Genomic DNA, 54,846 nt, shown 5'->3' on the forward strand with positions numbered 1-54,846 from the left:
CGAGGATAATTTGGCATTTGACAAGTGCACGCTGTTGAGTTCTCAAGGATCGGATGCTCCCACGACCCAGCCATCACGACCAGGCCCGCAGGGCAACTTCTCTATCTTAGCCATCCCGACCCGCTTGTCAAATCGGCGCGCCGCGCGGATCTTGGATCCGCTGCGCAGCCGGTGACAGCCGCAGAAGGGGTGGATCTCCCATCCTAGGCGCAAGCGCCGGATCTCTCAAGTGAGAGTGGATCGGGAGTGGTTCTCCGCTTGAGGGGGGTGAAGCTCTGGGCTTCTCCGCTTCCCTGTGGGGCGAACAAGTAATAAGTTACGTGGATTCCGGGGGTCTGGCAAATCGGGCGCACCACCCCGGGCGTGTCGCGGGCGCCCCGCGCCGGGATTCGGCCGGATCAGCGGCTGTTTCCGGCGGTATCCGGGGGCGGAGTAGCATCACGCCCATGCGCACTCCCTCCTCCGACACCACTGCCGATCTGCTCGTCCGTGTGTGGCGGGACACGGGCGTCGCGCCCCTCCCCGCGGACTCCCTCGCGTCACTCCGCACTCTCGATCCGGTGCCCCTCGCCTCGCGCACGGCGACCGCAGAGCTGGCTCTCGCCAGTGTGGCCGCGGTGACCGTGGCCGCCGGACTCGACCCCGGGTCCATCGATCCCCGACGCGTGGCCGTCGCCTACCGGAGCGACCGCTACCTGCTGGTCGACGGAACTCCCCCGCCGGTGTGGGCGCCGCTCTCCGGGTTCTGGGAGAGCGGCGACGGGTGGGTCCGCACACATGGCAACTACCCGCACCACGCTCGAGCGCTTCGCCGCGCACTCGGTCTGTCCGGCTCGGCGGGTGCGGAGGCCGTGACCCGCAGGATGTCGACCCTCTCGACCGACGAGGCCGTGGGCCTCATCTCCGCGGCGGGCGGACTCGCGGTGGCCGTGCGTCACGAGGACCCCGAGGCCGACCGGGCGCAGCGAGCTGCTCCGCTCCTCGATGTCGCGGTCGCCGACCCCGAGGGCGGACGAACGAAGGACCGACGGACCTCGTCTCCCGCCGTCTCGGCGCGCGCTCCGCTCGCCGGCCTCCGTGTCCTGGACCTCACCCGAGTGATCGCGGGGCCGGTGTGCACACGGACGCTCGCTCTCCTCGGCGCCGACGTGCTGCGTCTCGACCCGCCGCAGCTCCCCGAGCTCCCGTGGCAGCACCTCGACACCGGCCATGGCAAGCGCTCCGCACGCCTCGACGCCCGGTCCCCGGAGCTGCACGCCCTCCTGCAGTCGGCGGATGCGGTCGTGCTCGGATATCGGCCCGCCTCGCTGGACCGGCTCGGCCTCTCCCCCGACGCTCTGGTCGAGCAGCACCCGGGTCTCCTCGTCGCGGAGCTCAGCGCCTGGGGACCCGATCATCCCGAGCGCGCCGGTTTCGACAGTCTCGTCCAGGCGGAGAGCGGCATCGCGATGATCGAGGGCGACGACGGACGGCCGGGCGCCCTCCCCGCCCAGGCGCTGGATCACAGCAGCGGATATCTTCTCGCCGCCGCGCTCACCCGCCTGCTCCGTTCCCGCGACGGGCGCTCGCGCATCGTGCGCACCTCCCTGCGCCGGGTCGCCGCCGAACTGCTGGGGATGCCGCGCACGACCGCTGCCGTGCGCGCGCCGGAGATCGACGCCTCGGCGCATCTCGCGCGATTCGACGTGGACGGGACGGCGGTCGTGACGGCGGCACCCGCTCTCCCCGGGCTCAGGTTCGAGGCCCCGCACGCATGGGGTACGGACGCACCACGCTGGTGACCCGGCTTCCCGACGTGCCGGGTCCGCTGCGGGTCAGACCGCGGAGCGCGGCCGCCGCACGGCGAGGACCACGCAGAGGACCAGGGTGAACAGGCCCCACACCGCACAGGCCGGCGGCAGCACCCGATACGCGAGATGCTGCACCGTGAAATCGGCGGAGAGCGGGCCGAACGCGAGCAGTCCGCCGACCCAGGCGAGCACGAGGATCACCGGCAGCGAGAGCCACCACGCGATCCGCACGACCGTCGGAAGGATCCGGGGCGCATGCGTTCGCGGGGTCGCACGACGCAGCCACAGTGCCGCCCAGATCGCCAGACCCAGCAGGCCGAGCGCGCTCGAGACGTACTGGAGCCACTTGTAGCCGTCGAACGGACCCCACGAGTTCGCGAGCGCGGGCACCAGATCGACGCCCCACCGCGACTCATGCGTGAACGCGTCCCAGAGGATGTGCGAGAGCACCCCCAGCATCGCGGAGAGCACGAGCAGGACCGGATACAGCGACCGCGCACCCCGATACCGGGGACGATCGTCGCGGGTCAACGCCTCGACCCCGGCCCGGAATCCGCTCGCGCCCCACCCGGCGGGTAGCCGCGTGCTCACCCAGTCCGGCAGCAGCTCCAGGGTCGCGGGGCGCAGCAGCACACGCCACAGCAGGAAGAGCACGAGCGCGAGCAGAGCCGTCCACAGGACGTTGATCGGATCGTGCAGGAAGCCGTAGTTGAGCCCGATGTTCCGCAGGAACAGCGAGATGTCCGGCGTCATCGCTCCGATCGCGATCGCCGCGGGAACCAGGGGCGTGCGCACGAACGGCAACGCCACGATCGCGTGACTCGGGGTGAACGGCATGCCTGACCGGGATCAGCCGAGGAAGACGCCGGCGAGAGTCTTCTTCCCGCGACGCAGCACCGAGACACCACCGGGAAGCGTGCCCTGCACGGTCGCGGAGTCGTCCTCCACCCGCTCGCCGTCGAGGGACACCCCGCCCTGCGCGATGGCGCGACGGGCCTCCGACAGACTCGACACCAGCCCGGTCGCGACGAGTGCGTCGACGACCGGAGTACCGGCGGCGACCGTCGCGTGCGGGAGCTCGTCCAGAGCCGTGCGCAGCGTCGCCGCGTCGAGAGTGGTCAGGTCGCCCTGCCCGAACAGCGCCTCGGACGCCGCGATCACGGCCGCCGTCGCCTCCACGCCGTGCACCGTCGCGACGACCTCGAGCGCGAGGCGCTTCTGGGCGGCGCGGCGGAACGGCTCCGTCGCCACGAGTTCGGCGTACTCCTCGATCTCGGCCCTGGTCAGGAACGTGAAGACCTTGAGGCGTTCGATCACGTCGGCATCGGCCGTGCTGAGCCAGAACTGGTAGAACGCGTAGGGGCTCGTGAGCTCCGCGTCGATCCAGATCGCGTTGCCCTCGCTCTTGCCGAACTTCGTGCCGTCGCTGTTGGTGATCAGCGGCGTGCCGATCGCGTGGACCGAGGCCCCCTCGACCCGGTGGATGAGGTCGGTGCCGCTGGTGAGGTTGCCCCACTGATCCGAGCCGCCCGTCTGCAGCACGCAGTCGTACTGGCGGTAGAGCTCGAGGAAGTCGAGCCCCTGGAGGATCTGGTAGCTGAACTCGGTGTAGCTGATGCCGGCGTCGGAGTTCAGGCGCGCGGCCACCGCGTCCTTCTTCAGCATCGTGCCGACGCGGTAGTGCTTGCCGATCTCCCGCAGGAAGTCGATCGCGGAGAGCGGCGCCGTCCAGTCGAGGTTGTTCACCATGCGGGCGGCATTGTCGCCCTCGAAGCTGAGGTACCGCTCGACCTGGCCGCGCAGGCGGTCGACCCATTCCGCCACCGTCTCGCGGGTGTTGAGCGTGCGCTCCGCCGTCGGCCGGGGATCGCCGATCAGGCCGGTGGAGCCGCCGACGAGACCGAGCGGCTTGTGCCCGGCGAGCTGGAGGCGGCGGAGCAGGAGCAGCTGGACCAGGTGCCCGAGATGCAGACTCGGTGCCGTCGGGTCGAAGCCGCAGTAATACGTGACGGGGTCTCCCGCGAGCAGGGCGCGCAGCGCCTCCTGGTCGGTGGACACGTGGACGAGGCCACGCCACACGATCTCGTCCCACACGTTCTCGAACGTGGGGTCAATCGCCTGCGGCGCGGTCGTCAGAGCGGGAGTTGACACGCGCTCCAGGCTAGCAGCGCGCAACCGTCCCGCTGCGTCGCGGGCGGGGGTGTCAGCTGTGCGCCGCCCACCAGACGAGGAACGCGGCACCGAGGCCGATCACCCAGCTCACGAGGCTGCCGACGAGGAAGTACTCGGCACGCGCGCCGGTCTCCCCGTCGCGGGAGATCTCCGGGAAGCGGACGATGCCCTTGGCGGCGAGCATGGCTGCGAGCACCGGGTAGGCCGCGGCGAGCGTGAGGATCATCACGAGCACGCGTTCCAGGGGGCCGATGAGCCGCCCGCCCTTGAAGCCGTGGCGGGGATCGGCGGGGATCACGGCGGACACCGCAGGGGCGTCGGCCTCCGACCGGTCGGAGGGTACGGGCTCGGGCGCGACGGTCCCCGAGACCTCGGCCGGGCGCCAGGTGTGCTCGCCGTCGAGAGCCGCACGGACGACGAGGTTCGCGGATTCGAGGAGGAAGACGCCGGCACCGAGCGCGAGCACGGCGAGATCGAACGGCACCTCGCCGAAGGGCGAGCGGAGCGTCCAGAGCTCGCCGATGAGACCGGACGTGCTCCTCGACCCGCCCCAGACCACGGCGGCGATGCTGAGGGCGGCCAGCGCGACCGCCGGCCAGAACCCGGCCCGGGACGGCCCCTCGTCCGGCATGCTCCACGCCCACAGCGCCCCGGCACCGAGCCCCAGGAGCGCGGGCAGCAGCGCATCGCCGCCGATGCCGAGGAGGAGGACCACGGCCGCGGCCACGACGAAGCCGATCCACCGCCGCGGCACGAACTGCCGGACGAGGTCGGTCGCGCCGACGGCGAGGAGGACGAAGCCGGCGAGGATCATGCGGACTCCCCCCGGAGCGCGGCCACGCCTTCGATGAGAGCGGCGGCTCCCGCACTCCGCAGCGACTTGGAGACGCTCGGCTGCGAGATGCCCTCCTGGGCGGCGAGCTCCTGCTGGGACCGGCCGACCAGGCGTCCGTAGGTGAGGTGGCGTTCGCGCGTGCTCATCGCCCCCACCAGCTCGTCGCGCGCGAGGACGTAGGCGTTGGACGCGGCGATCACGGTCTCCATGACCTCATCCTGACCCGGGGCGCCGACAATCCAGGTGCGCGTGCGCGGCACGGCGCGCTGTTCGCGTGCGTGGACGGTCTCGATCGCGGCGCGTGCCGCGTACCACCCGGGTCCGTCGGCCAGCTCGCCGTGCACCGAGGTGACCGGCCTGACCTCGCCGACGCCGATGCCGAAGCGGAAGGCGAGACCCTCCGGGAGGCGGAGCTGGACCATGAGGAGGGAGAGGAGCGCGTCAGGCAGTGCGCGGTAGACGCCCTGCTGCTCGTCCCCTACCGTGGGCGTGAGCGGGTGGATGGCCAGCGGGCGATCCTGTTCCACCTGTGCGATGGTCTCGTCCAGCGCGCGCTGCGCAGCACCGCGGTCCCGGAGTTCCCGGGACCCGACGATGTCGGCGATCACAGCGACGACCATGACATAACCGTAGCACGAATATTCGCTGTTTATGCCGTTATCAGCTATAGATGGGAAATATGCCTGAATCACGCATCATCAACTGGACGGATGCCACCTGGACCCATGCCCCCGCCTGGACACACGTCGACGGTCACCTCGACGCCACCGCGGCCGAGGGCAGCGACGCCTGGCGCCACACCGCCTACGGTTTCGTGCACGACACGGAGCACGCGCTGCTCGCGCCGCTCGCGGTCGGCGAGGCGATCGAGGTCGCGTTCCGTGCGCCGTGGGAGGGGCAGTTCGACCAGGCGGGGCTCTTCGTGCGCGCCGATGAGGAGCACTGGATCAAAGCGGGCGTCGAGTTCGCCGATGGCCACCTCGGTCTCGGTGCCGTCGTGACCGCCGGCCGATCCGACTGGTCGGTCGGCTACGTCGACGACTGGCGCGAGAGCGAGATCACGGTCAGGGTCAGCCGCTGGGCGGACGCGATGATCGTGCGCGCCCGGGCGGACGACGGCCCCTGGCGCCTGGTCAGGGTGGCTCCCTTCTCCGGCGATGCGACCGTCTCCGCGGGACCGTTCCTCGCCGCGCCCACCCGCGCGGGTCTGACCGTCCGGTTCACCCGGTGGGAACGCTCGGCCGCCGACGGCGACCTGCACTGAGGCGAGGCCGCCGCCGGAGCGATTACAGGCCGAGCGCGTGCGCAGCGGCCTGCGCGCGGGCGACGAGCTCCGCGCGCTGCTCGGCCACGCGCTCCGGAGCGGTGCCGCCGACGCCCGTGCGCGACGCGACGGAGCCCTCGATCGTGAGCACCTCGCGGACCTCGGGGACGAGGTGCGGCGACACCGACAGCAGCAGCTCGTCGGAGGCGTCCTCCAGCCCGATCCCCTGCTCCTCGCAGGCACGGACGAGCGCGCCGGAGATCTCGTGGGCGTCGCGGAACGGCACGCGCCGCTTCACCAGCCACTCGGCGACATCCGTCGCCAGGGAGAACCCCTGGGGGGCGAGCGCGGCCATCCGCTCCGTGTGGAAACGCAGCGTCGCGATCATCCCGGCGAACGCCGGCAGCACGACCTCGAGCGTCCGCACCGAGTCGAACACCGGCTCCTTGTCCTCCTGCAGATCGCGGTTGTACGCGAGGGGCAGGCCCTTGAGGGTCGCCAGCAGGCCGGACAGGTTGCCGATGAGACGCCCGGACTTGCCGCGCGCGAGCTCGGCGATGTCCGGGTTCTTCTTCTGCGGCATGATGCTGGATCCCGTGGAGTAGCCGTCGTCGAGGGTGACGAAGCCGAACTCCCGCGTGTTCCAGAGGATGATCTCCTCGGACAGGCGGGAGAGGTCGACCCCCGTCATCGCCGCGATGAACGCGAACTCCGCCACGACGTCCCGCGCAGCGGTGCCGTCGAGGGAGTTCTCCGCCGGCCGGTCGAGGCCGAGCTCCGTCGCGACGAGCGCGGGATCCAGGCCCAGGGTCGACCCCGCGAGTGCTCCCCCGCCGTACGGCGAGACACCGGCGCGACGGCGCCAGTCGACGAGGCGCTCGAGCTCGCGCACCAGCGGCCAGGCGTGGGCCTGGAGGTGATGGGCGAGCAGCACCGGCTGTGCGTGCTGCAGGTGCGTGCGGCCGGGCAGGATCGCGTCGGGATGCGCCTCCGCCTGTGCCACGAGCGCATCGATCACGCGCAGCAGGTCGCGCGCGATCACCCGGGCGTGGTCGATCAGGTACATCCGCACGAGCGTGGCGATCTGGTCGTTCCGGCTGCGGCCGGCGCGGAGGCGTCCGCCCAGCTCCGGACCCAGCTCGGCGATCAGCGCCTGCTCGAGTGCGCCGTGCACGTCCTCGTCGGTGGGCAGCGGCTGCAGGGTGCCGTCGGCGACCTTGCGCGCGACGGCGTCGAGGCCCTCGTGCATCCGGGCGGCCTCATCCGGCTCCAGGTACCCCGCGGCGGCCAGCGCCGTGGCATGCGCGTGGGATCCCGCGATGTCGTACGGCGCCAGGATCCAGTCGAAGTGCGTCGACCGGCTCAGCTCGACGAGCTCCGGCGACGGACCGGTGGCGAACCGCGCGCCCCAGAGCGCGCCCTCGTTGGTGCCTTCGTGCGAACCGGCCATCACGCGTCCTTCTTCCCGAGAAGCCAGACCAGCAGGGCCTTCTGGGCGTGCAGGCGGTTCTCCGCCTCGTCCCACACCACGCTCTGCGGACCGTCGATGACCGCGGAGTCCACCTCGTAGCCGCGGTCAGCGGGCAGGCAGTGGATGAAGATCGCGTCGTCGTGCGCGAGCTCCATGGTCTCGGGCGTGACCTTGTAGCCCCCGAGATCGCGGATCCGCGCGAGCTTCTCCTCCTCCTTGCCCATCGACACCCAGGTGTCGGTGACGACGACGTCGGCGCCGGCGGCCGCCTCGACCGGGTCGGTGAAGAGCGTGATCGATCCGCCGGTCTCCCCGGCGCGGCGGTCGGCCGCTTCGATCACGTCGGCGCGCGGCGCGTAGTCCTCCGGCGAGGCGATGCGCACGTGCATGCCGGCCGTGACGCCCGCGAGCGCGTAGGAGTGCGCCATGTTGCTCTGGCCGTCGCCGAAGAACGTCAGCGTGAGGCCCTTGAGGTCGCCCTTGTGCTCACGGATCGTCAGCAGGTCGGCGAGGAGCTGGCAGGGGTGGAAGTCGTCGGACAGCGCATTGATCACGGGGACCCGGGTGCCGGCGGCCATCTCCTCCAGCCCCGACTGCGCGTAGGTCCGCCACACGATCGCGGCGACCTGGCGCTCGAGCACGCGGGCCGTATCGGACGGCGTCTCCTTCCCGCCGAGCTGGCTGCTCGCCGTGGAGATGATGAGCGGCGTGCCGCCGAGGTCGGCGATACCGACGGCGAACGAGACGCGCGTCCGGGTGGACGACTTGTCGAAGATCACGGCGACGGTCTGCGGGCCGGCGAGGCTCTTGTCCGCCCAGCGATCCTTCTTGAGCTCGAGCGCGAGATCGAGGATCTCCGCCTGCTCGGCGGGCGTCAGATCGTCGTCGCGCAGCAGGTGGCGGGTCATGCGGGGACCTTTCCGGTGGCGGAGGTGTGGACGTCGGAGAGAGCGGCGGCGAACAGCTCGCGGAACTCCGCCAGCTCCGTGTCGCCGATGGTGAGCGCCGGCGCGACGCGCACGGTCTCGGGGTTGGCGGCGTTGACGATGAGACCGCGGTCCTGCGCGGCGGCGACCACCGCACCCGCCACGGGCTGCGAGAGCGCGACGCCCACGAGGAGTCCGCGGCCGCGGACGCCGCCGACCAGCGGGGAGTCGATGCCGAGGATGATGTCCCGCAGCTCTGCGCCACGGCGCGCGGCGTTGTCGACGAGGTCGGCGCGCTCGATCTCGGCCAGCACCGCGTCCGCCACGGCCGTCGCGAGCGGGTTGCCGCCGAACGTGGAGCCGTGCGAACCGGGGGTGAACAGGGCGCTCGCGGCCCCGTAGGTGACGAGGGCGCCGATCGGGAATCCGCCGCCGATGCCCTTCGCGAGCGTGATGGCGTCGGGCGTGATGCCCTCGTGGCTGAATCCGAACCAGGCGCCGGTCCGGCCCGCGCCCGTCTGGATCTCGTCGACGATGAGCAGGGCGCCGTGCGCGAGGGTCAGCGAGCGTGCCGCGGCGAGGTAGCCCTCGGGCAGCTCGACGACACCGGCTTCACCCTGGATCGGCTCCACGATGACGGCGGCGACCCGGTCGTCCATCGCGGCCTCCAGCGCTTCGATCGTGGCCGGGATGTGCTCCACGCCTCCGGGCATCGGCGCGAACGGCGCACGCATCGACTCCTTGGCCGTGAGCGCGAGCGAACCCATCGTCCGGCCGTGGAAGCCGTTCTCCAGTGCGAGGATGCGCGGACGCTCCGCGCCGCCGTGCAGACGGGCGAGCTTGAACGCGGCCTCGTTGGCCTCGGCACCCGAGTTCGAGAAGAACACGCGACCATCGATCCCTGCGCCGGCAAGGCGCTTGAGTCGGGCGGCGAGCGCGAGCTGCGGCGGGGTCGCGAAGTAGTTGGAGACGTGCGCGAGGGTGGCGGCCTGCCGGGACACCGCATCGACGAACACCGGGTGCGCGTGGCCGAGGGAGGTCACCGCGATGCCGGCGAGGAAGTCGAGGTAGCGTCGGTCTTCGGCGTCCCACAGGTACGAGCCCTCACCGCGGGTCAGCAGCGCGAGGCGCTCCCCCGCGTTGAGCACGAGATCACGTGCCGCGTCGTCCTGCCAGACGGTCATGCCGTCGCCCCTTTCTCTCCCAGGACCACTTCGGTCCCGATTCCCTTGCTGGTGAACAGTTCGACGAGCACCGAGTGCGGCACCCGTCCGTCGATGATCGCCGCCGCGTCGACGCCGCCCTCGACCGCATCGAGGCACGCGCGCATCTTCGGAATCATCCCCGACTCGAGGCGCGGAAGCATCTCGATGAGCGCGTCCGACGTCAGGTGTGACACGAGCGAGTCGCGGTTGGGCCAGTCGGCGTACAGACCCGGCACGTCGGTGAGGATGACGAGCTTGCGCGCACCGAGGGCCACGGCCAGCGCGGCAGCCGCGGCATCCGCGTTGACGTTGAGCGACTGCCCCGGGTGGTCGAGGTCGGGCGCGATGCTCGACACGACCGGGATCCGCCCCGCGGCGAGATGGTCGAGCACCGGCGTCGGGTCGACCTGGACCACGTCGCCCACGCGGCCGAGGTCCACCTCCTCGCCGTCGATCATCACACCCCGACGGCGGCCGCCGAAGAGCCCGGCGTCCTCGCCGCTGAGTCCGGTGGCGATGGGGCCGTGCGAGTTGATCTTCGAGACGAGCTGCGGGTTCACCTGGCCGGTGAGGACCATCCGCACGACGCCGATGGCCTCGGTGTTGGTGACGCGGTACCCGCCCTTGAACTCGCTGGGGATCTCCAGCCGCTGCAGCATGTCGGAGATCTGCGGCCCGCCGCCGTGCACGACCACGGGCTGCACACCGACGTAGCGGAGGTACGCGATGTCCTGGGCGAAGGCCTCCTGCAGCTCGTCCGAGACCATGGCGTTCCCGCCGTACTTGACGACGACGATCTGGTCGCGGAACTTCTTCAGCCACGGCAGCGACTCGATGAGGGTGGTGGCCTTCTGCGCCGCGATGTCCGGCGTGGTGTCCTGGATGTCGGTCATGAGGCGTAGGCGCTGTTCTCGTGCACGTAGTCGTGGGTGAGGTCGTTCGTCAGCACCGTGGCGGTGGCCTCTCCGACCTTGAGGTCGATCATCAGGTGCGTGGCCCGCGGCGTCAGGTCGACCTCCTCGCGGGGGCGGTCCGGCCCGCCGGCGGTGCAGACTCGGACGCCGTTCATCCACACGTCGACGTCGTACGGGTCGAACTGCGCGGCCGTCGTGCCGATCGCCGCGAGGACGCGGCCCCAGTTCGGGTCGTTGCCGAAGATGGCGGCCTTGAACAGGTTGTTGCGGGCGACCGAGCGGCCGACCTCGACGGCGTCCTGCTCGGAGACGGCGTGCTGCACCTCGATCGTGATGTCGTGGCTCGCGCCCTCCGCGTCGCCCTGCAGCTTGACCGCGAGCTCCTGGCAGAGCGCGGTGAGCGCCTCGGCGAAGTCGTCGAGGTCGGGGACGACCTCGGAGGCGCCGTTGGCGAGTAGCGTCACCTGGTCGTTGGTCGACATGCAGCCGTCGGAGTCGAGGCGGTCGAACGTGCGTCCCGTCGCCCGACGCAGCGCCTCGTCCGCCTGGAGCGGTTCGAGCACGGCGTCGGTGGTGAGCACCACGAGCATCGTCGCCAGACCCGGGGCGAGCATGCCCGCGCCCTTCGCCATGCCGCCGATCGTCCAGCCGTCGCGGGTCACCACAGCGGTCTTCGCGACCGTGTCCGTGGTCATGATGGCGTGCGCGGCGCTCTCCCCACCGTCCGCGCTCAGCGCGGTGATCGCCTGCGCGGTACCCGCGAGGACCTTCTCGCGGAAGACCTCGTCCCCCGTCCCGATGAGCCCCGTGGAGCAGACGAGCACGTCGCCCGCGCTGATGCCGAGCAGCTCGGCCGCCTTCTCCGCGGTCTGGTGGGTCGTCTGGAACCCGAAGCTCCCGGTGAAGCAGTTCGCACCGCCGGAGTTGAGGACGACGGCCTCGACCACGCGGTCCGCGACGGCCTGCTGCGACCAGATGATGGGGTTGGCCTTGGCGCGGTTGCTCGTGAAGACGGCGGCGCCGACCTTGCGGGGGCCGCGGTTGACCACGACGGCGACATCGGGTTTGCCGGTCGACTTGAGTCCGGCGGCGACCCCGGCCGCCTCGAATCCTGCGGGGGCGGTGACGCTCACGGGGCGACTCCGTTCACTGAGAGGGCGCGGGTCTCGGGAAGCCCCAGCGCGATGTTCATGGACTGGACGGCAGCTCCGGCGGTGCCCTTGACGAGGTTGTCGACGGCGGTGACCACCGTCACGCGGTTCGCGGCGCGATCGATCGCGAGGCCGAGGAGGGCCGTGTTCGCCCCGAGCACGTCCGCCGTGCGCGGGAAGCTCCCCTCCGGCAGCAGCTGGACGAAGGTCTCGTCGCCGTAGGCGCTCTCCCATGCCTGACGGATCTCGGCGTCGCTCACACCCTCGACGATCGGCGCTGTGGACGTGGCGAGGATGCCGCGCGACATCGGCACGAGGACCGGAGTGAACGAGATCCGGATGTCTTGGGTCCCTGAGCCCGTCGAAGGGCCTGAGTCCGTCGAAGGGCCTGAGCCCGTCGAAGGGCGGGCGGCGGCGAGCGCCTGACGGATCTCCGGGATGTGGCGGTGCGTGCCGCCGACGGCATAGGGGTTCGCGGAGCCGAGGATTTCGCTGGCGAGGAGGTTCGTCTTCAGGCTCTTGCCCGCCCCGGACGGGCCGACGGCCAGGACGGAGACGATGTCGCCCGGGTCGATCACGCCGGCCGCGACACCGGGGGCGAGGCTCAGGCTCACCGTGGAGGCGTTGCAGCCGGGTGCGGCGATCCGGGTCGCGCTGCGGAGCGCGTCCCGCTGCTTGCCCCCTCCGACGAGGAGCTCGGGCACGCCGTACGTCCACGGCTCATGGAAGGACCCGCCGTAGAACGCGTCCCACTCCGCCGACGAGGTGAGCCGGTGGTCCGCTCCGGCGTCGATCACCAGCGGGGTGTCGCCGAGGGCGTCCGTGTACTGCCCGGACTGGCCGTGCGGGAGGGCCAGGAACACGATGTCGTGTCCGGCGAGGACCTCGGGTGTGGTGTCCTGCAGCGTCAGGTGGGCGAGTGAACGGAGGTGCGGCTGATGGGCGACGAGGGGCTGTCCGGCGTTCGAGTGCGCCGTGACGGTGCGGATCTCGACGTCGGGGTGAGCGGCCAGGAGGCGCAGGATCTCGCCGCCTGCGTAGCCGGAGGCGCCGGAGACGGCGACGGAATACGTCATGCTTCTACCTTAACGGTCGGGTCCTCGACGATCTCGGGACCGGGGGCGGGGCCGGAGGCGGCGACACCGGCACTCGACCGCCGCGCGGACGCAGGCAGAAGGGCGGGGTCGCCTAGAATCGGCGGCCGCGACGTCGGCGCACGGCGATGACGCTCGGGACGAGCGTCGAAGGAGCGGTGGCGACCGAAGGCATGCGGCGACGATAGCGCGGGCGTGTTCGGCACCGCAAATCCGGGGCGTCACACGACAGCGCGCGCGACCGGTGCGGCGAAGAAGGCCCGTTCGTGCGCGCTCGATGCGACGAAGGCTCGCCGCATCCGCTCTCGGCCGGTGTCGTCGGCCCTCGCGGCCGCGGCGGCGACATGCGCGACGGCCTGCCGGGTGGCCTCCGCGAAAGCCGGATCCGCGTAGGTCGCCAGCCACGATGCATAGGGATGCCGGGGGTCGCGGGGCGCCGCGCCGAACGCTCCGGCATGGAGCCGCTCCCCCAGGTCGGTGTAGAGCCAGAAGCACGGCAGCACGGCCGCGATCACCGTGGCGTAGTCCCCGCCGAAGGCGACGGCACGCAGGTGGTCGAGGTAGGCGACCGTGGCCGGGGCGGGCTCGGCGGCGAAGGTCGCGCCGTTCACCCCGGTCTCCGGCGTCAGCCACGACGCGTGCAGCTCCAGCTCGCCGCGGATCGCGCCGTGCGCGGCCTCGGCCCAGAACGCCTGCTCGTCGGGGGTCGGAGCGAGACGTGACGCCTCCGCGAGCACCCGGGCGTACTCGCGGAGGTAGAGGGCATCCTGCGCGAGGTAGAAGACGAAGGCGTCGCGGTCGAGGGTCCCCCCGGCGAGCGCGCGCACGAAGGGCAGCGCGTCGATGTCGCGGCGGATCGCGGCGGTCTCATCCCACCAGGCCGCGGCCACCTCCTCCGGTGTCGGCCGGGTCTCGACCCCGCCGCGCGCCCAGAGTCCCGAGAAGGGATGGATCGGGCCGTGTCCTCGCCCGATCTCCAGGTCGTCCGCCGCGCGGAGGGACTCCCGCAACCAGGCGCGCGCGGCGCGCACCGCAGTCGCGGGATCGTCGCCCGTCGCCAGTCGTGTGGCCAGAGCCGCGGACAGCGAGCAGCCGGTGCCGTGGGTGTTCGCCGTGCGGATGCGCGCGCCGGGGAACTCGGCGTGCGTACCGGCTGCCGTGTCGATCAGGGCGTCCGGTGCCTCGTCCCCGGGCAGATGCCCGCCCTTCACCAGCACCGCGGTCCCCATCGCGGCCGACAGCTCTCGCGCTGCGGCGAGCGCGTCCGCCCAGTCCGTCACCTCGTGACCGACGAGCACCGCGAGCTCGGCGAGGTTCGGGGTGACCACGGTCGCCAGGGACAGCAGGCTCCGCAGCTCGCGCTCCGCATCGGGGTGGAGCAGCCGATCCCCCGAGGTCGCGATCATGACCGGGTCGAGCACGACGATCGGGGGCTGTGTGTCTCGGAGCCACGCGGCGACCGTCCGGATCACCTCCACGTCCGCGAGCATGCCGACCTTCACGGCGTCGATGCGGATGTCGTCACCGACGGCGTCGAGCTGCGCCCGGAGGAAGTCCGCGGGAGGAACGTGCACGGCGCGGACGCCCTGCGTGTTCTGGGCGGTCAGGGCCGTCAGGGCCGCCATGCCGTAGCCCCCGTTCGCGGCGATCGCCTTGAGGTCGGCCTGGATGCCCGCGCCCCCGGACGGATCGCTGCCGGCGATGCTGAGCACGTGCGGCACCGCGCGCCCGAGCCAGCGCCGACGGAAGGCCGCGGCGGCTGTCCGGGGGTCGCCCGCCGCGCACAGCGCCGACACCACCGCGATCCCGGCCGCGCCGGCCGCGCGCAGCGCCGCCGTGTCGTCGAGCTCCACCCCGCCGATCGCGACGCACGGCAGCGCACTGCGCGCGGCGAACGCGGCGAAGCCGTCGATGCCGAGCGGGGCCGGGTGGTCGGGCTTGGTGCGCGTGGGGCGGATCACGCCGACCCCGAGGTAGTCGACCGTGCCGGGCGGCAGCGCGGCGACCTCCTCGAGGTGCGCGGAGGTGTTCGCGGTCAGCCCGATCAGGGCCTCCGGGCCGAGGAGCTCGCGCGCGCGGAGCACCGAGGCGTCCGCCTGACCGAGGTGCACCCCGTCCACCCTGGCGCCGCGACGACGGGCCTCGACAGCCGCATCGAGGCGATCGTTCACGACGAGCAGCGCACGACCGTCGATGGCCGCGGACAAAGCGAGGAGCTGCACGACGGTCTCCTCGTCCGTCGCCTCCTTGTCGCGCAGCTGCACGATGCGGACGCCGCCGGCCACCGCTTCGCGGACGGTCGCGACCACCCCGCGTGCGCCGCACAGCGACCGATCGGTGACGAGGTAGAGGGACAGGTCGACGGTCATCGGGTCTCCTCCTCGACGCGGGCGCGGTCCCGGAGATCCGCTGGGGTCACGGCGGACAGCGCATCGAGCAGTCCGACGGCGAAGCTGCCCGGTCCGCGGGAGGTCTCCGCCGCCTGCTCGGCCGCGACCGTGTAGACGAGGGTCGCCGCGGCCACCGCCGTCAGCGCATCGGTCCCGGTACCGCGGGACGCCCCGAGGAAGGCCGCCATCACGGCCCCCAGCGCGCAGCCGCCGCCCGTCACCCGCGTGAGCAGCTCGTGCCCGTTGGCGATGCGGATCACCCGTTCCCCGTCGGTGAGGAGGTCGACCGGGCCGGAGACGGCGACCACGGAGCCGTACCGGTCGGCGAGCTCGCGCGCAGACGAGGCCGCCGCCTCGGTGCCGTCCGTCGCGTCGACGCCGCGGCCGCCGCTGCTGTGCCCGGCGAGCGCGAGGATCTCCGACGCGTTGCCGCGGATGGCGGTCGGGCGCCGCGCGGCCAGCTCGTGGGCCAGTGCCGTCCGCACCGGGAGCGTGCCGATCGCGACGGGATCGAGCACCCACGGCGTGGCGGCGGCGAGCGCTCCGGCCACGGCTTCCCTGCTCGCCTCCCGCTGCTCCGGGGTCGGCGTCCCGAGATTGACGAGGAGCCCCGAGGCGGCACCCGCGAACGGTCCGGCCTCGCCGACGATGTCGACCATCGCCGGCGCCGCGCCGAGCGCGAGCAGCACGTTGGCGGTGAACCCCGTCACGACGGCGTTCGTGAGGCAGTGCGTCAACGGCGGCGCAGCCCGGACCTCCTCCCGCAGCCTTCCCGCCGTGACGGCGAGGTCGAGGACGGATTCCGGACGCACAGGATCGCTCATTGCGACATCCCTTCGCTAGTACGAACTAGATCAGGTTCGACGGGTGTGATCTCAGCCGCGGATGCGGCACCCCGTGTCACTGCCTCGCAGTCTAGCGAGCGAAGGCGTCGAGCAGCGCCCGCTCCTCCGTCCGCGTGAGTCCGGCACGGCGCTCCCGGTCCACGCCCCGTTCGCGCTCGTCCGCCACGACGCGTTCCACCGTCTCTTCGAGGGGCCGGAGCCTGCCTCCGCCGCGCCGGTACCGCGCGTTCGAGCGGGTCATGAATCCGCTCATCTCGGGCGGCAGCCACAGCGGGAGCGAGCGCGGCCCCGCCCAGTACGCGACACCCTCCGCGACGAGACGCTCCTCCGTGCCGACGACGACCGGACCGGTGTGCCCGGTGGAAGCGCGCACCGTACGCAGCACGTCCTCCAGGTCGCGCACGTCGCCGATCGCGTTGACGGCACCGGTGACGGTGGCGGACACGACGAAGGCGGCGACGTCCTCGACGTCGATGACCTGCGCCGTGCGCCCGTCGAGCGGCGGGAGCAGCACGGGCTCGTCCAGGGCCCGGAGGAACGCCGCCGCCCAGTAGCCGAAGCGATCGCTCGGGTCGCCGTCGCCGACGATGAGGCCGGGACGGACGAGGAGCGCGCGGTCGCCGAGGCTCTCCTGCACGGCGTCCTCCGCCGCGACCTTCTGCCGCGCGTAGTCGTCGTCCTCACCGGCCTGCGCCGCCGGGTGCCGCGGGGCCGACTCGTCCGTCCCGACCGTCTCGTCGTCGCGGTACACCGACATCGACGAGACGCAGGTCCACCGGGCGGCACGCTCGCCGAGCGCGCGGACGGCCCCGGAGACATGAGCGGCGCGGGAGGAGACGTCGACGACGTGGTCCCAGTCGGTGCGCGAGACGACGTCATAGGCGTCCTCGTCGTCGCGGTCGGCGAGCACGAGGGTCGCTCCCGGTGGCGCCGGCCGCCCGCCGCGGGCGAGGCAGGTCACCGACGCGCCCGCCCCCAACGCGTGCGCGGCGATGCGCTCCGACAGCCATCCGGTTCCCCCCAGGATCAGCACATCCGTCATGTGCCCATGTCATCAGGATCGACGACTCGGGGGAAGGGCCTCCGCTCAGAGCGGAGCGACACAGGCCACCACGCGAACACAGGCCCTCACGCGAACACCGCCCACCACGCGAGCTCAGGCCCTCACCGCGAGCACAGGCCATGGGCGCTGCTGTCGCCTGATGCCGCGCGAACGCCTGATGCCGCGCGGGCTCGGCGCCGTCGCGGAGGCCGGCCCCGAAGCGGTCAGGGGACGACGATCTCGTCGAGGCCGTCCAACACCGGGATCGTCCACGACAGGTCCGGTCGCCAGTCGATCCACTCCCGATCGAACGGCCAGTCGCCGGCATGGAACGACGCGATGGCCGCGACCGCGTGCCGCTCGATCTGCGCGGCCTGCGCGACGGTCAGCCGTCCCTGGTCGACGGCGGCGACCAGCTCGTCCTCGTCCTTCATCGCCACGCGCCCGTCCTGTGCGATCTCGACGTCGAGGACGTGATCGGAGGTGTAGGTGGCACTGTCGGTGCGCAGGTGCGCGTTCTCGAGGTTGACGTACCAGCCGGCGAAGTCCCACGTCGTCCCGGTGACCGAGCTCCAGAACAGCCAGACCGACCACGGCACTCCCGCGGGCGCGATGCGCAGGATGCCGTTGCCCCACCACTCCTCGACGATCCGGCGCCGGGGCTCCCGCCACCGCCGATCGAGCGGGACGGCCCGGATGCGCTCCCCGTCCCGCGTGCCCTGACCTTCCTGCTGCGTCCCGGCGGCGAGCCACGCGACGAGACCGCGCTCATCGTCACGGACGACGCGCATGGGGGTGACGGTCGCCGCCTCCCCCGTGGTCCACCCCGGCTTGCGGTAGTGCCAGTCGAGCTGCGCACCCGGCGAGAGGAACGGTCCCTCCCCGAGCGATCGCGCTCCGGCGGGGACCGAGGGTGGCGTGGGCTGCAGGAGGAGGCTCGTCATCCGGCCACGCTATCGCGAGAGCGCACGGCTCCCCGGAAAGGGGCCGTGCGCTCTCCCGATCAGTCGCGGAGGGCGGCGCCGAAGCGCTCCGCGGCGACGGCGACGCCCGCCATCTTCGCCTCGGAGGCCTCCGCGGCGGTCAGCGTGCGGTCGTCGGCCCGGAAGCGCAGGGCGAACGTCAGCGACTTCGATCCCTCGGGCACGCCCTCGCCGCGGTAGTCGTCCACGAGCCGGACCGACTCCAGCAGCGCGCCGGCGCCCTCGATGAGAGCCGCGCGGACCTCGCCCGCCGGCACCTCGGCCGGCAGCGTGAGCGAGACGTCCTGCGTCGCGGCCGGGAACGTGGACAGCGACGCCGCAACAATGCGTCCTCCGGCGAGCGTGAGCAGCCGGTCGAGGTCGAGTTCCAGTACGGTGGCGCGGCCGGGCAGGTCGGCCTCCTCCGCGACGGCGGGATGCAGCTCGCCGACATAGCCGATCTCCTCGCCGGCGGCGACCAGCGCACCGGTGCGTCCGGGATGGAGCGCGGCGCGCTGCGTCTGCACGACGTCGATCTCGATGCCCGCGGCGGCCCCGATCACGCGGACCGCGTCGAGCGCCTCGACGAGCCCGGCGGCCTCGGCGGCACGCCCCGGCTGACGCGGCGACACATTGCCGGTCAGCAGCACCGCGACGTGGCGCTCCTGCGGGGGGATGGAGGCGTCGAGCTCGGCGAGCACCTCATCCGACGGCCGGACACCCAGCGGCGGGACCTCGGCGGTGCCGTACTCCACGCCGGGCTCCGGGACGAACACGGCCCCGGTCTCGAACAGCGCGAGATCCGTGAGCCCGCGCGAGATGTTGCGGTGCGCGGTCTGCAGCAGACCCGGGATGAGCGAGCGCCGCAGGAACGGCACCTGCCCGTCGAGCGGGTTCGCGAGGCGGATGCTGGGCAGGTGCTCACCGGACGCGGAGCCGTGCAGATCGTTCTGCGCCTCGGTCGTGAACGGGAACGCCGGAGTCTCCACGAACCCGGCGGCTGCGAGAGCGTTCGCCACGCGGCGACGCCCCTGCTGGTGGGCCGTGAGGCCGCGGCCGGACGGCGGCGTCGGCAGCACCGCGGGGATGCGGTCGAGCCCGTGGATGCGGGCGACCTCCTCGGCGAGCGTCCACTTGTCGGTGAGGTCCGGGCGCCAGGTCGGCGGGATGACTGTCCACCCGCCCGGGGTCCCTTCGCCGTCCTGGGTCCCTGAGCCGTCCGCCTGGGTCCCTGAGCCTGTCGAAGGGCTGACCTCCGCCCCGATCGTCGTGAGCGCCCCGGTGATCTCGTCGTCGGTGTAGTCGACGCCGATCAGTCCCTGCACGAAACCGCGCGGGAGCTCGATCTCGGCGACGAAGACCTCGGCGAAGAGCGCGCCACCTTCCTCCGTGAGCGTGCCACCGGCGAGCTCGACCATGAGGTCGGCCGCGCGTCGGGCTGCGACGAACGGGATCAGCGGGTCGACGCCGCGCTCGAAGCGCTTGGACGCCTCGCTCGGGAGCTTGTGCCGGCGGGCCGTGCGGGCGATGGTCGTCGCGTCGAAGGTCGCCGCCTCGATGAGCACGTTCCGCGTGGTGTCGCTCATCTCGGTGGTGCCGCCGCCCATGACACCGGCGAGGCCGATGGGGCCGGAGTCGTCGGTGATGAGGAGGTCTTCGACGTGCAGCTTCCGCTCTACGCCGTCGAGCGTGGTCATCTTCTCCCCCGGCGTCGCGCGCCGGACGGTGATGCCGCCCGTGAGCTTGTCGAGGTCGTAGCCGTGCAGCGGCTGCCCGAGCTCGAGCATGACGTAGTTCGTGATGTCGATGAGCACACCCAGCGACCGCATGCCCGCGAGGCTCAGGCGCGCGATCATCCACGGCGGGGTGGGTCGCGACGGATCGACGTCGCGCACGACCCGGGTGACGAACTCGCTCGCGCCGACCTTGCCGCGCACCGGCGCCTGGTCGTCGACCACGGCCGTGTGTCCGGAACCGGGCTGCAGCTCGGCGAAGTCGCGCTCGGCGGGGTCGCGGAAGGCCGCCCCCGTGGCGTGGGAGTACTCACGGGCGACGCCGCGCACCGAGAACGCGTAGCCGCGGTCCGGCGTGACGTTGATCTCCACCGCGACGTCGTCGAGGCCCAGCAGCGCGATCGCGTCCGTGCCCACGGGCGCATCGATGCCGAGGTCGCTCAGCACGACGATGCCGTTGTGCTCGTCGCCGAGACCCAGCTCGCGCGCGGAGGCGATCATGCCGTCGGAGACGTGACCGTAGGTCTTGCGGGCGGCGATCGGGAACGGACCGGGAAGCACGGCGCCGGGCAGGGTCACGACGACCTTGTCCCCGACGACGAAGTTGTGCGCGCCGCAGACGATCCCGCGGACGCCGCCATGCTCGGGGCCGACATCGACCTGGCACCAGTTGATCGTCTTGCCGTTCGACTGGGGCTCCGGCTCGAGCGAGACGACCTGGCCGACCACCACGGGACCCGTGATGTCGAAGCGGTGCACGTCCTCCTCTTCGAAGCCGACGGTCACCAGCGCCGCGAGGACGTCCTCGGGCGTGGCATCCGCTGCCAGATCGACGTACTCACGCAGCCACGAAAGCGGGACGCGCATCACACCACCATCCCGTACTGCTCGCTGAAACGGACATCGCCCTCGGCCATGTCGCGCATGTCCTGCACATCGCTGCGGAACATCAGGCCCCGCTCGATGCCCATGCCGAACGCGAAGCCGCTGTACACCTCGGGGTCGATCCCGGCCGCGCGCAGCACGTTCGGGTTGACCATGCCGCAGCCGCCCCACTCGATCCAGCGCGCGCCGCCCTTGAAGGTCGGGTGCCACAGGTCGAGCTCGGCGGAGGGCTCGGTGAAGGGGAAGTAGTTCGTGCGGAAGCGGGTCTTGGCCTCCGGGCCGAAGAGCTGCTTCGCGAAGTGGTCGAGCGTGCCCTTGAGGTGCGCCATCGTGATGCCCTTGTCGACGACCAGGCCCTCGAACTGCGTGAAGACGGGGAGGTGCGTGGCGTCGAACTCGTCGGTGCGGTACACGCGGCCCGGACACAGCACGTAGATGGGAACCTCGCGGTTCAGCATCGACCGCACCTGCACCGGGCTCGTGTGCGTGCGCATGACGAGGTGGCGCGAGGTCGGGTCGACGTAGAAGGTGTCCTGCTCCTGGCGGGCGGGGTGGTCGACGTCGAAGTTCAGCGCGTCGAAGTTGAACCACTCGTGCTCGAGCTCCGGCCCCTCCGCGATCTCCCACCCCATGCCGACGAAGATGTCCTCGACGTGGTCCTGCAGGAGAGCGAGCGGGTGCCGGGCGCCCACACGCGTCCGCGACGGGACGGCGGTGATGTCGACGCGCTCGGCCTCCAGGCGCGCAGCGACCTCGGCGGCGGCCAGCTCGGCCTCCTTCGCCGCGAGCGCCTGGTTCACACGACCGCGGCCCTGGCCGACGAGCTTGCCGAACGCGGCCTTGTTCTCGGGGGCGACCTGGCGCATCGAGGCGTTCAGGACCGCGAGCGGCGATCCCTCCGCGACGTGCGCCGCACGGGCGGCTTTCAGCGCGGCGGTGTCGGCGGCCGCGTCGATCGCCGCGAGGGCGTCGGCGACAGCGGCTTCGACCGCTTCGGGGGTGATTTCCGGAGACTCTGACACGGGAGTCGAGTCTACCGGCGCGGGACGGGCGCCCCGCGCCGGTAGCGGCTCAGAGGCCGGAAGCGCCGGAGCTGTTGGCGTCGAACTTGCCCAGCCCGCGCTGCGCCACGATGAGCGACGTGTTTGTCTCGCCGTCGTGCTGGCGAGGGTCCGCCTCGTCCGGTCCGGCCTTGGCCGAGCGCTTCGCCCGACGCTGCAGGCGGTAGGCGATGTAGGAAAGCACCAGACAGACCGCGACGTACATCGAGCCGCCGACGATCGCGGCGGGGATCAGCGGCGACCCGTAGGGCGCCTGGTTGCCGATCTGGTTGATGACGTACAGCAGCTCCTGGTACGTGATGATGAAGCCGAGCGCGGTGTCCTTCAGGGCCACCACGAGCTGCGCGATGATCACGGGCATCATCGCCCGGACGGCCTGCGGGATGAGGATGAAGTACATGACCCCGGTCTTGCGCAGGCCGATCGCGTAGCCGGCCTCCTTCTGTCCGCGCGGCAGCGACTCGATCCCGGCACGGAGCACCTCCGCGAGCACGGAGCCGTTGTAGACGATGAGCGCGATGACCACCGCGTAGTACGGGGGCATCCGGATGCCGATGACCGGGAGGCCGTAGTACAGCAGCATCATGAGGATCAGGACAGGGATCGCCCGCATGATCTCGATGATCCACCGCACCGGCTCCCGCACCCAGGCGTGCTCGGAGAGACGGCCGATGCCGAGGACGAAACCGAGGACCAACGAGCCGACACCGGCGACGGCGAAGGCGGAGAGCGTGCTGAGCAGCCCCTCCCCGAATCGCACCCACACCGCCGAGTACGTGAAGATGTTCCACTTCTCCGCGGAGAACTGGCCGGTGGCGTACAGGCGCCAGACCACCCAGCCGAGCACGGCGAGGACGACGAGGATCGTGACGGCACCGATGATCCGGTTGCGGGCGACCGCGCGGGGGCCCGGGACGTCGAACAGGACGGAACTCATCGCGCGATCCTCCACTTGTTCTCGAGCACGCGCTGCACCCAGCTCAGGAGCAGCACGAGCACGACGAAGATGACCATCACCCAGAGCAGCACGACGAGGGCGTTCTCGCCCCGCTCGCTGAGTGCCGCCCGGATCGTGCCGAGGTTGACCACCGAGAAGCCGGCGGCCACCGTGGTGTTCTTCATGAGGGCGATCAGCACGCTCATGAGCGGCGGGACCACGGACCGCGTGGCCTGGGGCAGAACGACGAAGCGCATGACCTGGCCGAAGTTGAGGCCGATGGCGCGTGCCGCCTCCGCCTGTCCGACCGGCACCGTGTTGATGCCGGCGCGGATCGCCTCCGCGACGTACGTGGCGGTGTAGATGCCGAGGGCGATCGTGGCCAGCAGCAGGGAGTTGACCCGCTCCCCCAGCAGGATCGGAAGGCAGAACGCGAAGAAGAACATCACCAGCGTGAGCGGGGTGTTCCGGATCCAGTTCACGTACACGGCGCCCACGCCGCGCGCGATCGGGACCGGGGACACGCGGGCCGCTCCGACGATGAGTCCGAGCACCACGGCGATGAGGCCACCGCCGAGGAACAGCGCGATGGTTCCCCACAGCGCTTCACCCCAGAGGTCGAGGTGGTCCGAGATCACTCCCACTGCTGTGCCTTTCGGTTCGTTTCCGCGTCAGGTCGACGCCGAGGAGGACGGGGGCGGCCGGCCGGACCGACCGCCCCCGGAGAGATCAACCGACCGGGTCGACCTCGGGCTGCTCGGCCTTCACACCGGAGGCGCCGAGGTTGTTGTCGAAGATCTGCTGCCAGATGTCGCCACCGTCGGTGAGCTGCGTGTTGAAGTACTCGACGAGCGCGTCGTCGCCCTTCGCCACACCGATGCCGTAGCGCTCCTCGCTGAACGGCTCGCCGACGACCTTGAGGTTGTCGGGGTCCTGCGCCGCGTAGCCGATGAGGATGGCCTCGTCGGTGGTGACCGCGTCGACCTGACCGTTCTTGAGGTCCTCGACGCACTTGGAGTACGTGTCGTACTCCTTCGTCTTCACCTCGGGGTAGTTCTCCTTGATGTTCTGGATCGGCGTCGAACCCGTCGCCGAGCAGACCGTAGTCGAGGAGTCCAGGTCGTCGACGCTCGCGATGTCGCTGTCGGCGGCGACGAGGAGACCCTGACCGGTGACGAAGTAGGGACCGGCGAAGGCGATCTGCTCCTTGCGCTTGTCCGTGATGGAGTAGGTGCCGACGTAGTAGTCGATGTCACCGTTGACGATGGCCTGCTCGCGGTTCGCCGAGGCGATCGCCTGGAACTCGATGTTGTCGGGGTCGACACCGAGGGACGCCGCCATCCAGCGGGCGATGTCGACGTCGAAGCCGGTGCGCTCGTTCGTCACGGGGTCGAGATAACCGAGACCGGGCTGGTCCTCCTTGACGCCCACCTTGACGGTGCCCGACGAGGAGATGCGGTCGAACGTGGGGCTCCCCTCGATCGTGACGTCCTCCTCGACGGTCCAGGGCGTGCTGCTCGAGGCGTCGCCCTCGTCGCTGCCCGACGTGCCGGTGCTCGACGGCGTGCCGCTGTTGCAGGCCGTGAGCGCGAGCAGCGCCACCGTGGCGATCCCGAATCCGGCCAGTGTCCGTGTGCGTCGCATGTGCGTCTCCTTCGTGTGCTGTGCTGTGGGTGCTGGGTCTGGGAAGTCAGTGCGTGAGGAGCTTCGAGAGGAAGTCCTTGGCGCGGTCGCTCTTCGGGTTCGTGAAGAACTCCTCGGGCTTGGCCTCCTCGACGATCCGGCCGTCCGCCATGAAGACGACGCGATCGGCCGCCTTGCGGGCGAAGCCCATCTCGTGGGTGACGACGATCATCGTCATGCCCTCCTGGGCGAGCTCGACCATGACGTCGAGGACCTCGTTGATCATCTCCGGGTCGAGCGCGCTGGTCGGCTCGTCGAAGAGCATGACCTTCGGCTGCATGGCGAGGGCCCGTGCGATCGCGACGCGCTGCTGCTGGCCGCCGGAGAGCTGCGCGGGGAGCTTGTTCGCCTGCTGCGCGACGCCGACGCGCTTGAGGAGCATCATGGCTTCCGCCTCGGCGTCGGACTTCTTCAGGCCGCGGACCTTGATCGGGCCGAGCGTCACGTTCTCGAGGATCGTGAGGTGCGCGAAGAGATTGAAGGACTGGAAGACCATGCCGACGTCGGCCCGCAGGTGCGCGAGCGCCTTGCCCTCCGCGGGCAGCTCCTTGCCGTCGATGCGGATCGAGCCGCTGGTGATGGTCTCCAGACGGTTGATCGTACGGCAGAGCGTCGACTTGCCCGAGCCGGAGGGGCCGATCACGACGACGACCTCCCCCGCGTTGACGGTGAGGTCGATGTCGCTGAGCGCCTGGAACTCGCCGTAGTGCTTCTGGACGTTCTCGACGACGACGAGCGGGGTTTCAGAGGTCATCATTTCTCCAAACTAGCCACGCGATGCGCGCGGTTCCAGGCACCACGGTGAGGTTTACACGTTCGTAATCACCTGATCGCGGCGCCAATGCATCCTCGCAGGGGCACCCCACGGCCCGCCCCCTCGGGCCGCGGGATCGCCCTGCTGCCACGCTCCCAGCGACAGCAGGCAGCAGGTGTCCGACCGTGTGCGATCGACCTCACCCTGGCAGAGCCGGCGCACGGCTGTCAGGGATCTTGAGGATTTCTTGAGGGGGCGCCGGTCACCGGCGCAGATCGCGGTAGTACTGCTCCGCGCCGGGGTGCAGGGGCACCGGTCCGGTGAAGATCGCCGACCGGCGGTCCAGCAGCGCCGCCGCCGGCACATCGGCCGCGAGCGCGGTACGCGCCGCGAACAGGCCCGCGACGAGATCGTGGACGACGCCGGGCGGGGTGCTGCCGGCGGTGACGAGGTAGTTCGGCACCGCCATCGTCGTCACGGAGACGTCGAGTCCGTAGGTGCCCGCAGGCACGTCGGCGGGCCGGTACGCGTGGGAGTACCGCTCGTTGACCGCGTTCACCCAGTCCTGCTCGACCGGGAGCAGGCGCACGTCCACGGTCTCCGCGAGGTCCGCGATTCCGGGCGTCGGCAGCCCGCCCACCCAGAAGAAGCCGTCGATCTCGCCGCGCTCCATGGCGGCGATGGATCCGCCGAGGTCGAGCTGCGGATCGTCGATCGCGTCGGCGGCGACGCCGGCAGCGTGGAGCACCCGGGTGGCGATGACGTTCACCCCCGAGTTCTCGGCTCCGAGGGAGATCCTCCGCCCGGAGAGGTCGGCCAGGTCGTCCAGGGCCGAGTCGTCGCGCACGACGATCTGCAGGTACTCGTCGTAGAGACGGGCGATCGCCTGCACGTCCAAGGCCTCGGTGAAGGTGCCCGTCCCCGCCACCGCATCCGCCGCCGCATCACCCTGCGCGAAGCCGAGGAGGGCGTCCCCCGCGCTCACGCGCAACAGGTTGTCCACCGATCCCGCCGTCACCTCCGCCGTGAGGTCGACGTCGAGCTCACGCGACAGCTCGGCCGCGAGGTGGCTGCCGTAGTCGTGGTAGACACCGGTGGGGCTGCCGGCGGCGAGCACGGCGACGGTGTCCGTCCAGTCCGCGGAGCGCGGGCTGCACGCGCTCAGCCCGACGGCGGTGACCAGCGCGAGCATGCCGGCGACGACACGCCGCCCGCACGCGCTCATCCCGCCGCCTCCGTCGGGAGGACGAGGGCCACGAGGAGCCCGCCGCCGTCGGCCCCCTGCACCCGCAGCTCGCCCCCGACCGTCGCGAGGAGGTCGGTCGCGATCGCCAGCCCGAGCCCGGTCCCCGGCATGTCGCCGCTGTCCGCGCTCCGCCAGAAGCGATCGGCCGCCGCCGACGCATCCTCCGGCGACAGTCCGGGGCCGTGGTCGCGCACGGTGAGACGGCATTCGTCACCCGCGCGCTGCGCGCCGACCTCGATGGATGAGCCCTCCGGCGAGTACTTCACCGCGTTGTCGATCGCGGCGTCGAGCGCACTCTCCACGATGGTGCGGTCGGTGATCGTCATGACCGACGACTCCCCCGTCCGGCGCAGCACGATGGCCCGCTGCGCCGCCACCTCCTGCCAGGCCTCGACCCGGCGGCCGGCGACGGCGGCGAGATCGACCGCCGACATGGTGGAGTCGGTGCGACCGCCGCGGGCGAGCCCGAGGAGGGTCTCCAGGATGCGGGTCATCCGCCGGCCCTCCTCCCTGGTCTCCTCCACGTCGTGGTCCCACCCGCGTCCCAGACCCGTCGCGAGGTGCTCGACGCGCAGCAGCAGCGCGTTGAGCGGATTCCGCAACTCGTGCGAGGCGTTCAGCGCGAACTCCTGCTGGCGGGTCATGACGCGCTCGATCTCGTCGGCCATGCCGTTGAACACCCGCGTCATGCGCCGCAGCTCGGGCGGCCCGGTGCCCTCGGCCACCCTCGCGTCCATCTCCCCCCGCTCGATCGCCGCCATCGTCTCGTCGAGGCGGCGCACCGGGGAGAGCACCCAACGGGCCAGCCCGGCGACCAGGAGGATGCCGAGCGCGCACAGCAGCACGACGATGAGGCCGAGCACGAGCGTCTGCCGGAGGATGACGGTCTGCGGCGTCTGGGTGCCTCCGGTCACGAGCACGGCGCCGATCACGTCGCCGTCGTCGAACACCGGCTCCACGAGCGCCGCATCGGACACGATCCAGGCGGAAGAGGTCGGCTGCTCGGCGCGGCGTCCGGAGAGCGCCAGCCGCACCCGCTGCGCATCCCCCTCCGACAGGACCGTGTCGCCGTGATCCCCCGCCGCCCACGGGCTGCCGGTGAGATCGAACACGGTCACCTCGATCCCGTAGACCTCCTGGAAGCGGCGGACCTCGGCGTCCATCACCGCCGGACTCCCGGAGCGCAGCGCCTGTCGGGCGCTCGTCGCGAAGTACCCGAGGTCGCCGAGCTGCTCGGCGTAGAACGACTGCTGGACGCTGCGAGCCGCGCTCCACCCGGTCACGCCGCCGAGAGCGACGAGCACCACGATCAGCGGCACGAGGAAGACGACGGTCAGGCGGCGGCGCACGTGTCAGGACCCCGCGAGCCGGTAGCCGACGCCGCGCACGGTCTCGATGAACGCGCGGTCGCCGCTCTTCTTCCGGATGGCCGCCACATGCACTTCCAGCGAGTGGGCGAAGCCGCGCCAGTCGGTGTTCCAGACCTCGCGGATGAGGCGCTCCTTCGGCACCGCGACACCCGGATACCGCGCGAGCACGCCCACGATGTCGAACTCCTTGCGGGTGAGCGCCAGCGGCACCCCGCCGACCTGCACCTCCCGCGCGACGAGGTCGATCTGCACCGCGCCGCCATGCAGCAGCACGCGGGTGTCCGGCTCCGTCCGCAGCGGCCGCGATCGCCGGGTGACCGCCTCGATCCGCGCCAGGAGCTCGTGCACGTCGTAGGGCTTCACCACGAAGTCGTCGGCGCCGGCGCGCAGTCCCTTGATGCGCTCGGCGACCTGGTTGCGCGCGGTGACGATGACGATAGGCACGTCGGAGCGCCCGCGGATGCGGCGGCAGAGGTCGATGCCGTCGACATCCGGCAGCCCGAGATCGAGCAGCACGACCTCGGTGTCGGCATCGAGGTGTTCCAGCGCCGCGTTCCCATCGGCCGCGTGCACGGTGGCATAGCCCGAGCGCGCGAGGAAGGCCTGCAAGGCCCCCGCCACCCGCTCGTCGTCCTCGACGATCAGAATCCTCATCTCCCCGCGCCCCGCCTCACGCTCAGCCGGCCGGAGCCGCACGTTGGGCGAACGCGCTCTCGTACAGGCACACGCTCGCCGCGGTGGCCAGGTTCAGCGACTCCGCACGCCCGAAGATCGGCAGCCGGAGCACCCGGTCGGCCCTGGTCAGAGCCTCGTCCTCGAGTCCGCGCGCCTCGTTGCCGAACAGCCACGCGGTCGGCTCGCCGAGGACGCCGTCGGCGCGTGCGGCGAGGAGGTCGTCCCCCTTCACGTCCGCCGCGAGGATCTGCATTCCCGCCTCGTGCGCCCGCCGGACGACCTCGTCGAGCTCGCCGCCCACCGAGACCGGGAGGTGGAAGAGCGAGCCGGTCGTCGCCCGAACCACCTTGGGGTTGTACGGGTCGACGGTGCGGCCGGTCAGCACCACCGCGTCGGCGCCCGCCGCGTCCGCCGCGCGGATGATCGTGCCCAGGTTGCCGGGGTCGCGCACCTCCTCGCAGATCGCGATGAGGCGCGGCGTGCCGTCGAAGATCTCGCGGACCGAGGTCGGCGTCTGGCGGACCACCGCGACGAGTCCCTGGGGCGTCACCGTGTCGGCCATCGCGTTGAGCACGTCCTCGCTCACGTACTCCACCTCGACGTCGGCGTCCGCCGCCTTCGCGCGGATGTCCGCGTGCTTCTCCCAGCCGTGCGGGGTCGCGAAGAGCTCGACGATCGCCTCCGGGCGGTACGTCAGCGCCTCGCGGACGGACTGCGGACCTTCCAGCAGGAAAAGACCGGTCTCGGTGCGGGCGCTGCGCTTGGTCAGCTTGGCGACGGCACGGACTCGGGGGGAACGGGGGTTCTCCAGCACGAACTCAGTCTACGGTCAGCCCGACACCGTCCGGATACGCGGAACGGGCGCCTTCCCGGAGGAAGACGCCCGTTCGGAAGCGAGATGCTTACGCCGCGGACTTGGGCGCGTTGACGTCGGAAGGCAGAGCCTTCTTCGCCGTCTCGACCAGCGTCGCGAACGTCGCGGCGTCGTTCACCGCGAGATCGGCGAGCATGCGACGGTCGACCGTGACACCCGCGAGGCCCAGCCCCTGGATGAAGCGGTTGTACGTCATGCCGTTCTGGCGGGCCGCAGCGTTGATGCGCTGGATCCACAGACGACGGAAGTCGCCCTTGCGCTTGCGGCGGTCCCGGTACGAGTAGACCAGGGAGTGGATGACCTGCTCCTTGGCCTTCCGGTAGAGGCGCGAACGCTGACCGCGGTAGCCGGAGGCGCGCTCGAGGATGACCCGACGCTTCTTGTGGGCGTTGACCGCCCGCTTGACTCTTGCCATTTTCCTGTGTTCCTATCCTGCGATCGGGCGCGTCAGCGACCGAGAAGCTTCTTCGCGACCTTGAAGTCCGCCTTCGCGAGCACCTGGTCCTGGTTCAGACGACGGGTGCGACGGCTCGACTTGTGCTCGAGGTTGTGGCGCATCCCGGCCTGCTGCTTCTTCAGCTTGCCGCTGCCGGTGATCTTGAAGCGCTTCTTAGCACCCGAGTGGGTCTTCTGCTTCGGCATCTTCTCTTCCTTCGTATGGCGCCTTCTCAGGCGACGGTGTCAACCCGCGGTGCGGGAGTTCTGGGGGCGGACCTACTCCGCCTTGGCGTCCGCGGAGGCGTCCGCGTCGTTCTTCGCGTCGCGCGCGGCCTGCTTGTTCGCGGCGCGCACGGCGTTCTGCTCCTGCTTCGCCTCGGACTTGCTCTTGTGCGGCGCGACGACCATCACCATGTTGCGGCCGTCGATGGTCGGGTTCGACTCGACCGTGCCGAACTCGGCGACGTCCTCGGCGAACTTGCGCAGCAGACGGACACCCTGCTCCGGGCGCGACTGCTCGCGACCGCGGAAGAGGATCATGGCCTTGACCTTGTCGCCGGCCTTGAGGAAGCCCTCGGCGCGCTTGAGCTTCGTCGTGTAGTCGTGCGCCTCGATCTTCAGACGGAAGCGGACTTCCTTGAGGATCGTGTTCGCCTGGTTGCGACGCGCTTCCTTTTCCTTCTGCGCGGCCTCGTACTTGAACTTGCCGTAGTCCATGATCTTGACGACGGGCGGCTTCGAGTTCGGGGCGACCTCGACGAGGTCGAGATCGGCTTCCTGTGCGAGACGCAGCGCTGCCTCGATGCGGACAACGCCGATCTGCTCACCCGCGGGGCCGACGAGGCGGACCTCGGGGACGCGAATGCGCTCATTGGTACGGGGATCGCTGATGCGGAGCTCCTTAGACGATGTGATTCGGCCACCGCGATGCTGTCTGCATCCCGGGCGAAATCGGAGTCGTCCCCCACCCGCCGGCTCTCAGACGCCGGCTCCGCACCCTGTCTACCGGTCCTCTCGTGACGAGCGGAGCCGGCGGAGTGCAAGACCCGGTAGCCTGGAACGGCAAGCGCGGGTGGGAAGTGAATCCTCTTTCGTTCCGGAGCACGACGCTCCGGAGCCCGCCAAAGTCTAACAGAAAGCAAGGCGAAGTGACGAACCAGGCATCGGACGAGGCGGCCCGCGAGCGCGAGGAGCGATGGGCTCGGCAGGAAGAGGCAGCCTCCTCGGCCGTCCGTGACATCGCCGACGTCCCGGCCGTCGAGGTGATCACCACCGCCGCCGTGCACCTCATGAGCGCGGCGGCCGTGAAGCTCGGCCTCGCGGACGACCCGGACGCCGCGGCCCAGCTCGACCTGGACGAGGCGCGCAAGCTCATCAATGCCCTCGCGGGGCTCATCACCGCCGGCGCCCCGGAGATCAGCGATATGCACGCCCGGTCGCTGCGGGACGGCCTCCGGTCGCTGCAGCTCGCCTTCCGCGAGGCCTCGACGATCCCCGACCCGATCGGCAAGGGGCCGGGCGAGAAGTGGACCGGTCCCGTCACCTGATCCGGCCGACGCTCCGCCTCAGATGCTGCGGCGGAGCTTGACCGTCAGCGAGTCGGCGAGGACGGCGATCCGGTCGTCCGCCGCCCAGCGCTGAGCGAGCCGCGCGAGCACGGCATCCAGGACCTCTCGCTCCAGGCCGTCGACGAGCTCCAGGACCACGATGAGCTCCGGTCCGCGGAGGCGCGCGTCCGGGTCACCCGGCGCCACGGAGACGTCGATCACGGCGAGCTCGTGGGCGATGCTCTCCCGGAGGGCGGTGACGACCTCGGGAGAGAGGAAGCTCGGCTCCCAGGCGTGCCCCTGCGCCACGGCCCAGACGGCGGGGCGGCGGATCAGGAACTCGGTGTCGGACGTGGGGTCCAGCACGATGAGATCGGTGTCCTCCGACGACGCGGCCAGGGCCGCGCGAACGGCCTCGACCGGGATGGGGCGGGCCGACGGGTCCCAGCGCTGCATCGTCTCGACCGACGAGAACACCGGCTGGACGCGGCGCCCGTCCGGCGCGGCCACGGTGACGATCGAGAGCTCCTGCGTCTTGTCCACCGCGAGACCGCTGGGCGCCACGCCCTCCTCGCCCTTCTCCGCGATCAGGGGCACGAGCACCCGGGCGGAGCGGAACGCGTCGACGACCTCGGCCTGACTCCCCTCGCCCGCACGGAAGCGATGCAGCGCGGCGAGCAGAGCGGGGTCCGCCGAGCCGTCGTCGGCCGCGTGCGGATTCGACTCGAAGCTGCGCCCCTCCCAGGGGACGCCGGCGGAATCGGCCCGGTTGTGCGACTCCGGACCGCCGGCGTGCGGATCAGTCTCCGGCGACATCCAGGGCCTCCGCGAGCGTGAAGGCGCCCGCGTACAGAGCCTTCCCGACGATGGCGCCCTCGACGCCCAGGGGCACGAGGTCGCGCAGCGCGGCGATGTCGTCGAGGTTCGAGATGCCGCCGGACGCGACGACCGGCTTCGGCGTGCGCGAGGTCACCTCGCGCAGGAGTTCCAGGTTCGGGCCGCGCAGCGTGCCGTCCTTGGTCACGTCGGTGACGACGTAACGGCTGCAGCCGGCGTCCTCGAGGCGCTCGAGCACCTCCCACAGGTCGCCGCCCTCCTTCGTCCAGCCGCGCGCCGCGAGGGTCGTGCCGCGGACGTCGAGGCCGACGGCGATCGCCTCGCCGAAGCGGCTGATCACGTCGGCCGCCCACTCGGGGTTCTCCAGAGCGGCCGTGCCGAGGTTGATGCGGGCGGCGCCGCTCTCCAGAGCGGCCTCCAGGCTCGCGTCGTCCCGGATGCCGCCGGAGAGCTCGACGTTGACGTTCTTGAACTGCTTGATGACCTTGCGCAGGATCGGCGCGTTGCTGCCGCGTCCGAACGCCGCGTCGAGGTCGACGAGGTGGATCCAGGAGGCCCCCTGCGACACCCACTCCCCTGCCGCGTCGAGCGGGTCGCCGTAGCTCGTCTCGGTCCCGGCCTCCCCCTGCGTGAGACGGACCGCCTTGCCGCCGGCGACATCGACCGCGGGAAGGAGCGTGAGCGAGGGGGACTGCGCGAAGTCGTTCATGGGGTCCTTGGTTCGGGTGGGTCTGCGGCCCGAGCGGGCACGAGAGACGAGGGTAGTCCGCCGGGGGGCGCGGGACAAACCGCGTGACGCCGGGCGCCGACGCGGCTGGGGGTCAGAGGCTCTGCACCCAGTTCCGGAGCAGCTGGATGCCGGCGTCCCCGGACTTCTCCGGGTGGAACTGCGTCGCCGAGAGCGGGCCGTTCTCGACGGCCGCGAGGAAGGGGCCGCCGTAGGTCGCCCACGTGAGCACGGGCTGCGGGAACGGCGGGATCACGTCGAGCTCCCAGGACTGCGCGGCATAGGAGTGCACGAAGTAGAAGCGCTCCTGCTCGATGCCGCGGAACAGGACGGTGTCCTCCCCCGGCTCCACCGTGTTCCAGCCCATGTGCGGCAGGACCGGGGCGTCGAGCTCCGTCACAGCACCCGGCCACTCGCCGAGGCCCGCGGTGTCGTGCCCCCGCTCGACGCCGTGCTCGAACAGCACCTGCATGCCGACGCAGATGCCGAGTACCGGTCGGCCCCCCGCGAGACGACGGCCGATGATCTCGTCGCCGCCGTGGGCGTGCAGGGCGTCCCGCACAGCCTGGAAGGCGCCGACACCGGGCACGACGAACCCGTCGGCCTCCAGCGCCTCGGTGCGGTCGCGGGTCAGCACGGCATCGGCTCCCGCGGCGACGAGCGCCTTCACAGCGGAGTGGACGTTCCCGGACTCGTAGTCGAAGACGGCGACCCGCGGCGCGGCGCTCACAGCGCCCCCTTGGTCGACGGGATGCCGTCGACGAGAGGATCCAGGGCCTTCGCCTGGCGGAACGCTCGCGCGAACGCCTTGAACTCGGCCTCGGCGATGTGGTGCGGGTCGCGCCCGCTCAGCACCCGCACGTGCACGGTCAGCGCGGCGTTGAAGGTGATGGCCTCGAAGACGTGCCGCACGAGGGATCCCGTGAAGTGCCCGCCGATCAGGTGGTGCTCGAAGCCCGCGGGCTCCCCCTCGTGCACGAGGTAGGGGCGGCCGGAGATGTCGACGACCGCCTGCGCGAGCGCCTCGTCCAGGGGGACGAGGGCGTCGCCGTACCGGGAGATGCCGGACTTGTCTCCGAGGGCGGCCAGGATCGCCTGGCCGAGCACGATCGAGACGTCCTCCACGGTGTGGTGCGCGTCGATGTGGGTGTCCCCGGAGGCCCGCACGGTGAGATCCGTCAGCGAGTGCTTGGCGAACGCCGTGAGCATGTGGTCGAAGAACGGCACCGAGGTGTCGATGCGGCTCGCACCGGTGCCGTCGAGGTTCAGCTCGACCTCGACGGTGGACTCCGACGTGCTGCGCACGCGGCTCGCGGTGCGTGCGGTGGGCGCGGGGATGGTCATGATGCCGATCCTATCGAGGCCAGGGCGTCCAGGAACGCCGTCGTCTCCGCCTCCGTGCCGGCGCTCACCCGCAGGTGGCCGGGGATGCCGACGTCGCGGACGAGCACACCGCGGTCGTACAGCTGCTGCCACGTCGCCTGCGGATCCGCGACGCCGCCGAACAGCACGAAGTTGGACCACGAGAGGTGCGGGGTGTACCCGAGGGCTTCGAGCGTCGCCGTGATGCGGTCCCGCTGCTCCACGATCTCCTGCACCATGCCGAGCATGACGTCGGCGTTGCGGAGGGCGGCGACCGCGGCGGCCTGCGTCAGAGCGCTGAGGTGGTACGGCAGTCGCACGAGCCGGAGCGCGTCGATGAACGCCGGGTCGGCCGCGAGGTAGCCGACGCGGGCGCCGGCGAAGGCGAAGGCCTTGCTCATCGTTCGGGAGACGGCGAGGCGCGGCCGTCCTTCCAGGAGGGTGAGGGCCGACGCCGCATCCCGTGGCGCGAACTCCTGGTAGGCCTCGTCGACGATCACGACGCCGCGGGCCGCCTCGTAGACGGCCTCCACGACGTCGAGCCCCAGCGGGGTGCCGGTCGGGTTGTTCGGCGAGCAGAGGATCACGATGTCGGGGTCGGCCGCGCGCACCTGCTGCGCCGCCTCCTCCGGGGTGACCGTGTAGTCGGGCTGACGGGTGCCCGCGATCCAGGACGCGCCCGTCCCCTTCGCGATGAGCGGGTACATGGAGTACGTGGGCGCGAATCCGAAGGCCGTGCGTCCCGGCCCGCCGAACGCCTGGAAGATGTGCTGCAGCACCTCGTTGGACCCGTTGCCCGCCCAGATCTGCTCCGGCGTGAGGCCGTGACCCAGGTAGTCGGCGAACGCCTCCCGCAGCGTCGTGAACTCGCGGTCCGGGTACCGGTTCACGTCTCGGATCGCCACGGCGATGTCATCGAGGATGTCGCTCGCGACCTCGTCGGGAACCGGATGCGTGTTCTCGTTGACGTTCAGCGCCACCGGCAGCGGGGCCTGCGGCGCTCCGTACGGGGTGAGTCCGCGCAGATCGTCGCGGAGCGGGAGATCGTTGAGGGAGAAGGTCACCCTTCCCATCTTAAGAGGAGCAGGGAGAGCCGAGCTCATCGTGACGATTCGGCCGGGAGGACTCGGCGTCAGTCGGTGTACCGCGCCGGCAGTGCGAGCTCCTGGCCGACCTGGAGCTCCCCGCCGCGCAGCAGGTTCATGCGGGTGATCTCACCGATGACATCCCGCGGGTCGGCCTCGGGAGCGATGCTGCTCGCGATCGACCAGAGGGTGTCGCCGGGCATGACCGTGACGGTCTCGACGGAGACGGCCGGCGCATCCGCGCCGGAGGCGGTCGCGCTGCCTCCGCTGAGGGCGGCGACGGCGATGCCCGCCGCGAGCGGGACCGACGCGAGCGCGAGCAGAGTGCGACGGCCGCGTGCCGTGATCCGCAGCCGGGTGGCCGGACGGGCCGATGCCGGGAGGGCGGTCGCGGTGCTGAGGCTGATGCTGCTCATGTCTGCTCCTTACTGTCCCGGCGCCGGAGCCCGGGGAGGTTGGCGTAGCTTTCGCATCCGCGCCTCGGCCGGGAGCCGTGGATGCGAAGCTACGTTCCGAAGATATCTTCGAGTTCGAACATCTGTCAAGCTGTCTTCGAAACCACGCTCCGCGAATCAGCCGACACGCTCGAACAGATCTTCCAGATCGGCGCTTTTCTCGGATACGGTTTCGATAAGGACACCCCACCACGGGCCACCGACATTCGAAGCGGCACGTCGGATCACGCAGTGAAGGAGCACCATGAGCGACACCTCAGCCCTCGAGTCCGAGGCGCCGCGCACCCGCCGTCGCAAGAGCCTCAGCCCGAAGCAGATGGCGATCCTCGAGGTCATCCAGGCCTCGATCGCGCAGAACGGCTATCCGCCGAGCATGCGCGAGATCGGCGACGCCGTCGGGCTCAAGTCGCTGTCCAGCGTCACCCACCAGCTCGGTCAGCTCGAGCTCAGCGGCTACCTGCGTCGCGACCCGGGCAAGACACGTGCCATGGAGGTCCTCATCGACCTTCCCGGCACGGGCGCGGAGAACCCGGCGGACGTGGCGACCCCCGTGGGCGATGCCGCCCTGGTCCCGCTGGTGGGGCGTATCGCGGCGGGCGTGCCGATCACGGCGGACCAGCAGGTCGAGGAGATCTTCCCGCTCCCCCGGCAGCTCGTCGGCAAGGGCGACCTGTTCATGCTCAAGGTCTCCGGGGAGTCGATGATCGACGCCGCCATCTGCGACGGCGACTGGGTCGTCGTGCGCTCGCAGAACACGGCGGAGAACGGCGAGATCGTGGCTGCCATGCTCGACGGCGAGGCCACCGTCAAGGTGCTCCGTCGTCGCGACGGCCACACGTGGCTGCTTCCCCGCAACTCTGCCTTCGAGCCGATCCTGGGCGACGAGGCGGTCGTGCTCGGCAAGGTCGTCGCGGTCATGCGCGCCGTCTGAGTCCCCGCATCGTCGGTGAGACGAGAACGAAGGCCCTCCCGGGCGCACCGGGAGGGCCTTCGTGTGTCCGGGGACGACCGCGTCAGGCGGTGACCACCACGTCCTCGCGCACGCGCCGCGTGGCCTCGACGATGTTCCGCAGCGACGCCGTGGTCTCGGCGTATCCGCGGGTCTTCAGACCGCAGTCCGGGTTCACCCAGAGCTGACGGAGGGGGATCTCCTCCACCGCACGCCGCAGCAGGGACTCGACCTCCTCCACGGTGGGCACGCGCGGCGAGTGGATGTCGTACACGCCGGGGCCGATGCCGTGGTCGAAGCCCACCTCGGCGATGTCCGCGACGACCTCCATGCGGCTCCGGGCCGCCTCGATGGACGTGACGTCCGCGTCGAGCGCACGGATCGCGTCGATCACGACGCCGAACTCCGAGTAACAGAGGTGGGTGTGCACCTGGGTCGCCGCCGCAGCGCCGCCCGTGGCCAGACGGAACGAGGCGACGGACCAGTCGAGGTACGCCGGCTGGTCGGCCTGCTTCAGCGGGAGCAGCTCCCGGAGCGCCGGCTCGTCGACCTGGATCACCTGGATGCCCGCGGCCTCCAGATCGGCGATCTCGTCGCGGAGCGCGAGCGCCACCTGGTTCGCCGTCTCCCCCAGCGGCTGGTCGTCGCGGACGAAGGACCACGCGAGGATCGTGACGGGGCCCGTGAGCATCCCCTTCATGTGCTTCGCCGTGAGCGACTGCGCGTACGCCGACCAGCCGACCGTGATGGGCGCAGGACGCGAGACGTCTCCCCAGAGGATCGATGGGCGCGTGGCTCGCGAGCCGTACGACTGCACCCATCCGTGCTGCGTGACCGCGAAGCCGTCGAGGTTCTCCGCGAAATACTGCACCATGTCGTTGCGCTCCGGCTCACCGTGCACGAGGACGTCGAGACCGAGGTCCTCCTGCAGGGAGACGACTGCGGCGACCTCACGGCGCAGGAACTCCTCGTAGTCGTCCTCGGGGATCTCGCCGCGGAGGAACTGGGCCCGGGCGCGGCGGATGTCGCCGGTCTGCGGGAAGGAGCCGATCGTCGTCAGGGGCAGCGCCGGCAGGCCGAGGGCGTTCTGCGCCTCCTCCCGCTCCTGGTACGGGGCACGGGCGAAGTCGGCGTCGCTCAGCGCACGGGAACGCACCGCACCGTCGCGCACACCGGGAGCGGTCAGGCGGTCCTGCAGCGCAGCGGTCGCGGCGTCCAGCTCGGCCCCGATCGCCGTGCGGCCTTCGGACAGGCCGCGGGCGAGGGTCACGACCTGCTGCACCTTCTGATCCGCGAACGCGAGCCAGGAGACGAGGCGCTCGTCGAGCGCCGTCTCGTCCTCCACGTCGTGCGGCACGTGCAGCAGCGAGGTCGAGGTCGATGCCGCCACCGGGGCCCCGAGCGCACGGAGCGCCTCCAGAGAGTCGAACGCCGCGGAGAGGTCGCCACGCCAGATGTTGTGACCGTCGATCACACCGCCGACGAGGGTCTTGCCCTCGAGACCCGGCACCGCGTCGGGCACGGTGCCGCGCACGAGATCCACGGCGATGGCCTCGACGGGGGCGGCGGCCACGGTCGCGAACGTCGCGCCGAGGCTCGCGTACGGGGCCGCGACGAGGATCGAGGGCCGCTCTTCGGCGTTCCCGAGCACCGCGAGCGCGCGCTCCGCGGCGGACGCGAGCTGCGCGGTCGTCGCCGGCAGCGACTCGCTCACGAGGGCGGGCTCGTCGAGCTGCACCCACTCGGCGCCCGCGGCGCGCAGACGGGCGAGCAGATCGACGTAGACCGGCAGGACGTCCTCCAGCCGCGAGAGCGGCTCGAAGCCCTCCGGCGCGTCGTCCGACGCCTTCGCGAGCGCCAGCAGCGTGACCGGTCCGACGACCACGGGACGCGTGACGAAGCCGGCGGCGACGGCCTCGGCGACCTCGCGCACCAGGCGGTCGCTGGCGAGGGAGAACACCGTCTCCGGACCGATCTCCGGCACGAGGTAGTGGTAGTTCGAGTCGAACCACTTCGTCATCTCCAGCGGCGCCCGCTCGCCCTCGCCCCGGGCGACGGTGAACAGGGCGGAGAGGCCGATCGACCCGTCGGCCTCGCGGAGGTCGTCGAAGCGGGCAGGGATCGCGCCGACCGTGACGGCGGCGTCGAGGACCTGGTCGTAGAAGGAGAAGGACTCCGGGATGGACGAGTCCGTGCGGCCGAGGCCGAGCCCCGCCAGGCGCTCGCGGGTCGCCGCGCGCAGTTCCGCGGCCGTCCGCTCCAGCTCCTGCTCGTCGATGCGGCCGGCCCAGAACGCCTCGACGGCCTTCTTGAGCTCGCGGCGACGGCCGATGCGGGGGTAGCCGAGGATAGTGCCCTCGGGGAATGCGGTCATGGTGTTTCCTTTCGGCGGGGACTAGTGCCGGAGCGCCGGGACGATGCCGGCTTCGGCGAGGACGGTCAAGACGGTCTCGTGCTGGTTGAAGGCGTACAGATGCACGCCGGGGGCCCCGCCGGCGACGACGTCGGCGGCGAGGCGCGCGGCCCAGGAGATCCCGATCTCCCGGCGCCCTTCGGCGGTCGGCTCGACATCGAGGGCGATCGCGAGCTCGCTGGGCAGGTCCTCCCCGGTCAGCTCCAGCACCCGGGCGAGCCGGGCCGGCGATGTGATCGGCATGATGCCGGGGAGGATCGGGATGGTGACGCCTCCGGCGCGGGCGCGCTCCACGAAGGCGAGGTAGTCGTCGGGGTGGAAGAAGAGCTGCGTGATGGCGAAGGTCGCCCCCGCGGCCTGCTTGGCGAGCAGCGCCTCGACATCCTGCGTGCGGTGCGTGGCCCGGGGGTGCCCCTTCGGGAACGCGGCGACCGCGATGTCGACCTTCTGCCGCGGGGCCACGAGTGCGGCCCCGGGGAGACCGGGGACCGGAGACTCCTGGTACGGCGCGCGCTCGGCCTGGACGCGATCGATGAGCTGCACGAGCTGGGCGGCGCTCTCCAGGTCCCCCAGGAAGGGCTCGCTCTGTCCCGCGGGCGGGTCTCCGCGCAGGGCGAGGAAGCGGAGGATCCCGGCGTCGAGGAACTCCCGGATGAGCGCGGTGGCTCCGGCGTAGGTGTTGCCGACGCAGGTGAGATGAGCGAGGGGTTCGACGTCGGTGTGCTCCCGGATGAAGCGCAGCACATCGAGCGAGCGGCCGCCGGTCGAGCCGCCGGCACCGTAGGTCACCGACAGGAACTCCGGGCCGGCCGCGGCGAGACGACGGACGGTCTCGTGCAGGGCCTCCTGGCTCGACTCCGAGCGCGGCGGGTAGAGCTCGAAGGAGAACGGCACGCGGGAGGCGCGGGAGGCGCGGGAGGCGTCGAACGTGGAAGACATCTTCTCTCCAGGGGACAGGGGCCGGGGTCCGCGCACGACGAAGAGCACGTCGTTCGCGGGCGGGTGCCGGGCTCGGCTGTCGCTCCACGCCCGGGATGAACCGGGCGTTTCCAGAAACTTAGAACACGCCCTCGGCCCGCCGCACGAGTGTGACGTCGTGTGTCACCGCCCGTAGGCTCGAGGCATGTCCTCACCGTTCGGCTCCTGGTCCTCCCCCTTCACCGCGAAAGCCGTCGCAGGAGCGGCGCCGCGCATCGACGGGGCCCGCTTCGTGGGTGACGAGGTGTGGTGGGCCGAGTCCGTGCCCGCCGAGGGCGGACGCGTCACGGTGCGCAGCTCGACGGGCGCGGAGATCCTCCCGGCGCCCTGGAACGCCCGCTCCCGTGTGCACGAGTACGGGGGCGGCGCCTGGACCGTCGACGGCGACACCCTGTACTTCGTCTCCGGCACCGACCAGCGCGTGCACCGGATGGATCGGGGTGCCGAGCCGAGCCCCCTCACCGGCGCCGGCCCCGCGTACGGCGGGCTGCGCGTGCAGAGCGGCCGTCTGCTGGCCGTGCGGGAAGACCTCTCGACCGACCCGCACCGCCGCGCGATCGTGGAGATCCCCGTGGACGGTTCGGCCGCCGAGGACGCCTCCGCGATCCGGGTGATCGTCGAGGGTCCCGGCTTCTTCGCCCATCCCGCGCTCTCGCCCGACGGCAGCCGCGTCGCCTGGGTCGAATGGCAGGCGGACAGCATGCCCTGGGAGAGCGCCGCGCTCGCGATCGGATCGGCGGCCGGCGGGACGATCACCCGGGTCCCCACCTCCGCCGCCCTGCAGCCGGAATGGATCGGCGACGACGCGCTCGTGTTCGCCGACGACGGCTCGGGACGCTGGCAGCTCCATCACCTCGCGCTCGACGGCCTCCAGGCCGGTGCCTCCCGCCCGCTCACCTCATCCGACGCGGACACCGGCTACGGCCTGTGGGTGCTCGGCAACCGCTGGTTCCAGCCGCTGGCGGACGGCCGCCTCGTGGCCGTCCGCACCGACGGCCGCGACGAGGTGCAGCTCGTGTCCCCGGACGGCGAGACGCGCGCCATTGCGGTCCCGGGCGACGGGCATCTCAGCGTTGACGACGTCTCCGGCTCCCGCGTGCTGCTCAGCGGAGACGGCTCGCGCGTGACCTCCGGCATCTGGTGCGTCGACGTGGACAGCGGGGCCGTCGAGACCGTCACCGGCGGCGCTCCGGTCGACGAGGACTGGATGCCGGCGGCCCAGCAGCTCGTCGTGGAGGGGGCGCACGGCCCCGTGCACGCCTTCGCTTATCCGCCCGCCGCGCCCGGAGAGCCCCGCGGCGCCGACGGCGAGCTCCCGCCCTACATCGTGCTCGTGCACGGCGGGCCCACCGCCCATGTCACGGGAGCGGCCTCCGCCTCGATCGCCTTCTTCACGAGCCGGGGAATCGGGGTCCTCGACGTGAACTACGGCGGGTCCACCGGTTACGGTCGGGCGTACCGCGACCGCCTGCAGGGACAGTGGGGCGTCGTGGACGTGGACGACGTTATCGCGGCCGCTCGCGGGCTCGCCGACGCCGGTCTCGCCGATCCCGCGCGCATCGCCATCCGCGGCGGCTCGGCGGGCGGCTGGACGGTGCTCTCGGCGCTCGTGCGGGGTGGCACGTTCGCCGCGGGCATCAGCCGCTACGGCGTCGCGGATCTGCGGATGCTCGCCGCCGAGACCCACGACTTCGAGGCGTCGTACCTCGACGGCCTCGTCGGTCCGCTCCCCGCCGCCGAGGACGTGTACATCGAGCGCTCGCCTCTGACCCACGCCGACCGCATCGACGTGCCGGTGCTGCTGCTGCAGGGCGGGGAGGACCGTGTCGTGCCGCCGCCCCAGTCGGAGGCCATCCGCGACGCGCTGGCGGCGAACGGCATCGACCACGAGTACGTGCTGTACCCGGGCGAGGGTCACGGGTTCCGCAGCGCGGAGACCATCGTCGACGCGCTGGAACGCGAGCTCGCGTTCCTCGGCCGGGTGTTCGGCTTCACGCCGAGCCTCTGAGCGCGGGCGGCTACTCGCCCACCCGGTTGCGCAGCCGCATCGCCCGCTCGGCCTCACGGGTGTCCTGGCGTTCGCGGAGGGTCTGACGCTTGTCGTACTCGCGCTTGCCCTTCGCGAGAGCGATCTCGACCTTGGCGCGACCGTCCGAGAAATACAGCTTGAGCGGGATGAGCGTGTATCCGCCCGCGGAGACGGCGTGGGCGAGCTTCGCGATCTCCTCCCGGTGCAGGAGGAGCTTGCGGATGCGCTTGGCCGAGTGGTTCGTCCAGTGCCCCTGCGAGTACTCCGGGATGTGCACGGCGTCGAGGAAGACCTCGTTGCCCTTCACGAACGCGTACCCGTCGCTGAGGTTCGCGCGCCCCTGGCGGAGCGACTTCACCTCGGTGCCGGTGAGCACCATCCCCGCCTCGTACGACTTCTCGATGTTGTAGTCGTGACGCGCGCGACGATTGGTCGCGATGACCTTCTCCCCGCGTTCCCTGGGCATGATGATCTCCTGTGCTGTGGTGCCGTGGACGGCTCGGCAGCGGATCGGCCGAGCAGCCTTTCAGGGTATCAGGTGCGCAGCCACCGTCGGATCGCGAAGCCCGCCGACAGGGCCGCGAGGACCACGCCGATCCCGACGAGGACCGGGACGACGAGCGCCGCATCCTGCATGGTCACCCAGGTGGTGATGAAGGGCACGCGGCCGCGCAGGTAGCCGTTCACGCCGAAGTGCATGCCCGCGACGACGGCGGCACTGGCCAGGGCGGAGCCCAGCAGCGCGGCGAACACGCCCTCCAGCACGAACGGGGTCTGGATGAAACGGTTCGACGCGCCCACGAGGCGCATGATGCCGATCTCCTTGCGCCGCGCGTAGGCCGACAACCGGATCGTCGTGCCGATCAGCAGCGTCGCGGCGATGAGCATGAGCACGGCGATGCCGACGGCGATGTAGGTGGCCACCGTCAGCGCGGAGAACAGCGGTTCGAGGTATTGGAGCTGGTCCTGGACCTGCTCCACTCCGGCCTGGTCGCTGAACGCCTCGGCGAGCACCTGCGACTGGCCCGGGTCCTTCATGGTCACGAAGAAGACCTCGAACGCCTGGTCGGGCGAGAGCACGCTGGCCTGCTCCTCCCCCACCTGCTCGACGAGCTTGGCGTACGTCTCCTCCTTCGTGTCGAAGGTCATGGAGCTGATGAGCGGCGACAGCGCGTCGCCCTCGAGCTGGGCGCGCACGGCGGCCACCTGCTCCTCGCTCGCCGCGCCGTCCACGCAGGTGTCCGACTCCGACACCGCGGAGCACATGTAGACGGCCACCTGGGCGCGCTCGGACCAGTACCCGCGCATCACGCCGATCTGGGACTGCATGAGGATCGCGGCACCGACGAACGTCAGCGACACGAACGTGACGAGCACGACGGAGATCACCATCGAGATGTTGCGCCGCAGGCCGACGAGGGCCTCAGTCAGGATCAGGCCGATTCTCATGAGGTCGGGCCCACTTCCTCGTCGTCCTGGTCCGACAGGCCGAGGCGGTCCGCCACGCCGAGCTCGGCGACGTCCACCTCCGGGATCACGATCGGACGCGTCCCCGGCGCCCCGGGGGCGGGGCGCGCGGCGGCGGACGGCGGCGCGGCCGGGGGATGCACCACGTCCGGCGGTTCGACCACGCCCGGCTCCCGCGCGGGCTCCGGCGGCTCGACCACCTGCGGGGCCGGGTCGGCGGCGGGCTTGGTGACCGCGGGAGATGCGGCCGCAGCCCGGCGCTGGGCGTCCAGCTCCTCGGCCAGTGCGGCGCGCACCACGGAGAGGTCGGCGGTCTGGCGCTGCACCTCCTGCACGGCGGTGAGGGCGGCGGCGGCCGCGGCACCGCGGACCTCCTCCGGCACCAGGCGCGGGATGTTCGAGGTGTCGCCGTATCCGCCGTGCACCTCGTCGCGGACCATCTCGCCGTCGCGGAGCTCGATCACGCGGCGGCGCATCTGGTCGACGAAGCCGGCCTCGTGCGTGGCCATGAGCACCGTCGTGCCGCCCGCGTTGATCCGGGCGAGCAGCTGCATGATGTCGACGGAGGTCGCGGGGTCGAGGTTTCCGGTGGGCTCGTCGGCCAGCAGCACCTGCGGACGGTTGACGAGCGCCCTGGCGATCGCGACGCGCTGCTGCTCCCCGCCGGAGAGCTCGTGCGGCATGCGCTTCTCCTTGCCGTCGAGTCCGACGAGAGCGAGCGCCTCGGGAACGGCCTGCTGGATGAAGCCGCGGGACGAGCCGGTGACCTGCAGCGTGAAGGCGACGTTCTGATAGACCGTCTTGGACGGCAGCAGCCGGAAGTCCTGGAACACCGAGCCGATGTGCCGACGGAAGTACGGCACCTTCCGGTTCGCGAGCGCCCGCAGGTCGCGGCCGAGGACGGCCACCCGACCGCTCGTCGGCACGTCCTCGCGGAGGATGAGGCGCAGACAGGAGGACTTGCCGGACCCGGAGGCACCGACGAGGAAGACGAACTCCCCGCGCTGCACCTCGAAGTCGACACCGGACAGGGCGGGCTTCGACGTCCCGCGGTAGCGTTTCGTGACGTTCTCGAACCGAATCATGGCGAATCGAGCCTAAGCGCGCCACCGCCTCCGGCTCGGCACGACACCCCGCCGCGCAGCACGCCGCCCTGCGATTCCTCCGCCCCCCGGCCCCACCGGCGTCGTCGCCCGCTGCTATACATGGAGTGTCGATTCGCGTGCCCCACGCGAGCGCACACACGGAGGGGATCCCCATGACGACACCTGCTGGTTGGTACGACGACGGCTCCGGGCGCCTGCGCTGGTGGGACGGCCAGCAGTGGACCGAGCACTTCGCGCCGGAGACGACGGCGACAGGCGACACCACCGCGACGGCGACCGAGGACACCACCGCGACGGCGACCGAAGACGCGGGCGCGGAGGGCACCCCGGCGGAGAGCCCCGCCGCGGCGACCGACGATAGCGCTCCCCTCGGACAGGAGCCGACGGCGTCGGCGGAGACCGTCGCTCCGGAACCCGTCGCCGCCGAGCGCGAGATCGCTCCGGACGAGCCCGCGACCGAGTTCATCGTCGCGCCTGAGCCGGCACAGGACTGGAGCGCACCGACCAGCGGCGCGCACGACCTCCCCGGCGCGGCGCCGATCGTCCCGCCGGCCGGTGCCGGTCAGAACGCGTACCAGGGCCAGGGCGGCTACCCGGCACCGGGCGCGTACCCGGGCGCGCAGAGCGCCGGCGGATACCCGGGCCAGGCACCGGGCACTCAGGGAACGTATCCGGGGCAGGGAACGTATCCGGGGCAGGGGGCGTATCCCGGCCAGGGCGCGTACCCCGGTCAGGCGCCGGCTCCCGCGGCGGCGAAGAAGGTCTCGGTGCTCGGACTCGTCGGCCTCGGGCTCGCCGCGCTCGGCCTCCTCCTCGCGTTCATCCCCGTGACGCTGCCGTTCGCCTGGTTCCTCCTGGCGGCCGGGTTCATCGTCTCGCTCATCTCCCTGTTCCTGAAGGGCACCAAGTGGCCGGGGATCACCGGGCTCGGGGTGTCGGTGCTCGGTGGCATCGTCGCGATCGTCGTGAGCATCTTCTTCGTGCTGGCTGTCGCGAACACCGTGCGTCCGGTCACGCTTCCCGACTACGACGAGGGCACGACTCAGAGCCCGGCGCCGGAGACCGACGACACCGGCGACGCGGGTACGGGTGAGGTCGCCGAGGGCACGCTGGGAGAGCCGGTCACCGTGCCGCAGCTCGAGGGCACGGCCGAGGTCACCATCCGTTCCGCCACGTTCGGCCCGACCAACGGCACGGATTTCGAGCCCGCGAACGGCGGATATCTGGTGATCGACGTGGCCTGGGAGACGCTCGACGGGACGACCTACGTCAACCCGCTCTACTTCTCCGTCGAGACCGCAGACGGCACCGAGGGCGACTACGACATCTTCGGCGAGGCGACGCTGGAGTCCAGCGAGCAGGACGCCGGGTCCACGGCGGAGGGCACCGTCTCGTTCGACGTCGCCGAGAGCCCGTCGTACGTGGTCGTCATCACGGACGAGATGCTGCAGGAGGTCGCGCGCGTGACCGTCGAGGCGTCGGCTCGCTGACCCGTCCGCACCGCACGACGAAGGCCCCGGGAGCTCCCGGGGCCTTCGTCGTAAGGATCAGTCCTCGTCTTTGCGCTTGCGCCAGCGGATGCCCGCCGAGATGAAGTCGTCAAGATCGCCGTCGAACACGGCGGCGGGGTTGCCGGACTCCTGGCCCGTACGGAGGTCTTTCACGAGCTGCTGTCCGTAGAGGAAGTAGGAGCGCATCTGATCGCCCCAGCTCGCGGTGATGTTGCCCGCGAGTTCCTTCTTCTTGGCGGCCTCCTGCTCCTTCTGCAGCAGGAGGAGGCGGTTCTGCAGCACGCGCATGGCCGCGGCGCGGTTCTGGATCTGCGACTTCTCGTTCTGCATCGACACGACGATTCCGGTCGGGAGGTGCGTGATGCGCACGGCGGAGTCGGTCGTGTTGACGGACTGGCCGCCGGGGCCGGAAGAGCGGAAGACGTCGACCCGGATGTCGCTCTCGGGGATGTCGACCTCGGTCGCCTCCTCCATGAGCGGGATGACCTCGACGGCGGCGAACGACGTCTGGCGCTTGTCCGCGGAGCCGAACGGGCTGATGCGGGCGAGGCGGTGCGTACCGGCCTCGACCGAGATCGTGCCGAAGGCGTAGGGCGCGTCGATCTCGAAGGTCGCCGACTTGATGCCCGCGCCCTCCGCGTACGAGGTGTCCATGACCTTCACGGGGTACTTGTGACGCTCCGCCCAGCGCAGGTACATGCGCATGAGCATCTCGGCGAAGTCGGTCGCGTCGTCGCCGCCGGCGCCGGAGCGGATGGTCACGATGGCGCTGCGCTCGTCGTACTCGCCGTCGAGCAGCGTCTGCACCTCGAGCTGGTTGATGAGGTCGGTGAGCGTCTGCAGCTCCTTGCGGGCCTCGATCGCCGACTCCTCGTCACCCATCTCGTTCGCCAGATCGACGAGCACCTCGAGGTCGTCGAGGCGCTGGGCGATGCCGGTGATGCGGGCGAGCTCCGACTGACGGTGGCTCAGCGCGCTGGTGACCTTCTGGGCGTTCTCGGTGTCGTCCCAGAGGTCGGGCGCGCCGGCCTCCTCGCTGAGACGCGCGATGTCCTCGCGGAGACGGTTGACATCGACGACCTCGCTGATGTCGCCGAAGGTGTGCCTGAGCGCCTGGATTTCGGCGGAGAGATCTAGTTCGAGCATGACACCTCAGCCTAACGTGCCGCCCGCGCGCGCGGGGACGGTGGTGTCCGGTCGTCCGCGCCGACCGGAGTAGCGTGAAGGGCGTGAGCAGTGCATCCACGGTCCTCCGCCAGTTCGGGCCGATGGTGTACCTGCCGACCGTCCTCTTCTCCCTCGGCGAAGGTGCGGTCATCCCGCTCATCCCGGTCATCGCCGCGTCCATGGGGGCCGACGTCGCCTTCGCCGCCCTCGTCGCCTCGGCGCTCGTGGTCGGTCAGCTGTGCGGCAATCTCCCGGCCGGCTGGGCCGTGGGGCGCATCGGCGAGCGCTTCACGATGGTGATCGCAGGCGTCATCGCCATCCTCGCCGCCGTCGGCATGGTGTTCGCGCCGTCGCTCGGGGTCCTCGCGGCGTCCGTGTTCCTCCTGGGCCTGTGCGCCGCGGCGTTCGGGCTCGCCCGGCACGCGTTCATGACCACGCGGGTGCCGCTGGCGTTCCGCGCCCGCTCGCTCTCCCTGCTCGGCGGCAGCTTCCGTCTGGGCATCTTCATCGGCCCGTTCGTCTCCGCGGGTCTCCTGCAGCTCTTCGGCACCGAGGCCGCGGCGATCTGGTTCTTCCTCGCCTGCCTCGTGGTCATGGTCGTGCTCGTGCTCTTCGGACCGGATCCGGAGAAGACGGTCGCACCGCTGCGGACGACGATCCGGTTCGCGGAGGACAGCGGAGAGGCCGTGACCGGGTCGATCCCCACCGTCGAGCGGGCCGGGATCTTCCAGACCATGTGGCGGCAGCGCGGAGTGCTCGGTCGGCTCGGACTCGCCGCGGCCTCGCTGTCCGCGGTGCGATCGGCACGGCAGGTCGTCCTGCCGCTGTGGGGGCTCTCCCTGGGCCTCGACGCGTCGACCATCGCTCTCGTCGTCGGGGTGTCCGGCGCCATCGACTTCGCCCTCTTCTACGCCAGCGGCCAGGTGATGGACCGCTTCGGCCGGCTCTGGGCGGCGATGCCCGCGATGGTGCTGATGGGCGCCGGGTTCCTCGCCCTGTCGGTCACGCACGACCTCGACTCCGCGGTGCTCTGGTTCGGCATGTTCGCCGCGGTCCTCGGCGTCGGCAACGGACTGTCGAGCGGCATCCTCCTCACTCTCGGCGCGGACGTCGCGCCGAAGCACGACCCCGCCGCGTTCCTCGGGTCGTGGCGCACGCTGACCGATGCCGGCGGCGCCGTCGCTCCGCTCCTCGTCTCGGGCATCACCGCGGTCGCGTCCCTGTCGTTCGCGGCGGGGGCCATGGGCCTGATCGGACTCGTCGGCGCCGCCGGGTTCCTCCGCTGGATCCCCCGGTTCGTGCCCCGCACGCCGCCGCGCACGCCGGACCCGGCCGACGACTGAGTACCCGGTCGCTCAGCGCAGTGCCGTCCGGCTCGTCGCCGTCGCCTGCAGGGGCACCCCGTCCGGCACGAACGGCGAGAGCAGCGGCGGGTGCCAGGTCGCCGCGACGGTGACGCGCGCGCTCACGCCGTCCGGGGTGCCCGCGTCGACGACGGTCGCCTCGAACCCCGCTCCGAGGACGAGCGGCACCGCCTGCTCGGCCACCCCCGCGTCGGTGAGCGTCGCGCGCGGCACCTCCCCCTCCACCTGCAGCGTGAAGCCGTCCGCTCCGGCGAGCGCCGCCGCATCCGCAAGACCGTCCAGCCGCTTCTGGGCGATGTAGAGGTCGGTGGCGCAGATGCACACGAACAGCACCGCGAGCGCGAGGAGGAGGTAGCCGAGCACGAGCAGCAGCACGCTCCCGTCGTCGCCGCCCTCACGGTGCTGCTTCCGGGCCGGTACGCGTCCCCTCATCCCCCGCCCCATCGCCGCGACACCTTCTGCACCGACACCGCTTCGACGGGGACGGAGGTCGCCTGGTCGAGTCCGAGCACGCCCGGCACGAGCGGCAGCGGTACGCGCGTCGAGACCGTGACGACCACCGTCGCTCCCGCCGCCGGACAGGCCGAGGTCCGGGGACGGCACGACACGGAGACGTCGACCGCTCCGCTATCGATGCCGTACTCCGCGACGATCCCGTCCAGCACCTCCTCCCCGCGGTCGGCCGCCGCCGCGATGTCGGGTGCCGAGGCGATGGCACGTGCGGCCTGGCGCGCCGCAGCCTCGACGCCCAGCGACTGCTCCTGCACCGAGCCCACGGCGATCACGAGGTACAGCAGCGGCACGAGCATGATCACCCCGACGGCGATGAACTCCAGCGAGCTCGACCCCGCGTCATCGCGCATCGAACGACTCCGCCGGTGCGTGAGCCTCCACCTGCAAGGCCGCAGGGACACCGACGAGCCCGAACACCGGGAGCGTCGTCCGGATCCGGACTGCGACGGTCTCCTGTCCGCCTCGCCGTGCCGAGGCCACCGTGATGTCGTCGGCATAGGAGGGGCCGACCGCGCGACGGATGACCTCGCGCGCCCGCTCCTCCCCCTCCGCGGCCGTCGTGTCCGCGAGAGCCGCGTAGTACGCCCCCTCCACGGCGGCGTCATGGACGACGTTGCGCACGTAGATCGCGAACGCCAGTTGCAGCACCGCGAGGGTGAGCGCGGTGAGCAGGGTGCCGACGAGGAGGAACTCCACCGGGTTCGATCCGCGGTCGTCGGTCACCCCCGCAGGCGCACGCATGTCAGAGCCCCGACACCCGCTGGATGGCCTGCTCGAAGAGGGAGGTGAGCGCGGGTCCGGCGACCGCCCAGATGAGCACGACGAGGCCCGCGGTCATCAGGGTCACGAGCACCCAGCCGGGCACGTCTCCCCGTTCGTCATCGTGGAAGGCACGGAGTATCGAGCGCGCACGAGAGATCATGCCGCCAGTGTGCATCGGAGACCCGCCGCGGCGCGGACGTTATCCACAGGGGCGGCCTTCATGGTCGTCTACCGGAAGCCGCGGGAGCGCAATAGGCTCCTGCCCCATGGAACCCAACCCCCTGCTGCCGTCGATTCCGGTGCTGATCGCGATCGTCGTCGGCGTGGTGATCCTCGTCGCCGTCATCATCATCGTCGTCGCTGCGCGAAGGGCGAAGCGGCGGGGTTCTGTACTCCCGTCGCACGATTCGCACAACCCCGGGTCCGGACACCACGACGAGGGATAGCCTGTCACGCATGCGCCCCGGACCTGACGATGAGATGCGGGCGCGGGTCGAGATCGACGGGCTCACCTATCCTCTGCCTCGCGGCACCGATGTCGTCGCCCTCCGAGAACGGATCGAAGCCGCCGCACGTACCGAGCCGACATTCGTCTCGTTCGCCACGTCGGACGGCCTCGCGAGTGTCCTCGTCCACCCGACGTCGCGAGTGTTCCTCTTCCGGGTCAAGGTAGCCGGCGAGGGAAGCCTCGCCGAAGACCTCGGGGGACTACCGGACTGGGACGTCTGAGCGCCGCGGGAAGCCGCGGCAGCGTCAGGAGGTGAACTCGTCGATGAGGAGCTCGCCGCGCGCGTTCAAGCGCTCCATCATGTGACTGACCCGGGCCGGGTCGATCGCGGGGACCGGGTCGGCGTCGAACTCGAGCACCAGCGGGATGGCCGGGTGCATCCACGCGGAGAGCCGGCCGGGGCTCTTCGTCCCCGAGGGCCACGTCATCATGAAGCTCTCCTGACGCCGCAGCTTCGTGGAGATCACGATCTTCAGATGCGCCAGCAGGGTGTCCTCGACGTCGATCGGCGGACGAGAGCTGTTGTACTCGAGACTTCCCATAGTCAAAAGGTAAGCCCTCGCGACCTCACCCGCCGACCACTCACCCGATGCCGAGGCGCAGGATGAACAGGCCCGGGTAGATCGCGAACACGACGGACAGCGGCAGGATCAGGAAGACCAGCGGCAGCAGCATGAAGATCTCCTTCCGTCCGGCCTGCTCGATGAGCGTGCGCTTGGCCTCCTCCCGCGTATCGTCGGCCTGAGCGCGCAGGACGGCGGCGAGCGGCGCTCCGTGCTCGAGCGCCGCGACGATCTGGTCCACGGCCCGCGTCAGCCCGGAAAGCTCCAACCGAGCCGCCATGGCCGTCAGCGCGTCCGCCAGCGGCGACCCCGTCCCGACTTCCAGTACCACGCGGCGCAGCTCGCCCGTGAGCTCCCCCGACCCCACACCGGCCACGCGCTTCACGGCATCGAGGAACCCCTCGCCCGCCGAGAGACAGAGCGCCAGGAACTCCAGCGTCGTCGGCAGCTCCTCGGTCAAGCGCACCTTCCGCGCGCGCACCCGCGTCGACAGTCGCAGGTCGTACGCCACACCGGCCGCCGCTCCCGCGAGGAGCGGGATCGACCCGACCGGAGGCGACCACCGACCGATCACGACGAGAACGATGACGGCGAGCGCTCCGGCAGCGATTCCGCCCACGATCACCGCGAGCTGACGACCGCGGAAGGCGACGGGATCGAGTGCGGAGCCCGCTTGCGCGAGCCGCCGTCGGAGAGCATCCGTCCCGCCGAGCAGACGGTCGAGCGCCCGCGCCCCGCGCGCGCCGAGGCGGAACCCTCCGGCGGGCAGGGTGCCGGGCCGGGCGAAGGCATCGCGCGGCAACACCTCGTCGTCGACGACGTCCCGCACGTACGGCGCGATCCGCGACGCGAGCGACGCCGCCCGCCACCGCGGGAGGCCCGCCAGAAGCGAGAGGACACCCCCGGCGAATCCCCCGCCGAGCAGCACGGCCACGGCGAGCGCGGAGAGCCCGCTCACCCGAACCACCGACGCGGCTCGGGCAGCCGACCGATCCGGATCATGAGGCGGAACGCGACGACGGACACGACCGCGCCCACGACGATCACGGCGATCCCTTCCGGCGTGCCATAGGCCTTGGCCCCCTCCGGCCGCAGGATCAGGAGGGTGAGGATGACCCACGGCGCCACGGCTCCGAGGACGGCCGCCCCGCGGATCCACGACTGCCGCGCCTCGACCTCGCCGCGGAGCGCCGCATCGGCACGGACCGACGAGGAGAGCGCCCGCAGCACGCCGATGAGCTCGGTCCCGCCGACCTGCCGTGCCATCCGCAGGGTCTCGATGATCCGGTCCCCGAGAGGGTCAGCGAGGACGGCCTTCAGCCGGTCGAGACTGGCGTCGAACCGTCCGCTGCTCCGCAGGTCTCGGGCGAACCCATCGAACGCGGGGCGGAGCGGCGGTGGAGCCGATTCCGCGAGGGTGGCCACCGCATCGGGGAGCGACAGACCGACCCGGATCGCGGCGATCAGCAGGTCGCAGACGTCGGGCCAGAGCTGGCGCCGCAGACGCCGCAGCCGCAGACGGCGGCCACGCAGGTAGGCGATCGGCGCCGTGCCTCCGGCCAGCCCGGCCAGAATCGCGAGCGCGGCGATCCCCGTGACGAGCCAGGCGAGGGAGGCGGCGCCGAGCGCGGCACCGGCGATGCCGATCAGGAGAGAGCGGGTCTGCACCGCCGGGAACCCCGCCTCGCCCGCGAGACGAGCCAGGCGACCGCGATGCGGAGAGGACGCGGAGCGTTCCCCTGCCGGCCACAGCCACGGTGACAGGATCAGGAGCACGCCGGCCGCGAGCGTCGCGCCGAGGAGGAACGTCATGCGAGAACCTCCGAGCCGGCCGGGGCCGATCGGCCGCGGGGGCGCCCGGCTCCGAAAATCGGCCTGCTGAGCACCCGCCCCTCGATCACCTCACCCGTCGGGGCGACGATCTCCTCGACGTATCGGCGCCCCGCCGCATCGCGCGTGCAGTGGACGACGAGGTCGACGGACGACGCGATCGCCGGGGCGACGAAGCCGCGGTCGATGTTCCGGCCGGCGAGGAGGGGCAGCAAGCACAGCTTGTCGAGCGCCTCCGCGGCGGAGTTGGCGTGGACCGTGCAGGCGCCGGGCACTCCGGTGTTGAGCGCCAGCACGAGGTCGAGTGCTTCCGCATCGCGCACCTCCCCCACCACGAGCCGGTCCGGTCGCATCCGCAGGGCCTCCTTCACCAACCGCCTCAGCGTGATCTCGCCGGTCCCCTCGAGGCTCGGCTGACGTCCCTGCAGCGCGACGACGTCAGGGCCGTCCACCGCGAGCTCGAACGTCTCCTCCACCGTGATGATGCGCTGTTCGGCCGCGCAGGCGGCGAGCAGCGCTCCGAGCATCGTCGTCTTGCCCGCATGGGTCGCTCCCGACACGATCACGGATGCGCCCGTCCGCATCGCCTCACCGAGGGCCCGCGCGGCATCGGGAGTCAGTGCGCCCTGCGCCGTGAGAGCGTCGAGTGAGCGGTGCCCGGGAAGGAACTTGCGGATGTTGACCGCCCACGCCCCGCGCACGACATCGGCGATCGCCACGTGCAGCCGCGAGCCGTCCGGCAGCGAGGCATCGACGAACGGCTGCCCGATGTCCACCCGCCGCCCCGTCGCCTGCAGCATCCTCTCCACCAGATCCCGAACCGTCGCCCCGTCCCACCGCAGCGCCGTCCGCTCCGCGACCCCACCCCGCGCCGTGTGCACGACCCCGTCGCCGTTGACCCACACCTCCTCGATGCCCGGGTCGTCGAGCAGCGGCTGCAGAGCACCGAAGCCACTCACCGCCGCCAGCACGTCCCGCACGCACGCCGCCTCGTCCTCGACCAGCACGCCGCCCCGCGCGAGCGCCCGATCATCGTGACGCCGCACCTCGGCCCGGGCGACCTTCCGCGCCCGCTCCGGGTCCGTCGCCGGATCCACCCCCTCGGTCCGCAGCCGACGCCGCACGAGGTCGGCGATGATCGACGCGGGCTGCTCCATCCCTGCATCCTCGCAACGATCCGCTCCCGGCCCCTTGAGTTATCCACACCCCATCCGCCGCCTCCGAACGGAGGCCGTCCGGCACCCGGTACCGTGCAGGCATGAAGCGGTTCACTGTCTCGTGCGGGCTCCTCGCCGTTCTCGTCCTGTCAGGCTGCACCGGGGGTGCCGATCTCCTGCAGTGCCAGAGCGTGGCCGCCGTCGATACGGAGCTCGAGGCCTTCTTCGCCCAGGACACGGTCGGCGGCATGCCGAGCCCGGAGCAGACCGAGCGCCTGAAGGAGCTCGCGGACGAGTACGCCGAGCTGGACGTCGACGGCGAGGTGCAGGAGGCAGCGACGGCGGTGAGCGACGACCTGCGCGCGCTCTACGACTACCGCGTCGGCGTCCAGAACGGCGACGACGCGGACCCCGACCGCGAACAGGAACTCCGCCGGACCGCGATCGATACGTTCGTCGAGGGACAAGCGGTCTGCATCGAGAGCTCCTCCTGACGCCGCCGTATCGAGCCGCCCGCCCCGGTGTCAACCGGTACGTCCCCCGTCGTCGCGCTCCTTAGGCTGAGGAGCAGACCTGCGAGGAGACGACGTGCACCGCGCCACACCAGCCGCCCCCGAACCAACCCTGAGCGTGGTCATCCCGGTCAAGGACGACGCGGCGGAACTGCGGCGGTGTCTCCGCGCCCTCGCCCGGCAGACGCTCCCGCCCGACGAGATCATCGTCGTGGACAACGCCTCGACCGATGAGTCGGCCGCCGTGGCCGCCCAGCACGGTGCACGGGTCGTGCGGTGCGACACCC

Annotated in this window: 58 protein-coding genes and 1 riboswitch (1 of these 59 only partly in view); of the genes, 11 read left to right on the plus strand and 47 right to left on the minus strand. The window is 71.4% G+C overall.

What is annotated here, in order from left to right; genetic code table 11:
* Positions 1–446 precede the first annotated feature (446 nt).
* On the plus strand, positions 447–1,781 hold the full coding sequence (locus BV453_RS02955; protein WP_249520845.1) for a CoA transferase: 1,335 nt from the start codon (positions 447–449) through the stop codon (positions 1,779–1,781).
* Positions 1,782–1,814: 33 nt separating this feature from the next.
* On the opposite strand, the gene BV453_RS02960 is transcribed toward BV453_RS02955, so the two are convergent.
* From BV453_RS02960 to BV453_RS02975, 4 genes are read right to left on the minus strand one after another with little or no spacing between them, the layout of a single operon-like run.
* On the minus strand, positions 1,815–2,627 hold the full coding sequence (locus tag BV453_RS02960; RefSeq protein WP_249520846.1) for a DUF4184 family protein: 813 nt from the start codon (positions 2,625–2,627) through the stop codon (positions 1,815–1,817).
* Positions 2,628–2,639: 12 nt separating this feature from the next.
* Positions 2,640–3,941, minus strand: a complete 1,302-nt coding sequence (tyrS, locus tag BV453_RS02965; protein ID WP_157524065.1) for a tyrosine--tRNA ligase — start codon at positions 3,939–3,941, stop codon at positions 2,640–2,642.
* 52 nt (positions 3,942–3,993) lie between these two features.
* Positions 3,994–4,776 (minus strand): hypothetical protein, encoded by a 783-nt coding sequence (locus tag BV453_RS02970; protein ID WP_025105256.1) that lies wholly within the window; start codon positions 4,774–4,776, stop codon positions 3,994–3,996.
* On the minus strand, positions 4,773–5,417 hold the full coding sequence (locus BV453_RS02975; RefSeq protein WP_025105257.1) for a SatD family protein: 645 nt from the start codon (positions 5,415–5,417) through the stop codon (positions 4,773–4,775). Before BV453_RS02975 ends, BV453_RS02970 begins: the two co-directional genes overlap by 4 nt.
* Before the next feature lie 59 nt (positions 5,418–5,476).
* On the opposite strand from BV453_RS02975, the gene BV453_RS02980 reads away from it, so the two are divergent.
* On the plus strand, positions 5,477–6,061 hold the full coding sequence (locus tag BV453_RS02980; protein ID WP_249520847.1) for a DUF1349 domain-containing protein: 585 nt from the start codon (positions 5,477–5,479) through the stop codon (positions 6,059–6,061).
* Positions 6,062–6,083: 22 nt separating this feature from the next.
* Here the strand turns inward: BV453_RS02980 and argH are convergent, their stop codons facing one another.
* The 23 genes from argH to infC all read right to left on the minus strand — a co-directional run bounded on the left by argH (position 6,084) and on the right by infC (position 30,608).
* On the minus strand, positions 6,084–7,511 hold the full coding sequence (argH, locus tag BV453_RS02985) for an argininosuccinate lyase (protein WP_249520848.1): 1,428 nt from the start codon (positions 7,509–7,511) through the stop codon (positions 6,084–6,086).
* Positions 7,511–8,440, minus strand: a complete 930-nt coding sequence (gene argF / locus BV453_RS02990; protein WP_025105260.1) for an ornithine carbamoyltransferase — start codon at positions 8,438–8,440, stop codon at positions 7,511–7,513. Before argF ends, argH begins: the two co-directional genes overlap by 1 nt.
* Complete coding sequence (locus tag BV453_RS02995) at positions 8,437–9,642, minus strand: acetylornithine transaminase (protein WP_249520849.1); 1,206 nt, start codon at positions 9,640–9,642, stop codon at positions 8,437–8,439. The genes argF and BV453_RS02995 overlap by 4 nt, the downstream gene beginning before the upstream one ends.
* Positions 9,639–10,556, minus strand: coding sequence for an acetylglutamate kinase (gene argB / locus BV453_RS03000; RefSeq protein ID WP_101844881.1), 918 nt, complete (start codon positions 10,554–10,556; stop codon positions 9,639–9,641). The genes BV453_RS02995 and argB overlap by 4 nt, the downstream gene beginning before the upstream one ends.
* On the minus strand, positions 10,553–11,710 hold the full coding sequence (gene argJ, locus BV453_RS03005; protein ID WP_025105263.1) for a bifunctional glutamate N-acetyltransferase/amino-acid acetyltransferase ArgJ: 1,158 nt from the start codon (positions 11,708–11,710) through the stop codon (positions 10,553–10,555). The genes argB and argJ overlap by 4 nt, the downstream gene beginning before the upstream one ends.
* Positions 11,707–12,804 (minus strand): N-acetyl-gamma-glutamyl-phosphate reductase, encoded by a 1,098-nt coding sequence (gene argC, locus BV453_RS03010; protein WP_249520850.1) that lies wholly within the window; start codon positions 12,802–12,804, stop codon positions 11,707–11,709. The genes argJ and argC overlap by 4 nt, the downstream gene beginning before the upstream one ends.
* Positions 12,805–13,043: 239 nt before the next feature.
* Positions 13,044–15,191, minus strand: coding sequence for a bifunctional hydroxymethylpyrimidine kinase/phosphomethylpyrimidine kinase (locus BV453_RS03015; RefSeq protein WP_249520851.1), 2,148 nt, complete (start codon positions 15,189–15,191; stop codon positions 13,044–13,046).
* The gene (gene thiM, locus BV453_RS03020) at positions 15,188–16,036 is read right to left on the minus strand and encodes a hydroxyethylthiazole kinase (protein WP_085603559.1); all 849 of its coding nucleotides are present in this window, start codon (positions 16,034–16,036) and stop codon (positions 15,188–15,190) included. The genes BV453_RS03015 and thiM overlap by 4 nt, the downstream gene beginning before the upstream one ends.
* Positions 16,027–16,120, minus strand: a riboswitch (TPP riboswitch). Its footprint overlaps the gene before it by 10 nt.
* Positions 16,121–16,127: 7 nt before the next feature.
* Positions 16,128–17,099, minus strand: coding sequence for an NAD-dependent epimerase/dehydratase family protein (locus BV453_RS03025; RefSeq protein WP_249520852.1), 972 nt, complete (start codon positions 17,097–17,099; stop codon positions 16,128–16,130).
* Between the two features lie 224 nt (positions 17,100–17,323).
* Positions 17,324–18,043, minus strand: a complete 720-nt coding sequence (locus tag BV453_RS03030; RefSeq protein WP_249520853.1) for a DUF402 domain-containing protein — start codon at positions 18,041–18,043, stop codon at positions 17,324–17,326.
* A gap of 59 nt (positions 18,044–18,102) precedes the next feature.
* Positions 18,103–20,661, minus strand: a complete 2,559-nt coding sequence (pheT, locus tag BV453_RS03035) for a phenylalanine--tRNA ligase subunit beta (protein ID WP_249520854.1) — start codon at positions 20,659–20,661, stop codon at positions 18,103–18,105.
* On the minus strand, positions 20,661–21,701 hold the full coding sequence (gene pheS, locus BV453_RS03040) for a phenylalanine--tRNA ligase subunit alpha (RefSeq protein ID WP_025105270.1): 1,041 nt from the start codon (positions 21,699–21,701) through the stop codon (positions 20,661–20,663). The genes pheT and pheS overlap by 1 nt, the downstream gene beginning before the upstream one ends.
* Positions 21,702–21,750: 49 nt before the next feature.
* Positions 21,751–22,677 carry an amino acid ABC transporter permease gene (locus BV453_RS03045; protein ID WP_025105271.1) on the minus strand — a complete coding sequence of 309 codons (927 nt, stop codon included), beginning with the start codon at positions 22,675–22,677 and terminating at the stop codon, positions 21,751–21,753.
* The gene (locus BV453_RS03050; RefSeq protein ID WP_062636670.1) at positions 22,674–23,321 is read right to left on the minus strand and encodes an amino acid ABC transporter permease; all 648 of its coding nucleotides are present in this window, start codon (positions 23,319–23,321) and stop codon (positions 22,674–22,676) included. Before BV453_RS03050 ends, BV453_RS03045 begins: the two co-directional genes overlap by 4 nt.
* Positions 23,322–23,406: 85 nt before the next feature.
* Positions 23,407–24,321 carry a glutamate ABC transporter substrate-binding protein gene (locus tag BV453_RS03055; RefSeq protein WP_249520855.1) on the minus strand — a complete coding sequence of 305 codons (915 nt, stop codon included), beginning with the start codon at positions 24,319–24,321 and terminating at the stop codon, positions 23,407–23,409.
* Between the two features lie 46 nt (positions 24,322–24,367).
* Positions 24,368–25,114: an amino acid ABC transporter ATP-binding protein gene (locus tag BV453_RS03060; protein ID WP_025105274.1), complete on the minus strand. Its 747-nt coding sequence runs from the start codon at positions 25,112–25,114 to the stop codon at positions 24,368–24,370.
* Positions 25,115–25,376: 262 nt separating this feature from the next.
* Positions 25,377–26,339 (minus strand): TAXI family TRAP transporter solute-binding subunit, encoded by a 963-nt coding sequence (locus tag BV453_RS03065; RefSeq protein WP_249520856.1) that lies wholly within the window; start codon positions 26,337–26,339, stop codon positions 25,377–25,379.
* On the minus strand, positions 26,336–27,709 hold the full coding sequence (locus BV453_RS03070; protein ID WP_249520857.1) for an ATP-binding protein: 1,374 nt from the start codon (positions 27,707–27,709) through the stop codon (positions 26,336–26,338). The genes BV453_RS03065 and BV453_RS03070 overlap by 4 nt, the downstream gene beginning before the upstream one ends.
* Positions 27,710–27,712: 3 nt before the next feature.
* A complete protein-coding gene (locus BV453_RS03075) occupies positions 27,713–28,384 on the minus strand; it encodes a response regulator transcription factor (protein WP_249520858.1) in 672 nt (223 codons plus the stop codon).
* Between the two features lie 22 nt (positions 28,385–28,406).
* The gene (locus BV453_RS03080) at positions 28,407–29,219 is read right to left on the minus strand and encodes an RNA methyltransferase (RefSeq protein ID WP_062764629.1); all 813 of its coding nucleotides are present in this window, start codon (positions 29,217–29,219) and stop codon (positions 28,407–28,409) included.
* Positions 29,220–29,307: 88 nt separating this feature from the next.
* A complete protein-coding gene (rplT, locus tag BV453_RS03085) occupies positions 29,308–29,694 on the minus strand; it encodes a 50S ribosomal protein L20 (protein WP_025105279.1) in 387 nt (128 codons plus the stop codon).
* A gap of 32 nt (positions 29,695–29,726) precedes the next feature.
* Positions 29,727–29,921, minus strand: a complete 195-nt coding sequence (gene rpmI / locus BV453_RS03090; RefSeq protein ID WP_025105280.1) for a 50S ribosomal protein L35 — start codon at positions 29,919–29,921, stop codon at positions 29,727–29,729.
* A gap of 72 nt (positions 29,922–29,993) precedes the next feature.
* Positions 29,994–30,608, minus strand: coding sequence for a translation initiation factor IF-3 (gene infC / locus BV453_RS03095; protein WP_102209100.1), 615 nt, complete (start codon positions 30,606–30,608; stop codon positions 29,994–29,996).
* 257 nt (positions 30,609–30,865) lie between these two features.
* Here infC and BV453_RS03100 point away from each other — a divergent pair, with 257 nt between their 5' ends.
* Positions 30,866–31,264: a DUF1844 domain-containing protein gene (locus BV453_RS03100; protein WP_025105282.1), complete on the plus strand. Its 399-nt coding sequence runs from the start codon at positions 30,866–30,868 to the stop codon at positions 31,262–31,264.
* Positions 31,265–31,282: 18 nt separating this feature from the next.
* Here BV453_RS03100 and BV453_RS03105 read toward each other — a convergent pair whose 3' ends face one another.
* The 6 genes from BV453_RS03105 to BV453_RS03130 all read right to left on the minus strand — a co-directional run bounded on the left by BV453_RS03105 (position 31,283) and on the right by BV453_RS03130 (position 35,691).
* Entirely contained in the window at positions 31,283–32,080 is a 798-nt protein-coding gene (locus BV453_RS03105; protein ID WP_249520859.1) for an SseB family protein, read from the minus strand.
* A complete protein-coding gene (priA, locus tag BV453_RS03110) occupies positions 32,064–32,810 on the minus strand; it encodes a bifunctional 1-(5-phosphoribosyl)-5-((5-phosphoribosylamino)methylideneamino)imidazole-4-carboxamide isomerase/phosphoribosylanthranilate isomerase PriA (protein ID WP_025105284.1) in 747 nt (248 codons plus the stop codon). Before priA ends, BV453_RS03105 begins: the two co-directional genes overlap by 17 nt.
* A 112-nt stretch (positions 32,811–32,922) precedes the next feature.
* Positions 32,923–33,558: an imidazole glycerol phosphate synthase subunit HisH gene (gene hisH / locus BV453_RS03115; protein WP_085603532.1), complete on the minus strand. Its 636-nt coding sequence runs from the start codon at positions 33,556–33,558 to the stop codon at positions 32,923–32,925.
* Positions 33,555–34,172, minus strand: coding sequence for an imidazoleglycerol-phosphate dehydratase HisB (gene hisB / locus BV453_RS03120; RefSeq protein WP_025105286.1), 618 nt, complete (start codon positions 34,170–34,172; stop codon positions 33,555–33,557). The genes hisH and hisB overlap by 4 nt, the downstream gene beginning before the upstream one ends.
* Positions 34,169–35,263, minus strand: a complete 1,095-nt coding sequence (locus tag BV453_RS03125; protein ID WP_172400031.1) for a histidinol-phosphate transaminase — start codon at positions 35,261–35,263, stop codon at positions 34,169–34,171. Before BV453_RS03125 ends, hisB begins: the two co-directional genes overlap by 4 nt.
* Positions 35,264–35,322: 59 nt before the next feature.
* A complete protein-coding gene (locus BV453_RS03130; RefSeq protein ID WP_249520860.1) occupies positions 35,323–35,691 on the minus strand; it encodes a LysM peptidoglycan-binding domain-containing protein in 369 nt (122 codons plus the stop codon).
* A 283-nt stretch (positions 35,692–35,974) separates the two neighbouring features.
* Here BV453_RS03130 and lexA point away from each other — a divergent pair, with 283 nt between their 5' ends.
* On the plus strand, positions 35,975–36,661 hold the full coding sequence (lexA, locus tag BV453_RS03135) for a transcriptional repressor LexA (RefSeq protein ID WP_025105289.1): 687 nt from the start codon (positions 35,975–35,977) through the stop codon (positions 36,659–36,661).
* Positions 36,662–36,743: 82 nt separating this feature from the next.
* Here the strand turns inward: lexA and metE are convergent, their stop codons facing one another.
* On the minus strand, positions 36,744–39,053 hold the full coding sequence (metE, locus tag BV453_RS03140) for a 5-methyltetrahydropteroyltriglutamate--homocysteine S-methyltransferase (protein ID WP_249520861.1): 2,310 nt from the start codon (positions 39,051–39,053) through the stop codon (positions 36,744–36,746).
* Positions 39,054–39,074: 21 nt separating this feature from the next.
* Positions 39,075–40,031, minus strand: coding sequence for a methylenetetrahydrofolate reductase (locus BV453_RS03145; RefSeq protein ID WP_249520862.1), 957 nt, complete (start codon positions 40,029–40,031; stop codon positions 39,075–39,077).
* A gap of 184 nt (positions 40,032–40,215) precedes the next feature.
* Between BV453_RS03145 and BV453_RS03150 the strand changes: the two genes are divergently transcribed.
* Positions 40,216–42,078 carry a prolyl oligopeptidase family serine peptidase gene (locus BV453_RS03150; RefSeq protein ID WP_249520863.1) on the plus strand — a complete coding sequence of 621 codons (1,863 nt, stop codon included), beginning with the start codon at positions 40,216–40,218 and terminating at the stop codon, positions 42,076–42,078.
* A 10-nt stretch (positions 42,079–42,088) separates the two neighbouring features.
* On the opposite strand, the gene smpB is transcribed toward BV453_RS03150, so the two are convergent.
* From smpB to ftsE, 3 genes are all read right to left on the minus strand, one after another.
* A complete protein-coding gene (gene smpB, locus BV453_RS03155; protein ID WP_050722832.1) occupies positions 42,089–42,565 on the minus strand; it encodes an SsrA-binding protein SmpB in 477 nt (158 codons plus the stop codon).
* A gap of 68 nt (positions 42,566–42,633) precedes the next feature.
* The gene (ftsX, locus tag BV453_RS03160; RefSeq protein ID WP_025105294.1) at positions 42,634–43,548 is read right to left on the minus strand and encodes a permease-like cell division protein FtsX; all 915 of its coding nucleotides are present in this window, start codon (positions 43,546–43,548) and stop codon (positions 42,634–42,636) included.
* Positions 43,545–44,651 (minus strand): cell division ATP-binding protein FtsE, encoded by a 1,107-nt coding sequence (gene ftsE, locus BV453_RS03165; RefSeq protein WP_025105295.1) that lies wholly within the window; start codon positions 44,649–44,651, stop codon positions 43,545–43,547. Before ftsE ends, ftsX begins: the two co-directional genes overlap by 4 nt.
* A gap of 173 nt (positions 44,652–44,824) precedes the next feature.
* Between ftsE and BV453_RS16545 the strand changes: the two genes are divergently transcribed.
* Entirely contained in the window at positions 44,825–46,162 is a 1,338-nt protein-coding gene (locus BV453_RS16545; protein WP_283398793.1) for a DUF2510 domain-containing protein, read from the plus strand.
* 57 nt (positions 46,163–46,219) lie between these two features.
* Here the strand turns inward: BV453_RS16545 and prfB are convergent, their stop codons facing one another.
* Positions 46,220–47,329, minus strand: coding sequence for a peptide chain release factor 2 (prfB, locus tag BV453_RS03175; protein WP_025105296.1), 1,110 nt, complete (start codon positions 47,327–47,329; stop codon positions 46,220–46,222).
* A 122-nt stretch (positions 47,330–47,451) separates the two neighbouring features.
* Here prfB and BV453_RS03180 point away from each other — a divergent pair, with 122 nt between their 5' ends.
* Positions 47,452–48,693 carry an MFS transporter gene (locus BV453_RS03180; protein WP_126893649.1) on the plus strand — a complete coding sequence of 414 codons (1,242 nt, stop codon included), beginning with the start codon at positions 47,452–47,454 and terminating at the stop codon, positions 48,691–48,693.
* 12 nt (positions 48,694–48,705) lie between these two features.
* Here BV453_RS03180 and BV453_RS03185 read toward each other — a convergent pair whose 3' ends face one another.
* The 4 genes from BV453_RS03185 to BV453_RS03200 are packed head-to-tail and all read right to left on the minus strand — an operon-like array spanning position 48,706 to position 50,149.
* Positions 48,706–49,146 carry a pilus assembly protein TadG-related protein gene (locus BV453_RS03185; protein WP_249520864.1) on the minus strand — a complete coding sequence of 147 codons (441 nt, stop codon included), beginning with the start codon at positions 49,144–49,146 and terminating at the stop codon, positions 48,706–48,708.
* Positions 49,143–49,577 (minus strand): TadE family protein, encoded by a 435-nt coding sequence (locus BV453_RS03190; RefSeq protein WP_249520865.1) that lies wholly within the window; start codon positions 49,575–49,577, stop codon positions 49,143–49,145. The genes BV453_RS03185 and BV453_RS03190 overlap by 4 nt, the downstream gene beginning before the upstream one ends.
* A complete protein-coding gene (locus BV453_RS03195) occupies positions 49,567–49,968 on the minus strand; it encodes a TadE/TadG family type IV pilus assembly protein (protein ID WP_249520866.1) in 402 nt (133 codons plus the stop codon). The genes BV453_RS03190 and BV453_RS03195 overlap by 11 nt, the downstream gene beginning before the upstream one ends.
* Before the next feature lies 1 nt (position 49,969).
* Complete coding sequence (locus BV453_RS03200) at positions 49,970–50,149, minus strand: hypothetical protein (protein ID WP_126893636.1); 180 nt, start codon at positions 50,147–50,149, stop codon at positions 49,970–49,972.
* Positions 50,150–50,255: 106 nt separating this feature from the next.
* Here BV453_RS03200 and BV453_RS03205 point away from each other — a divergent pair, with 106 nt between their 5' ends.
* A complete protein-coding gene (locus tag BV453_RS03205; RefSeq protein WP_126893635.1) occupies positions 50,256–50,435 on the plus strand; it encodes a hypothetical protein in 180 nt (59 codons plus the stop codon).
* Positions 50,436–50,445: 10 nt separating this feature from the next.
* On the plus strand, positions 50,446–50,718 hold the full coding sequence (locus tag BV453_RS03210; protein ID WP_126893634.1) for a hypothetical protein: 273 nt from the start codon (positions 50,446–50,448) through the stop codon (positions 50,716–50,718).
* Between the two features lie 24 nt (positions 50,719–50,742).
* Here BV453_RS03210 and BV453_RS03215 read toward each other — a convergent pair whose 3' ends face one another.
* Genes BV453_RS03215 through BV453_RS03230 form a run of 4 tightly spaced genes read right to left on the minus strand, consistent with a single transcriptional unit; the run spans position 50,743 to position 54,047 of the window.
* The gene (locus BV453_RS03215) at positions 50,743–51,039 is read right to left on the minus strand and encodes a hypothetical protein (protein WP_085603505.1); all 297 of its coding nucleotides are present in this window, start codon (positions 51,037–51,039) and stop codon (positions 50,743–50,745) included.
* Between the two features lie 40 nt (positions 51,040–51,079).
* The gene (locus BV453_RS03220; protein ID WP_025105305.1) at positions 51,080–52,018 is read right to left on the minus strand and encodes a type II secretion system F family protein; all 939 of its coding nucleotides are present in this window, start codon (positions 52,016–52,018) and stop codon (positions 51,080–51,082) included.
* Complete coding sequence (locus BV453_RS03225) at positions 52,015–52,872, minus strand: type II secretion system F family protein (RefSeq protein ID WP_025105306.1); 858 nt, start codon at positions 52,870–52,872, stop codon at positions 52,015–52,017. The genes BV453_RS03220 and BV453_RS03225 overlap by 4 nt, the downstream gene beginning before the upstream one ends.
* On the minus strand, positions 52,869–54,047 hold the full coding sequence (locus BV453_RS03230; protein WP_249520867.1) for a CpaF family protein: 1,179 nt from the start codon (positions 54,045–54,047) through the stop codon (positions 52,869–52,871). Before BV453_RS03230 ends, BV453_RS03225 begins: the two co-directional genes overlap by 4 nt.
* A gap of 101 nt (positions 54,048–54,148) precedes the next feature.
* Between BV453_RS03230 and BV453_RS03235 the strand changes: the two genes are divergently transcribed.
* Both BV453_RS03235 and BV453_RS03240 read left to right on the plus strand, forming a co-directional pair.
* Positions 54,149–54,541 (plus strand): hypothetical protein, encoded by a 393-nt coding sequence (locus BV453_RS03235; protein WP_249520868.1) that lies wholly within the window; start codon positions 54,149–54,151, stop codon positions 54,539–54,541.
* Between the two features lie 94 nt (positions 54,542–54,635).
* Positions 54,636–54,846, plus strand: partial view of a glycosyltransferase family 2 protein gene (locus tag BV453_RS03240; RefSeq protein ID WP_249520869.1) — the 5' portion only. 587 nt of this gene lie beyond the right edge of the window; 211 of the gene's 798 nt are visible here — the first part of the coding sequence; it begins with the start codon at positions 54,636–54,638; its stop codon lies off the right edge, out of view.

This window comes from Microbacterium sp. ER1, assembly GCF_023383675.1.
GTDB lineage: Bacteria > Actinomycetota > Actinomycetes > Actinomycetales > Microbacteriaceae > Microbacterium.

Bases quoted from the DNA above. Each gene is read 5' to 3' on its own strand.
- BV453_RS03210 (WP_126893634.1), top strand. From the start codon at position 50,446: ATGCGCCCCGGACCTGACGATGAGATGCGGGCGCGGGTCGAGATCGAC.
- rplT (WP_025105279.1), bottom strand. From the start codon at position 29,694: ATGGCAAGAGTCAAGCGGGCGGTCAACGCCCACAAGAAGCGTCGGGTC.
- BV453_RS02975 (WP_025105257.1), bottom strand. From the start codon at position 5,417: ATGGTCGTCGCTGTGATCGCCGACATCGTCGGGTCCCGGGAACTCCGG.
- ftsE (WP_025105295.1), bottom strand. From the start codon at position 44,651: ATGATTCGGTTCGAGAACGTCACGAAACGCTACCGCGGGACGTCGAAG.
- BV453_RS03060 (WP_025105274.1), bottom strand. From the start codon at position 25,114: ATGACCTCTGAAACCCCGCTCGTCGTCGTCGAGAACGTCCAGAAGCAC.
- BV453_RS03025 (WP_249520852.1), bottom strand. From the start codon at position 17,099: ATGACGGATGTGCTGATCCTGGGGGGAACCGGATGGCTGTCGGAGCGC.
- ftsX (WP_025105294.1), bottom strand. From the start codon at position 43,548: ATGAGAATCGGCCTGATCCTGACTGAGGCCCTCGTCGGCCTGCGGCGC.
- smpB (WP_050722832.1), bottom strand. From the start codon at position 42,565: ATGCCCAGGGAACGCGGGGAGAAGGTCATCGCGACCAATCGTCGCGCG.
- BV453_RS02955 (WP_249520845.1), top strand. From the start codon at position 447: ATGCGCACTCCCTCCTCCGACACCACTGCCGATCTGCTCGTCCGTGTG.
- argH (WP_249520848.1), bottom strand. From the start codon at position 7,511: ATGGCCGGTTCGCACGAAGGCACCAACGAGGGCGCGCTCTGGGGCGCG.
- BV453_RS16545 (WP_283398793.1), top strand. From the start codon at position 44,825: ATGACGACACCTGCTGGTTGGTACGACGACGGCTCCGGGCGCCTGCGC.
- priA (WP_025105284.1), bottom strand. From the start codon at position 32,810: ATGAACGACTTCGCGCAGTCCCCCTCGCTCACGCTCCTTCCCGCGGTC.
- BV453_RS03075 (WP_249520858.1), bottom strand. From the start codon at position 28,384: ATGAGGATTCTGATCGTCGAGGACGACGAGCGGGTGGCGGGGGCCTTG.
- lexA (WP_025105289.1), top strand. From the start codon at position 35,975: ATGAGCGACACCTCAGCCCTCGAGTCCGAGGCGCCGCGCACCCGCCGT.
- hisB (WP_025105286.1), bottom strand. From the start codon at position 34,172: ATGACCATCCCCGCGCCCACCGCACGCACCGCGAGCCGCGTGCGCAGC.
- BV453_RS03225 (WP_025105306.1), bottom strand. From the start codon at position 52,872: ATGACGTTCCTCCTCGGCGCGACGCTCGCGGCCGGCGTGCTCCTGATC.
- argB (WP_101844881.1), bottom strand. From the start codon at position 10,556: ATGACCGACATCCAGGACACCACGCCGGACATCGCGGCGCAGAAGGCC.
- BV453_RS02970 (WP_025105256.1), bottom strand. From the start codon at position 4,776: ATGATCCTCGCCGGCTTCGTCCTCCTCGCCGTCGGCGCGACCGACCTC.
- BV453_RS03185 (WP_249520864.1), bottom strand. From the start codon at position 49,146: ATGAGGGGACGCGTACCGGCCCGGAAGCAGCACCGTGAGGGCGGCGAC.
- BV453_RS03125 (WP_172400031.1), bottom strand. From the start codon at position 35,263: ATGGGAAGGGTGACCTTCTCCCTCAACGATCTCCCGCTCCGCGACGAT.
- BV453_RS03215 (WP_085603505.1), bottom strand. From the start codon at position 51,039: ATGGGAAGTCTCGAGTACAACAGCTCTCGTCCGCCGATCGACGTCGAG.
- BV453_RS03195 (WP_249520866.1), bottom strand. From the start codon at position 49,968: ATGCGTGCGCCTGCGGGGGTGACCGACGACCGCGGATCGAACCCGGTG.
- BV453_RS03200 (WP_126893636.1), bottom strand. From the start codon at position 50,149: ATGATCTCTCGTGCGCGCTCGATACTCCGTGCCTTCCACGATGACGAA.
- BV453_RS03130 (WP_249520860.1), bottom strand. From the start codon at position 35,691: ATGAGCAGCATCAGCCTCAGCACCGCGACCGCCCTCCCGGCATCGGCC.
- BV453_RS02980 (WP_249520847.1), top strand. From the start codon at position 5,477: ATGCCTGAATCACGCATCATCAACTGGACGGATGCCACCTGGACCCAT.
- BV453_RS03150 (WP_249520863.1), top strand. From the start codon at position 40,216: ATGTCCTCACCGTTCGGCTCCTGGTCCTCCCCCTTCACCGCGAAAGCC.
- prfB (WP_025105296.1), bottom strand. From the start codon at position 47,329: ATGCTCGAACTAGATCTCTCCGCCGAAATCCAGGCGCTCAGGCACACC.
- BV453_RS03015 (WP_249520851.1), bottom strand. From the start codon at position 15,191: ATGACCGTCGACCTGTCCCTCTACCTCGTCACCGATCGGTCGCTGTGC.
- BV453_RS02960 (WP_249520846.1), bottom strand. From the start codon at position 2,627: ATGCCGTTCACCCCGAGTCACGCGATCGTGGCGTTGCCGTTCGTGCGC.
- BV453_RS03235 (WP_249520868.1), top strand. From the start codon at position 54,149: ATGAAGCGGTTCACTGTCTCGTGCGGGCTCCTCGCCGTTCTCGTCCTG.
- argF (WP_025105260.1), bottom strand. From the start codon at position 8,440: ATGACCCGCCACCTGCTGCGCGACGACGATCTGACGCCCGCCGAGCAG.
- BV453_RS03045 (WP_025105271.1), bottom strand. From the start codon at position 22,677: ATGAGTTCCGTCCTGTTCGACGTCCCGGGCCCCCGCGCGGTCGCCCGC.
- BV453_RS03230 (WP_249520867.1), bottom strand. From the start codon at position 54,047: ATGGAGCAGCCCGCGTCGATCATCGCCGACCTCGTGCGGCGTCGGCTG.
- BV453_RS03180 (WP_126893649.1), top strand. From the start codon at position 47,452: ATGGTGTACCTGCCGACCGTCCTCTTCTCCCTCGGCGAAGGTGCGGTC.
- BV453_RS03205 (WP_126893635.1), top strand. From the start codon at position 50,256: ATGGAACCCAACCCCCTGCTGCCGTCGATTCCGGTGCTGATCGCGATC.
- BV453_RS03030 (WP_249520853.1), bottom strand. From the start codon at position 18,043: ATGACGAGCCTCCTCCTGCAGCCCACGCCACCCTCGGTCCCCGCCGGA.
- BV453_RS03145 (WP_249520862.1), bottom strand. From the start codon at position 40,031: ATGTCTTCCACGTTCGACGCCTCCCGCGCCTCCCGCGCCTCCCGCGTG.
- thiM (WP_085603559.1), bottom strand. From the start codon at position 16,036: ATGAGCGATCCTGTGCGTCCGGAATCCGTCCTCGACCTCGCCGTCACG.
- argC (WP_249520850.1), bottom strand. From the start codon at position 12,804: ATGACGTATTCCGTCGCCGTCTCCGGCGCCTCCGGCTACGCAGGCGGC.
- BV453_RS02995 (WP_249520849.1), bottom strand. From the start codon at position 9,642: ATGACCGTCTGGCAGGACGACGCGGCACGTGATCTCGTGCTCAACGCG.
- BV453_RS03055 (WP_249520855.1), bottom strand. From the start codon at position 24,321: ATGCGACGCACACGGACACTGGCCGGATTCGGGATCGCCACGGTGGCG.
- BV453_RS03065 (WP_249520856.1), bottom strand. From the start codon at position 26,339: ATGAGCGCGTGCGGGCGGCGTGTCGTCGCCGGCATGCTCGCGCTGGTC.
- rpmI (WP_025105280.1), bottom strand. From the start codon at position 29,921: ATGCCGAAGCAGAAGACCCACTCGGGTGCTAAGAAGCGCTTCAAGATC.
- BV453_RS03105 (WP_249520859.1), bottom strand. From the start codon at position 32,080: ATGTCGCCGGAGACTGATCCGCACGCCGGCGGTCCGGAGTCGCACAAC.
- metE (WP_249520861.1), bottom strand. From the start codon at position 39,053: ATGACCGCATTCCCCGAGGGCACTATCCTCGGCTACCCCCGCATCGGC.
- pheT (WP_249520854.1), bottom strand. From the start codon at position 20,661: ATGCGCGTCCCGCTTTCGTGGCTGCGTGAGTACGTCGATCTGGCAGCG.
- BV453_RS03190 (WP_249520865.1), bottom strand. From the start codon at position 49,577: ATGCGCGATGACGCGGGGTCGAGCTCGCTGGAGTTCATCGCCGTCGGG.